Source organism: Pectobacterium sp. PL64 (assembly GCF_022477975.1).
GTDB lineage: Bacteria > Pseudomonadota > Gammaproteobacteria > Enterobacterales > Enterobacteriaceae > Pectobacterium > Pectobacterium jejuense.
The window spans coordinates 2,879,441-2,936,130 of sequence record NZ_CP092070.1 but is presented as its reverse complement, the minus strand read 5'-3'; the positions used below and the strand labels follow the sequence as shown (position 1 = coordinate 2,936,130).

The window sequence follows — 56,690 nt, the reverse complement described above, 5'->3', positions numbered from 1 at the left end:
GCTGGGCGCACTGTCCCGTTTGCAGGATATGGGCGTCGAGCCTTTCCTGCTGTCAACCTCTCTGCTGGGCGTACTCGCGCAGCGTCTGGTCAGGACGCTGTGCTCTGACTGTAGCCAGCCACAGCCGGTCGATCCGGTTCAGGCTGAACAGATGGGGATCGCGCCCGGTACGCTGCTGCATAACCCCGTTGGCTGTCCGCAGTGTAGCTTTACCGGCTACCGGGGACGTATCGGTATTCATGAGCTGGTGCTGATTAATGACGACGTCCGTGCCGCGATCCACCGCAGTGACGGTGAAATGGCGATTGCGCAGATTCTGGGGGGAAGTCGAACCACCATCCGTCAGGACGGGTTGGATAAGGTACTGGCGGGGCTCACGACCTGGGAAGAAGTGATCCGCGTAACCAAAGAGGAATGATATGGCACAGTACCACTATCAGGCGCTGGATGCGCAGGGGAAAAAATGCCGTGGCGCTCAGGAGGCCGACTCTGCCAGACAGGCGCGTCAGCTATTGCGGGAGCGCGGGCTGGTGCCGCTGTCGGTTGATGAAAACCGAGGCGATCAGCAGAAATCCGGTTCTACAGGCTTCTCCCTACGTCGCAAAATTCGGATCAGCACCTCAGATTTGGCGCTACTGACTCGCCAGTTGGCCACGCTGGTGGCAGCGTCGTTGCCGCTGGAAGAAGCGCTGGATGCGGTGGCGAAACAGAGTGAAAAGCCACAGCTGAGCCAGTTGATGGCGGCGGTGCGCAGCAAGGTCATGGAAGGTCACTCGCTGGCCGATGCGATGAAATGCTTCCCCAGCAGCTTTGAGCGGCTGTATTGCGCGATGGTCGCCGCAGGCGAGACATCCGGTCACCTTGATGCCGTGTTGAACCGATTAGCGGACTACACCGAACAGCGCCAGCAGATGCGCAGCCGCATCCAGCAGGCGATGATCTACCCGTGTGTGTTAACCGTGGTCGCGATTGCCGTGGTCAGCATTTTGCTGTCCGTCGTGGTGCCGAAAGTTGTCGAGCAATTTATTCATATGAAGCAGGCGCTGCCGCTTTCAACCCGCGTATTGATGGGGATGAGCGATGCCGTGCGCACGTTTGGGCCGTGGATGCTGCTGGCGTTGCTGGCTGGGTTTATGGCGTTCCGCGTGATGCTGCGGCAGGAAAAGCGGCGCGTCAGTTTTCATCGGCGCCTGCTGCATTTACCGCTGATCGGCCGCATCGCGCGTGGCTTAAATACGGCACGCTACGCGCGGACGCTCAGTATTCTTAACGCCAGTGCGGTGCCGCTATTACAGGCGATGCGCATTAGCGGCGATGTCATGAGCAATGACTATGCCCGCCATCGGCTCTCTCTGGCGACGGATGCGGTACGAGAAGGCGTCAGCCTGCACAAAGCGCTGGAACAGACGGCGCTCTTTCCCCCAATGATGCGCCATATGATCGCCAGCGGTGAACGCAGCGGCGAGCTGGACAGCATGCTGGAGCGGGCGGCGGATAATCAGGATCGGGAATTCAGTTCGCAGATGACGCTGGCACTGGGGTTATTTGAGCCTCTGCTGGTGGTCAGCATGGCGGCGGTGGTGTTGTTTATTGTACTCGCGATTTTACAACCGATTCTGCAACTGAATACGTTAATGAGTTCGTAAGAGAACCAACAATTGAATGAGGAAAAGTAAGGATGCAACAGTCTCAGCGTGGTTGTGGACAAAATAGTTATGGTCAGAGCGGTTATCGCCAGCGTGGTTTTACCCTGTTGGAGATCATGGTGGTTATCGTCATTCTCGGCGTACTGGCGAGTCTGGTGGTGCCCAATCTGATGGGGAATAAGGAAAAGGCGGATCGGCAAAAAGCCGTCAGCGATATTGTCTCTCTGGAAAGCGCACTCGACATGTACAAGCTGGATAACAACCGCTATCCGTCCACAGAGCAGGGGCTGAAGGCGCTGGTAACGAAGCCGACGGTACAGCCGGAACCGCGTAACTACCCAGCCGATGGCTATATTCGCCGCCTGCCGCAGGATCCATGGGGCACGGACTATCAACTGCTGAACCCTGGTCAGCACGGCAAGCTCGATATCTTCTCTCTGGGGCCAGATGGCATGCCGGGAACGGAAGATGACATCGGCAACTGGAATCTTGATAAGAAATAAAGACGTCGGTCTTTGTTGCAGATTGTTGACAAACCTATTTATTGAACGAGAACGGTAGTAACGGAATAGAAGAGTAAAGCGTTTGCGCCATGGATGGCGCAAGCCGAGCGTACAGGGACGTATTTACAGCGTCTTTACGATCTATCCGTTACTACCGCCATACGGACTTTGTCGGCAACCTCAAATAACTATGCCAGTGTTTATTGGTGACTGTTGCAAATGGGTTGTGGGTAGCTGCTATCGATGGCGGCGGGAAAAGGACGGCAAAAGCGCAATGAAGCGGTCAACGAGGAAGCAGCAGGGGTTCACTCTGCTGGAAATGATGCTGGTCGTGTTACTGGCGGGCATCGCCGCTGGCATGGTGGTCATGGCGTTTCCTTCCGAGCGTCAGAATGACAGTGCCTGGCAGTTGGCTCGTTTTCAGGCGCAGTTAGAATTTGCCGCTGAAAGCAGTCAGGTTAATGAATACATGTTGGGTGTTCGTATCCATCCCGATCGCTGGCAGTTTTATCAACTCCAGCGACCCGTTGCATCAGAAGGGATACCGATCCCGAGCGGCGATCGCTGGCAGGGCTACAAGTGGCAGCCGTGGCAACCGCATCGGGTGAGCGCATCGGCGACGCTGCCCGAGGCATTACGGCTTGAGTTACTGCAAGCCGACGGGAAAAAAGTGGATAAAACGCAGAGTGGTGACGATCCCGATATCCTGATTTTGCCCGGTGGCGAAATCACGCCTTTCCGTCTGCTCGTTAAGTCTAAAGACAAAGCGCTCTCGAATTGGCTCCAGGTGGATAACACCGGACTATTTGTGACGTCGATGAGTCAGGGTAAGAAACGATGAGACGACAGGAAGGGATGACGCTGGTGGAGGTGCTGGTCGCGCTGAGCGTTTTTGCGCTGGCAGGCATTGCTGTTTTGCAAACGACAGCCAGACAGGCAAGTAGCCTGAGCCGGCTGGAAGAGAAGACGTTTGCAGGCTGGGTGGCGGAAAACCAGCAGGTTCAACTGCGGCTGGAACAGCGCTGGCCGGAAGCGTCGTGGGTGAGGGGCGAAACGCAGTTCGCTGGCCTGCGCTGGCATTGGCGTTGGCAGGGCGTAGAGACCGGTGACCCTCAGACCAAAGCGCTGGATGTGGAAGTGCGACGTAATAAAGACGCCTTTGCCGCCGATGCTTCCCTGCGCACTTATGTGGTGAAGCAATAATGTTTAGTAAAACAAGGATGTGTAGCCAAACAAGACGGGGGCGAGAGCCCGCGCGGCAGAAACGCCAGCAGGGGTTTACGCTGTTGGAGATGATTCTGGCGATCGCTATTTTTGCGGCGCTGAGCCTCAGCGCGTTTCAGGTGCTGAACGGCGTGATGCGTAATGATGAAATTTCGCAGCGTAAAGCTGAGCGTCTGGCTGAAATACAGCGCGCATTTTCACAAATGGACAACGATTTCTCCCAGATGATCGCACGCGGCAGCAGAGGAAGTACCTCGATGTTTTACGCCGGTCGCGATCAGTTAAAAAGTGATGACTGGGGCGTCAGCTTTATGCGCAATGGCTGGCAGAATCCGTTTGGCATTCTGCCACGCTCTGAACTTCAGCCTGTGGCCTATCGACTGCGGGAACACACGCTGGAACGGTTAACGCATGTGACTCCTGACCCGATTGAAGGGCTCGATCCCGGCGTAAAACCGCTTCTCACCCAGGTCGACGGCTTCCGCCTGCGCTTTTTCAGCAATAAAACCTGGCGCGATCGCTGGGACAACAGTACGCAATTGCCACAAGGGATTGAAGTGGTGCTGACCTTAAGGGATTACGGAGAAATGTCGCGTATGTTCTTGATTACCACCGGGCCGGTTAAATGAGGTCGCATCAGCGCGGCGCGGCACTGCTGGTGGTGCTCCTGATTCTGGCATTAATGGTGACGATTGCCGCGGTGATTACGGAACGCACGGGCAAAGCGTTTTTGCGCACCGAAAGTCATTTGAGCCGTCAGCAGGCGAAATGGTATGCATTAGGCGCGGAAACGCTGAGCGGGCAGATATTGCAGCGCGATGCGCGGAATATGCCAGGGCGCACGTTTGCTGGGCAGAACTGGTCGCAGCCGGGACTGCGTTTCCCCGTGGACGGTGGCGAAATCACGGGCCAGATTAGCGATGCACGTACCTGTTTTAATGTGAATGCGATTAATCAAGGCGTGGATAACGAAAGCACGCTGGTGAAGACGCCTTATCCGGCACAGGTTTTTCGTTTGCTGTTGAAAAATCTGGGCGAGGAAACGGATCGTGCAGAAAAAATTACCGCCGCGGTGCGTGACTGGATTGATGCGGATAACTATCCATCGGCGAACGGCGCAGAAGACGAGGTCTATGCTGCGTTGCCAGTGCCTTATCGTACCGCGAATCAGAGAATGAGTGAAATCAGTGAATTACGCTCAGTGTATGGCGTTGATAGCGATCTCTATCGTCGGCTGTTGCCCTATGTCTGTGCGCTGCCGGTGGATGCGATGTCCATTAATATCAATACGCTAACCGAATTTGATGCCCCGCTGTTATCTGCCGTGTTCCTGAACGAAATGACGATGTCGCAGGCAAAAGCGCTGGTGCAGCAGCGGCCACGTATGGGGTGGGCAAGCATTGAGGTTCTGCAACAAACCGGATTATTGCCCCCGAATAGTAAAAATACCGCGCAGCGAGTGCTGGCAGTAAAAAGTGAATGGTTCTTTGTAAAACTTCAGGTGCGTGTCGGCGACAGCGATTTTCATCAACGTAGCTTGCTTCATCTGAGTGGACAAAAGGTACAGGTCGTGCAGCGGCAATATGGAGGATATAGGACGGTGAATCCATGAAAATAGCGGGAAAATGGAAGAAAAAAGCCGCAAAAGCCCCATTAAATCGAGGAACGGTCGCTCGACATCCGTGCCTCATTGTTCGTCTTCCGGTAGAAGAGCTGGGAGAGATCGAATGGCAGGTGCGTTCATCTAATGGAGAAAGTTTACTGAGTCAGGGGCGCGGTGGCGTCGAACAGGTTCGTCAGGCGCTGTCGGCCTATCCGTCTGTGGCATTTACCCGCGTTCTGGTTCCGGCCACTGATGTCACGTTTTATACCCTGACGCTGCCCCGACAGGCTCGGCGTCAGCTGACGCAGGTCGTGCCGTTTATGCTGGAAGACCAGCTAGCGACGGAAATTGAAAAGCTGCATTTTGCTGTGCTGGAAATTCATGGTGATGACGGCATGGTTGCCGTGGTGGAAAAAAACCGGATGCAGCGTTGGCTGGCACAGTGCGATGCGCTGAGCCTCAGCGTCGATACATTATTGCCTGACGCCCGCGTATTGCCGAAACATCAGGATGGCTGGAGCGCGTTGCAGCATGATGACATGTGGCTGTTTCGCCAGCCGACGGGCCATGCCATGGCGGCGGAGTCCTCCTGGTGCAGCGACCTGCTGAAAGCGTCTATGCCGCTGCCGGCAATATACAGCTACAGTGCGGCATCGGTCGGCGGTGAGCTGTCGCAGTACGAATGGCAGGAAGAGGGCGAATGGAAGGCGCAGCCGGAAACGGACCTCTTCACGCTGGCGGCAACGGCGCATTTACCTGCCTCGGTCGATCTGCGACAGGGCGATTATGCGCCGGAGAAAGCCTGGCAACACACCCTGCTGCCGTGGCGCGGCGTTGGGATCGCGTTTGCCTGTTATCTCCTGTTGGTTGTGGCGGATGCTGGCTGGGCGCATTACCAGCTTTATCAACAGTCTGAACATTGGCGACAGGAAAGCGTGCGTGTCTATCGGCAGATTTTCCCTTCCGAGACGAATGTCGTTAACCCGCGCGCGCAGATGCAGCAGCACCTGCAACGTACGGCCGCCGGAGGCACAGGGAAAGCGCTGCTGGATCAATTGAACCCCTTACAGCAGCTTATGACACAGAATAGCGCGATCAAAATTCAGTCGCTGTCTTACGACGGTGCTGCGGGTGAATTCCGGCTGGCGTTGCAGGGCACGTCATATCAGGAACTCGAGCAATTTCAGCAGCAGGCTGCCGCTTATTATCAGGTACAGGCGGGAGAGATGCGGCAGGAAAACGATCGGGTTGAAGGCCGCTTAACGTTAAGGAGCCAGCAATGAATGAATTACGGCAACGTTGGCAGGCGATGAGCCCGCGTGAGCGTCAGCTTATGGTCGTGTGCGCGGCGGTGCTTCTGCTCTGTCTGGTGTATTACGCTATCCTTCAGCCGTGGCAGGAGCGGGAAGATCTGTGGGAGCGTACGATTTCCCGCGAGCAGCAGACCGTCAACTGGATGCAGAAACAGGCCTCATTGATTCCGCAGGGAAATCAGGCGGAGGGGGACAATAGTCAGCGCGACGTCAGCCTGCCGATTTTGATTTCACAAAGCACCAAGCGTTACGGACTAAGCGTCGTACGTTTGCAGCCGCAGGGCAGTCAGGCATCGGTGACGCTGGGGCAGAGTGATTTTAATAGTCTGCTGCGTTGGCTTGGCGAATTGGAACAGAAAAATGGCGTAAAAGTGTTATCGCTGGATGTGAATGCCGTCGAGCAAAGCCCCGGAATGGTAGATGTCACCAGACTGATGCTGGAACGGGCGGATGAAGCTTAAGTCCGGCATCGGCGCAGGTATTGCTATGGTTCTGGCCTACGGGCTGTTCCTGGCAAGCTATGCGCCTGCCCGCTTGCTCACCGCAGTGCCTTTGCCGGCTGGCATGGTGGTTGCAGAGGCTGCCGGAACGCTGTGGCAGGGGAACCTGCAACGGTTTAGTTGGCGCACGCTAACGTTAGACGATGTGCACTGGAACCTCACCTTCTCGGGGTTTATGCCCGCGCTGGAGATTGCGTTTAAAAACCCGGAAGGCATTGCAGGCCGCGGGATCATTCGCGGCTGGCAGCAGCCGCAGTTTTATCAATGGCAGCTTTCTGTGCCAGCGGGCTATTTATTCAGCCATCTGCGTTTCATTGTGCCCATCGGGGCTGAAGGCAACGTGCAGCTCGACCTGCAAGAGGCGACGGTCGACCGCTCAGGCTGCCAGTCGCTGGATGCCAACGTCACTTGGCCAGGTGCAAAGGTGAAAACACCGCTGGGTGGGTTAGTGCTCGCAACACCTCAGGCTACGTTACGCTGCCAGCAAGGCGCGCTAGAAGCGAACCTGCTGCAGACTTCCTCACATCTGCAATTGTCTGGCAAAGGCAGCGTCACCCCGAAAGGCGAATATCGTTTTACGGGGCGGCTGAGCAGCGGAAATGACTTACCCGCGACGATGAAAAAGTTGCTGGCAACCACCGGTAAAGCCGATGAACAGGGTGCCAGAACGCTGAATTTTCAGGGGCGCTTGCTGTAATAAGAATGAGCGTTGTAAGAAAAAACGTTCGTTGTTATTGCTGTGTCGTCTATCGCAAAAATAAGCTGCTCATTCATACCGTTTCTTTATCAACAATCAGGGACTAACGTGGACGATTTAAGGGAATTTGCACAGCTGTTTCCGGCGTGGTGGTTTGGTGCGCTGGGCGTGTTGGGATTGATTGTTGGCAGTTTTCTGAACGTGGTGATTTACCGCTTGCCGATTATGCTGGAGCGTCGCTGGCGGCAGGACATCGAGCTTGAAACGGGCATGACCGATTCCGATCCTGATACGCGCTACAACCTGTGGTGGCCGCCTTCGTCTTGCCCGCACTGCCAGCAGGCTATTGCGGTGAAGGATAACATCCCGCTATTCAGCTGGCTGTGGTTGCGTGGCCGCTCCCGCTGCTGTCATCAATCGGTATCTGTACAATATCCGCTAGTGGAAGTCATCACCATGCTGGCTTTTCTGACGGCTGGTTTACTCTGGCTGCCCGGTATGGCGCTGTGGGGCGCGTTGATTCTGCTGTCCTTCCTGTTGGTGCTAACCGTGATTGATATCAAAACGCTGCTGCTGCCGGACGTGCTTACGTTGTCGCTTCTGTGGATAGGGCTGCTGTTTAATCTGTCGGAGACATTTGTGCCATTGAATGATGCCGTCGTCGGCGCGATGGCCGGTTATTTATCCCTGTGGCTACTTTATTGGGTATTCAAATACGCAACGGGCAAAGAGGCGCTGGGGTACGGTGATTTTAAGTTGCTGGCTGCACTGGGTGCCTGGCTGGGTTGGCAGGCATTGCCGAATCTGGTTCTGGTGGCGGCGCTGAGCGGGTTGGTTGTTACTCTCGTCTGGCGCGGATTGCGTAAAGAGGGTACGGCTAAACCGCTGGCCTTTGGCCCCTGGCTGGCAATGGGCGGCGTGTTTGGCGTGATAATGAACGGATTGAATCTGTAGAGAATGACAAAGGCAACGCCGAATCATCGACTGAACAATCGTCGATTAAACATATATCGGCAGGCATAAAAATAGGCTGAGGGTATAAATACCATCAGCCTTTTTTATCTTTATCTGTGTGTGCCCTTCAATGAATAAATCTTTGCCGGGCAAATGACAGGTTATTCTACCATCAGCATAAAGGTACTCACCCAAACGACTAAACAGAATGAGATACCCATAAAAAAATACTTCACCGATTTATTCTCCAGCAGAAACCACGCCAGCAACGATCCCGATTGTGCGTTTTATTATGGAAGGAAATAATTACGCTGCCGGTGGTGTCACCGAAGGGTAATCTTTCCCGTTGTCATCACCAGAGTCACACCAGTTATGACGGGATCGGCGCTAAATCTACGCCGAGTGAGGGGGGGAATTCAAGAGGTCCAGAAACTATATTTTCAAAATAGCATTAAAAAGCGTTGAACCGTTTCAGGGACTAGGAAAACCGGGAGGATTCGAGTGAAAAGAGCCCTTAAATCTTCCCGATTTTTGATGGTGTTATCGTTAGTTTGGCACCTATTGGATAGGCTTGAATACGTTAGGCTACAGGACTACGCTCGCCACCCCATCGCGGGCGCGACATGTTTCAGGATTGATTCGATCACATGCGCATTGTAATCCACGCCCAGCTGATTCGGCACCGTGAGCAATAGCGTATCCGCTTCGGCAATCGCTTCATCCTGTTTTAACTGTTGGATGAGTGCGTCCGGTTCGGCGGCATAGCTGCGGCCGAAAATCGCGCGTGTGTTTTCATCCAGAAAACCCACCTTGTCGCTATCGTTACTGCTTCCGCCGAAATAGGCGCGATCGCGGTGATCCATCAATGCAAAAATACTACGGCTGACGGAGACACGTGGCGTGCGCGTATGCCCAGCCTCAGCCCAGGCAGCCCGATAGGCACGAATTTGCTGTGCCTGCTGGATATGAAAAGGTTCGCCCGTTTCATCATCCTTTAGCGTGGAGCTTTGCAGGTTCATGCCCAGCTTCGCTGCCCATACTGCCGTGGCATTCGATCCGGCACCCCACCAGATTCGTTCGCGTAACCCATCAGAATAAGGTTCCAGACGCAAAAGGCCCGGCGGATTCGGGAACATAGGCTGTGGATTCGGTTTTGCAAACCCCTCGCCACGCAGCACATCCAACAGCACTTCGGTATGACGCCGTGCCATGTCCGCTTCTGATTCCCCTTCTGTCGGCTGGTAGCCAAAATAGCGCCAGCCATCGATCACCTGTTCTGGCGAGCCACGGCTGATGCCGAGCTGCAAGCGTCCTCCAGAGATGAGATCGGCGGCGCTGGCATTTTCAGCCATGTACAGCGGGTTTTCGTAGCGCATATCGATGACACCAGTGCCAATCTCAATGTTTTTGGTTTTCGCCCCAATCGCGGACAGCAGTGGGAAAGGTGACCCCAGCTGGCGGGCAAAATGGTGCACCCTGAAATAGGCGCCGTCAGCACCCAGCTCTTCAGCGGCAACGGCAAGGTCGATAGATTGCAGTAATGCGTCAGCGGCGGAACGTGTCCCAGACTGCGGCGACGGTGCCCAGTGGCCGAATGATAAAAAGCCAATCTTCTTCATAGGGTATTTATCCTTATATTCAGACAAATATTTAGCATATTCGTCCTGCACACCAAGGTTCTATAGATCAGTAATAGAAGCACTCTACGCGATTAATAGTGAGAATAAATATCATTTTTTTAACGTAATAATTCAGTTTATCTGACTAATCGTTCGCAGAATAAATAGTCTATTGAACGGGGCACTTTCTGATTTGCGCGGGTAAATAATCCTGTTGTGATTTAGCGGAAAACGCAGTTCGGGCTCTTCTACCCCAAAGTTGGTATCCAAATATTATTATGAGCGAGATCAGTATTTTCTTTGTCGCTATCGCTGTATCATTTTATATATAGCGAAAATCAGGATACCAACATGATAAAGAAATTTGGCTACACGCTGTGGGTTGCCGGGCTGTTTTTGGTGTTTTCTAACGCTTGGGCGGCGCGTCAGGTGACCGACCAACTCGGGCGCAATGTCACGATTCCCGACCACGTTAATCGCGTGGTGGTGTTGCAGCATCAAACCTTAAACCTGCTGGTGCAATTGGATGCACAAGAGAGCGTCGTGGGTGTGCTGTCCAGTTGGAAGAAACAGCTGGGCGAGCATTATGTGCGGCTGGCTCCGCGTCTGGCGGATTTACCAATGCCGGGCGATCTCACGCAGGTCAATATTGAAAGCCTGCTGAAGCTGTCGCCTCAGGTGGTTTTTGTCGCTAACTATGCGCCGCCGGAAATGATTGCGCAGATTGAGCGAACGGGTATTCCCGTTGTGGCGATCTCGCTGCGTCAGGATCAGCCGGGAGAAGCCGACAAAATCAATCCTACGATGGGTGATGAAAACACGGCGTATAACGAAGGGCTTAAGGCAGGGATTCGGCTGATTGGTGATGTGGTTGAGCGTCAGAAACAGGCGGAAGCGCTGATCGACTATACGTTTACGCAGCGGCAAAACGTGAGTGCGCGTCTGGAGTCTATCCCAGAAGAGAAGCGAATCCGCGTGTATATGGCTAACCCAGACCTGACAACCTACGGCTCAGGGAAATATACCGGCCTGATGATGTCGCATGCAGGGGCGCTGAATGTGGCGGCGGCATCGATAAAAGGCTTCAAACAGGTGTCGATTGAAAATGTGCTGGCCTGGAATCCAGAGGTAATTTTCGTACAGGATCGCTACCCAGATGTGGTGAAGCAGATCGTCAACGATCCGGCCTGGCAGGCGATTGAGGCGGTGAAACAGCATCGCGTGTATTTGATGCCGGAATATGCCAAAGCCTGGGGCTACCCGATGCCGGAAGCGTTAGCGATTGGTGAACTGTGGATGGCGAAAAAGCTATACCCTGAACGCTTCGCCGATATCGATATGCAAAAAGCGGCTGATGCGTATTACCAACGCTTTTACCGTATGGACTATCGTGCGGACGCCTCTGCGGCGCAATGAGTTATCGCACCTACCGGATCACGCTGCTCACGGTGGTGGTGGTCACGCTGTTGATCGCCGTGTGCTCACTGGGGATAGGGCGTTTTAGCTTATCCCCGTGGCGCATCGTCCAGATACTTGCCGAACCGCTGTCTGGCAACAATCCGCTTCTTGGGGATATCGAACGGCAAGTAGTGTGGAGCGTGCGCTTACCCCGCGTGTTATTAGCCTGGTGTGCAGGCGCGGCGCTGGCGCTGAGTGGAGCCACGCTGCAAGGCGTTTTCCGTAACCCGCTGGTCGATCCGCATATCATCGGCGTGTCTGCCGGCGCGGCCTTCGGCGGCACGCTAGCGATTCTATTAAGCTGGACGCCGCTGCTTTTGCTGCTGTCTGCGTTTACGTTCGGCATGCTGGCGCTCTTGCTGATTTTCATGATGGCCGCCGCATTCGGCAGGCAGAACGTGCTGATCCTGATCCTAGCCGGCGTCATCCTCAGCGGCTTTTTCGGGGCGTTGGTCAGCCTGATGCAATATCTGGCGGATACCGAAGAGAAGTTGCCGAGTATCGTTTTCTGGCTGTTAGGCAGCTTTGCCACCGCACACTGGAACTCGCTGACGACCATGGTGGTGCCGTTAGCCCTTGCAGGTGGACTGCTGCTGCGGCTGCGTTGGCACATCAATGTGCTGTCGATGGGCGAGCAGGATGCGCGTGCGCTGGGTGTCGCCGTACAGCCCTTGCGCTGGCTGATTTTGAGCTTATGTGCCGCGATAGTCGCCGCGCAGGTGGCAGTCAGCGGCAGTATTGGCTGGATTGGGCTGGTAATTCCTCATGTCGCACGCATGCTGGTGGGTGCCGATCATCGTCGCCTGCTGCCGGTGTCGCTGTGGCTGGGAGGCGGATTTATGGTGCTGGTGGACGATCTGGCGCGTAATCTCAGTGAAGCGGAAATTCCGCTGGGTATTCTGACGGCGCTACTTGGTGCGCCACTTTTTGCCGTGCTGCTGTATAAAACACAGCGACTGCATAAAACGCAGCGGCAGAGTCGAGGACGTTAGCATGCCGATTATCAGGTTATCGACAGAAGAACTGGTATATGGCTACCAACAGGGGCAGGGCTTTTTTTCACCGCTGAATCTGTGCTGTCAGGAAGGGGAAATTACGGCGATTCTGGGCGCGAATGGCAGAGGGAAAACGACGCTGCTGAATACGCTGATGGGGCATTTATCGCCGCTTTCTGGGACGATCCAGTGCGGTGGACACATTGGCTTTGTGCCGCAGATATTCACACCGCCGTTTTCTTATAGCGTTCTGGATATGGTGCTGATGGGGCGTGCGGCACGTGTTCGGCTGTTTGCCATGCCTTCTGCGCATGACATCACCGTAGCTCAGAATGCTTTGGAGATGTTGGGAATCGCCTCCCTTGCCGATTGTGAGTTTAGCGCGTTGTCCGGCGGGCAGCGGCAGCTCGTCTTAATCGCGCGTGCGTTAGCCTCGGAGTGTCAGACGCTGATTCTGGACGAGCCGACGGCAGCGCTTGATGTGCAAAATCAGGCGCAGGTGCTGCGGTTATTGACGCATCTGGCTAAAACGCAGCGCCTGAGTATCCTGCTAACCACGCATGATCCCTCGCATGCGCTGGCCATTGCCGATCGGGCACTGCTGCTGATGGGCAATCAACACTATCTTTATGGCCGCTGTGACGAAGTTGTGACGGATGATAACCTGTCGCAGCTGTATGGTATTCCGATGCGACGGGTGTGCGTGGACATCGCGCCACAGCCGTATTATGCGCTGATACCGATATTGACCATGACGGAGTCACCATGACCGATCCCCTTCACCTGTATGCGGCGGGCAGCCTGCGCCTCGCATTTGCTCCGCTGTTGGCGACGTTCAGCGAACGTTATGCGGTGGACGTGATACCGACTTTTGGCCCGGCTGGGCTACTGAGTGAAAAAGTTATGCACGGTGACGCGGTGGATATTTTCGCCTCGGCAAACTGTGCGCATCCTTTACGCTTGAAAGCGCTGGGGCTGGCGGAAGAAACCAGCGTGTTTACGCGCAACCACCTTTGTATTGTGATGCGCAACGTGCCGGAACTCACCACGCAATCCTGGCTGATGGCGCTCCTTGACCCACGTTTTGTGCTTTCAACCTCAACGCCCGGCAGCGATCCCGGTGGGGATTATGCGTTTGAGCTCTTTGATCGCATCGAACGTCTGCATCGAGGTTGGGGAAATCAGTTGCGCGACAAAGCGAAACCGCTGGTGGGCGGCGGGCTCGATCATGCCATTCCTGCTGGCATGACGGCGGGAAGTTACCTGATTCGGACTGGGCAGAGTGATATGCACATTGGCTATGCGAGCTATCTGCCGCTATTGCTCAATCAACCGGATCTTCATGTGGTTCATTTACCCGATCCCTATCGTATTGATGCCGAGTATATGCTGGCTGTCATGAAGCCGGCCCGACGTGAGGCGCGGCTGCTGGCAAACTACCTTTTATCACCGGAAGGACAAGACTTTCTGGTGAATAAAGGATTTGCCTCGCGGTTTTAGTCGCAGAACTGGAGGTAAATCGGTCAACGATGGCGAACTCTGCTATGATTGCGGCATATCTGCGCCGCTTTTTAGCGCGGCGTCACCTTTCGTTATCTCGTCCTTGGTAGAGTAATCACTGTGAGTACAACCTCTTTTTCTTCCCTCGCGCTGCCCGCAGAGCAGTTATCCAATCTTAATGAACTGGGCTATACCGACATGACGCCCGTTCAGGCGGCGACGCTGCCAGCCGTTCTGAGCGGTGCAGACGTGCGGGCCAAGGCGAAAACCGGTAGCGGCAAAACGGCGGCCTTTGGCATTGGATTGCTGGATCGTATTGTCGTGAGCGACTTTACCACGCAGGCGCTGGTACTGTGCCCGACGCGTGAGCTGGCCGATCAGGTCAGCAAAGAGCTGCGCCGTCTGGCTCGTTTTGCACAAAACATTAAGATTCTGACACTGTGCGGTGGTCAGCCGATGGGGCAGCAGCTCGATTCGCTGGTTCACGCACCGCACATTGTTGTCGGGACGCCGGGACGTATTCAGGACCATTTACGCAAGCAGTCGCTGTCTCTGGATAGCCTGAAAGTGCTGGTGCTGGATGAAGCGGATCGCATGCTGGATATGGGCTTCACTGACGCCATTGATGATGTGATTTCCTACACGCCGTCCGATCGTCAAACCCTATTATTTTCCGCTACCTACCCAGAAGAGATCGAACAGATCAGCGCGCGCGTTCAGCGTCAGCCACAGCGTTTTGAGATCGCAGATGATGTAGAAGAGTCGGCTATTGAACAACGTTTCTATGAGACGACAAAAGATCAGCGCCTGCCGCTGTTGATTGCCATTTTGGGCCATTATCAGCCTGCGTCCTGCGTGGTGTTCTGTAACACAAAGCGTGACTGCCAGAGCGTATTTGACGCGCTGGACATGCGCGGGATTAGCGTATCCGCGCTGCATGGCGATCTGGAACAGCGCGATCGCGATCAGGTTCTGGTGCGTTTTGCTAACCGCAGCTGCCGTGTGTTGGTGGCAACCGATGTTGCCGCTCGCGGCCTCGATATCAAAGAGCTGGAGCTGGTGGTGAATTTTGAGCTGGCTTTCGACCCTGAAGTCCACGTTCACCGCATTGGCAGAACGGGCCGCGCGGGGACGAAAGGTCTGGCAGTCAGCCTGTGTACACCACAGGAAATGAACCGCGCTAATCTGATTGAAGACTATCTCGGTATGCGAATTAAATGGACATCAGCGGATGAGGTTGGTCGCAGTGGTGAGGTTGCGCTTGAACCTGAGATGATGACGCTGTGCATTGATGGTGGCAGAAAAGCCAAAATCCGTCCCGGAGATATCCTCGGGGCGTTAACCGGTGATGCAGGATTAACGGCAGAGGAAGTGGGGAAAATTGATATGTTCCCGATGCATGCTTATGTCGCTATCCGTAAAGCTAGCGCTAAGCGCGCGTTGCAGCAGCTTCAGAAAGGCAAAATCAAAGGAAAAAGCTGCAAGGCCAGATTGTTAAAGTAACCGGTGGCTGATATACCAGACAGAAGGGGCCGGGTAACTGACAGGAGTGTTAAGGGCGGATGCAGACAACAGAAATCGAGCGGCGGCTAACGGAAGTGAGCCAGCAGCTAACGATGGTGCTGGTGCCGGGATTGCGGGACAGCGATGACGAACACTGGCAAAGCCATTGGGAACGGCGTTTCCCTCACTGGCACCGTATACGCCAGCGGGAATGGTATCAGGCCGATCTGGATCGTTGGGTGTTGGCGATCCGCCGTGAGCTTAGCGTCTGTACACAGCCCGTGATTCTGATCGGCCACAGCTTTGGCGCACTGGCTTCCTGTCATGTGGTGCAGCAGGGTCAGGAAGGGATCGCCGGCGTGATGCTGGTGGCTCCTGCTGAGCCGATGCGCTTTGAGATTGACGATCGCATCCAGGCTACACCGCTGTCGGTTCCGACGCTGACATTTGCCAGTCATAACGATCCGCTGATGAGCTTCACTCGCGCCCAATATTGGGCGCATGCGTGGGACAGTGAACTGGTTGATGTCGGTGAGGCGGGGCACATTAATGCCGAAGCGGGATTTGGTCCCTGGGAATATGGTCTGACAAGATTAGCTGAGTTTTCAGAAACGCTCATTGAGACTCGTTAATCGGCCAGTTTCCATCAAGTAGTCATATTACATTATTAAGATAACGTTATATTTTTCTTTAATGCCAGGGCAATGAATATAGTTGTCTTGGCATCTATTTTTTTTATTAAGCCAGCTCTTCCTGATCGCCTGAACCATGCAGCATTTCCTGAATCTGCTGATAAACTTCGGCAGCAGACAAATTGCTATATGATGTTTTGCTCTCAAAATGTAATACCTGTTCACCACCGGAACTATGAAGTGCGCCCATGAGTGCCAGATCTTCTTGTGTGATGCGCTGTCCGGTAAAGGCATCGAACATTTCAGAATTACCATCTGGGTATTTGATCACTGAAATGAGCTTGCCGTTGTACAAAGGGATCCCCGTCATTGCCAGCGAGTACTCGGCAGTGGCTTTCTGCTGTGCTTTAATCTGTTCAGGTGGGGGAGTATCGTTCTCTGCGGCCGCACGTTTCTTTTGAGAAGACAGCGTGACTTTGGTGCTCTCGTTCGAGCCCGGCATATTTTGAGAGTCGGAGTTTGTTGATGTGTCGGTTTTATTCCCCGGGCTGATAGCTGCAACGACAGTCGGGTTAGCCGCTGCGCCAATCGGAGGCATGGTTGCCGGGGTAGTCGTATTCACGAGTTGAATATCTGGAATCACCACAGTATAACTCCTTCTTATATCTATTTAGTGCTGGTAATGGTTTTACCAGTGAGTTACTTCAGTGTGTTAAAACCACATACGTTAATACCGAAATGGTTGAAATTGAGGTCACCAACACAAGCAGAATAATTATCTTCCTTGGAAGACGAATCAGTCTGCTAGAGATAATTTCCTACTATTCAACACTATGACGTTAACGAAATGGGTCAGTGAGAACACGGTTAATGTAAAACAGTATTTATGCCAAACACTATTTATGCAAAATGCAATTGCATTAAAAAACACCCTATCGTAAAAGGTATCGGCTGTTTTTTCTGCTTCATTAATATCCAAAATGCATAAGATTTAACTTTTTGATTACCAATCGTGCGAGCTTATGTGACCAAACCTCTCCATTTTAAAAAAACAGAAAACTATCAGGGTATTAGCGTGACGTAGTGATAGCCCTTACCTCATATGTGCTCTACAAGCGCGGGGGAACGCGATACACTGTTTTCCCTGTCTTTTCCTCTGTTAAGAAGCGCTATGCCTAGCATTAAACTGACGGTTAACTATTTGTATCGGCAATCCGGTAAAACGCGTGAAGCCTCACAGGCAACGGCTCGCGTTTTTGTTGGTGATGAGCTCGTCGCCACCGAGGTGATTACCGGGATGACGGAAAGCCCAGTCGAGAAGTATTTGCACCACTCAGGGCGAGAAGCGCAGTCCGTACGTGTCGAATGGGACTGCGAAGACACAACCGCCATGACGGTGTCTGAGGTGGAAATCTGTCCCTGCTGCCACCATGATTAGCCTGATAGGCTAAGCCGTTTTTGAACGATTCGGCTTCATGATTGACATGCTAAAAACACAATGCGAGTGGCAGACAAACCACCGTATAGGCAGCTTGAAGTATGACGGGTAGACAAGGTGAATGTATGAGAGCAGCGGTATCAACCTTAATAGCCTGTGGACTATGGACGGCTGCATGGGGAGCACAAGCCGGCTGGTATGTCGTGAGCAATTACGAAGGCCACATTGGGCCTTATCCGGTGCATTTTTCATTGCAGAAATACAGTATTGACCAGGATAAGAATCTGCTTGGGAGCTATTTTTACGATAAATACAGAGCGCCGATCCCTCTGTATGGACGGCTCTCGGAAACGTCGCTTGAAATCTGCGAAATCCATACCCCGCAGGACTATGATAAATATATCGTTCAGGGCGTTAAGTCCGGCATCGATATGACCCACTGCCCGTTTAAATTGACCGAGGTGGGGGAAGAGCTCCGCGGCGAGTGGTCAAACGGAAAGGCGCGTTATGATGTTAGCCTACGGCGCGTGGCATCCTTTGACGATAGCGATCAGCCCGCCAAAGTCGAAGGGCAGGTCGATATTCCATTCTGGGGGCAAACGGCGACTCACAGTTTTGTCGGCGTGTATCAAAACAGTGATACAGGGATGGTTGTTGAGGGAATCAAGGCGATTAACAAGAAGAGCGGCAATATCGATCAGCTTCTCCAGCCTGATTTTCAACAATGCCAGTTTGGCTTTTTCATGACTCCGGTTTATATGAATATTGAAAATGGCGGAGATAATCGCAGTATCCTGCTGAACTGCTATTCCCACGGCGGAGGCGATATTCTGCTGGAATACCGTTTTGATGCCGCAAGCCAGCGTTATGGTGTGGTCGGTGAGTAAAAATGCTAACGGATCAGGATTGTTAGCGATTTTTTATATATAAATTTTCTGCATTATTTTGCAGGCTAAATATATTGGTGTTCATTGTTGGAAATAAATGATTTTTATTTCCACTCCTTTCTTGTTAAAAATAATCCCGCCTTCATTTTTTTATCAATATTACGTTTTATCTTCATTGTAACTGTAAGGGTACAAGTCCATAAAAGGGCTATTTTCTGCTAAAGGAGTGAAAATGCTTTCAGGAAAGAAAACGATCATGGCGATATCCATATTATGTGTCGCTTTTTCTGCGCATGCGGATAATTTCTCTAAGTTGGATCAAGCGCTACCGTCAGGTATTAATGCGCTTGCGATTGCGCCGGTATTTGATTTCGACAGTGATGGCTGTTTGCCCAGTGCCGGGTTTAGCCGAGGCGGGGTACAAAACGGGGGCTTGAAACCAACAGGAAGTCTGACGGGTGGGTGCCGATGGGGTAATTTTCTCGAATCGTCAAATACATTGCACCGATATGCCTGTGTTGATTCCGGTGGTGCTCGCTATTGTGGTAGCTTCTATGCGCTCTATTTCTTAAAAGATCAGGTGTTGGGCGGTTTGAACACGGGTCATCGACATGACTGGGAGCATGTTGCCATCTGGACTAAAAACGGCGCGGTAACACACGGGAGCTTCAGTGCGCACGGCAAACTGACGACGGAAGCCGCAGCGAATATCGATAAGCAGGGCGGTCGCCTGAAATTCGTCTACCACAAAGACGGTGTGTTAACGCATGCTTTCCGATTTGCCAAAGCGAATGAACAAGCAGAAAACCCTTACGGCAACTTTGTGACGCCGGATATTGTCAGCTGGTATGCGATGTCGGGTGACGGTATCAGTAACGAAGAGCTGCGTAACCGATTAAATGCGTTTGACTACGGTTCCGCTTCGATTCCGCTTAAAGACAGTAACTTCCTGACTAACCTGAATAATGGCCGACCGGCCGGTTATCCAGAATTTACGGCTGCCAGTCTAACCGCGTCGAAATAATTATCATAAGAGAGGTATAGTTAGATATACCTCTCTTTACTTTCGTATTTCCTGTCGAACCCTTTCTGATATATGGAAATTTTATATTTATTTTGATAATAATCAGGGGCGATCTGTCCTTGGAATGATGCCCACCTAATCACACTACCCGTTATATTACGATACTCAGCGTGCATCGTCCGTTCAGGAAAATATAAGTTTCACCTTTTTATTCCGGTGATATGGGCATTTTTATACTGTGATGCGCTTAGCTTTTTGTTCGCGTTTCGTCGAACTGTTCATGGCAATATTCATCATTGATGTCATCCACGATCACAAGTGCCGTTAGTGCAACATTGCGGAGGGTTTCAAGTTCGGTTGAATCATCGCAACTGGTCATTAGATCAATAATTCCACGGAGCATGGTCAGCTTTACTTCGATCCCTTTCTTCACTTACCTGCCTCCTGTTCCAGTGATTCGCAGGCTTGCGCATGGATATCGCTGACGACACCGATAGGGGCAGTGAGTTGAGAAGAAAGCACTATTGAAGGGTGAGTCATTTACTATCTCCTGTAGGGGGTGCGGTCTACAGGAGAATTGTGTCAATGCTAAGTCGCTGGTGGGGTAATCTTACAAAGAGAAAATGCAATATTACGATTTATTCTATTTCGGACAGCCAGTTTTCGATGGTGACTCCGCTAGGACAGTAAAGGCTTTTTGCCTCCAGATCGATTCTAATTTGTGCCATCTTTCCATCGATATGCTTTCTTGGATTTTCAGCGACATCCGCGCCATACATCACCGTGAGGAGATTTTTAATAAACTTGGCTTGAGCATTCTCAGTTTTCTTTGACTGTTTTGGTGTTTTTGTCACTGGAGTCGCATTGAGCACTTCAACTAACTTATCCAGGTTGGCCGTTCGAGCAACAAAATAGATATCATCTGGCACGGATGGCGCGGGGATATATCTCATGTGGGCATCTGCATCCCACATGCTAATCGTGCTGAGGTTTTTGAATATGTCGATAATGCTATTGAAGGCTGGATGATTGGCATCTCCGGCTGCTTCCGCGGCTCGGTAAAGCTCCTCAATCTCATCGTCAATATCGATAAAATGCTGGAGCTGGTAAAGACCCGATGGGCCAGCAGAGATGGTTACACCTCGAATGAGGTCTTGCTTTCTTGATGGCTTGGGAAGTCCAAGGCTCTTACAGTATTGTTCTTCAGCAAATAAGCGCTCAATACCTAACAGCGGCGTATCTTGGACCCCACTCAGGCTTGTTATCTCATTGCTTGTTGCGATAGCAAAGTCTATTTCACGATCTGGGGAGAATGATTCACCGATATACACCCCCCAGTTTTCACGCACATACACTTCCACATTTGTCGCGGTTTCAGCCATTTTTACTCTTTTTACTTCAACCTTTTTGGCGATCTTAGGTGATTGTAGGTTTACTGATAAAATCAGATGCCCATCCAGAGCAAATCGCAGAATATCTGTTATAGCTACTTGCTCGTTGATTTTTTTTTCGAGGTATTTCGCTGACTCGTCGAGACTGAGCCATTTCCGTAAATTGTTCAACTTTGACAAAGGTGTTCCCCGTTACCTTCCTCCCTATTTTTCAACTGGCACCAACCGATGAGGTATCGGCTTTTGGAACGACCCTAGATGCCAGTTTAGCTATTCTATCATGCAGTTATTTCTTGGCATTATCTTGGTGTTCGTTTCCTCAAATAAACTATGACCGTATTTCCACTGTTTTTCTGGGGGGCATCGCGTCGGTATACGATTGAGGTATTTTCGTTGTCCACCCGGATATTGGGCGGGGTTGCTGGTGCAACGAATAGAACGTTTATTAAGGTGGGCAGGCTGGGTGTCAATCCATGCGATATTGGTATCGCGGAAGTCGTGCCGGGGATAACAATGACCTTATCTGGCGGCACACACTCAGTGTGCCGCTACAAAAAATATCCTGCTGGATAAGAGATGGGAATATGTTAATGCCATTCAGCGTGTGCTGGTTGTTCGAATTTGTACTGTAAACAGGATGGAAATCACCACGAAACCGACCGCTGCGTATAACACGGTGGTATAACCCCAATGTAGGTAGAGTGCACCAAAAAGCGTATTTCCGATAAAGACGGCTAAATAGGTAACCGCACTGTTAAGCCCCATGATTGCACCGCGTTTCGACGTATCGGTTGTGTTTAATCCGGTGATCAGTAAATTGACGCACAGGTGGTTAGCGGTGCCAAGAAAAAGCATCAGAATGCAGATAACGGGCAGGCTATTTCCTGACAGGGCGAAAGCGAGGTACACCGCGGCTACCGTAAGGAATGAGGCTGGCATAGCCACTTTGGGGTTCACTTTGCTTATCGTCAAATCCAGAAAAGCCGCTGAGCCAAAACCGATACCGTAGCAAAGCGCAATCAGGCCGTTGGCACTGAGCGGCTGATGCAGTTCATGATAGATATAGTCCCCCAGATAGCCGTAAACCCCATAAAAGGCGGTCATGAACCCGCCACATGCGGCCAATAGCGGTTTCACGCCGGGCACACTCAGTGCTGCAAGCGGCGATGATGAGATTCGCGTGACGTTTTCATCTTGGTTACTCAGACGAGAAAGGATGACGATAGCCAAAACGGCAAGTACGCCGATCCCCAGATAAACGACACGCCAGTGAAACTGTTCTGCCAGAATCGACGCGAGTGAAACGCCAGCGACAAGGCTCAGCGTCCAGCCAGTAAGAACGACGCCCGTTGTTTTACTTTCCAACCCTTTGGGAGCGATAGCCGCGGCGGTGGTATAAATCGCCGGAATCGCCACGCCGGATGCAATGCCGGCAATGAGCTGGCTGGCTACCAGCCATTCGACGGAAGAGGCACAAGCGCTGGAAAGTAAGGCGACGACCAGTAGGATCATCGCGTTCTTCAACATCTTAAAGGCACCGAATCGATCGATGTATCGTGCCAGAAAGAGGGCGCTTAGCGCCGTTCCCAGGCCAAATGCGGCTGAGGCCAGCATGACTGACTGCGCGATACTCTTAAATGATGTGGCGATCTCGGGAGCGATGGGGCCCAAGAGTAACGAATTTGATCCAATCACGCCGATACAGAACGTCAGGACATAGGTCGCGCCAGGAACACGAAGCGTGCGCGAATTGGCATGACATGCGGCATGTTGATGTTGTGACATTGAAATTTCACTTTTTGCTTAATATGATTCGGAGAAAATACTATTAACCAAACAGTATTAGTTTTAAATAAGGAATAAGAGAATGAAAATAAATAAAGATGACATTAAGCCAAAATTCATTCCAACGCGGGATATTGATGCCACTGACCGAAGATTATTAAGGGAACTGGTTGAAGATGCCACTCTGAGCTATGCCGAACTGGGGGAAAAAGTTGCACTTTCGGCTCCTGCCGTGCATGAACGGGTGAAACGGCTTCGGCGCGACGGCGTGATACGGAAAACGGCTGCTCTGCTCGATCCTGTTGCGATAAAAAAGAATCTTCTGGCATTTGTGCACGTTGACACCAGTGGCTGGGGCGTTTCATCCGAACTGATGGAGATCACGCAAAATTCTGATGTTGAAGAAGTGCATTCGGTTGCTGGCGATACAGCTATGATCCTCAAGATTCGCACCGAAGATGCGCAGTCGCTGGAAAAACTTCTGTTTCAGCTTTATGCGGTGCCTGGCGTCAGCTCAACACGCTCTTATGTTGTGCTGTCTACCTATCTTGAGCGCTCCGTTCAGCCGAGCGATAGCTGATTCGCTGATGATTTGGCTCGTCCTGGTTGGGTAAACTGGGAGAGGGATTTATATTCAGGCCATTGCTAAGATAGTAGGCAATAGCCTGAAGCAATATCGGTGTGACTATCACCCTTCGTCTGGATCTAAACTTGATACTTGTTCACTCATCGTTGCATTATGGCAGCGATAAGCATGAATCTGCTCTTTAAGTGAAAGAGTATTCGTCTCTAAGGATTCGGCATTGCCGCATTTTTTATTTCTTTCCTTAACCCATGTTGCTTGAGAGGTGTGGAATTTACTCTTTATGTCTTCAGGTGCGTCTTCCAATATTCCATAGACGTCGGTGAAAAAGAAAAGATATTGTTCCTTTTCACTTTCAAGCGTTTTCTCTTGTGCGGTCTTTGTGATTTTTTCGGCATTTTCACTGAGCCAGGCTACGGCATAAATTGCTCTGGATAGGGCATCATAGGATTTTTTTTCTACTTTTATTTCCTTTTCATTTTCAAGAATACTGAGGTCGTAGGCAAAATACGGAATTACGATTTTGTTATCGCTGAGTCTATTATCTTTGCTTTCGCCTGTTTTAGTGAAAATGTTATTGCTAATTTTACCCATTTCATCTTTTGTATACAAAATTTCATCTTTATTAAGAATGATGTCGATGACCTCCTGGCTAACGGGAATTTCAACCCGAAGGCTACATGAGAATGCTTTTCCCCAGCGTGGCTGAGTTGAGATTTTAGAATAAATCACGTTTACAGTATCAACAGACTGAGAAGGGGACTTATAGAACATTTCTTTTGCACGGTCGGCAAACGTTTTTTTAACGGCTTCAACCGCGTTGGGATCGCTGCATTGAAAGTCGTCCTTGGCATACGCTGACGTACAAGTAAGGATAATTCCAATCATAACATAGAGGAGCTGTTTCATTTTTTATCCTTGTTTTCAGTCAATCCAAGCTGCACCAGCCTTTCTCTCGTCATCTGCTCTTGGCAGGTATAAATTTTTGCCCGATCTTCCATTGAGCGGTTGTTATTCGCGATAGTTTCTATTGCACCGCATTTTTTATTTTTGTTTTTTATCCACTGCCGTGCATCCTCTTTCAGTTGCCCTTTAATATAATCGGGCAGGTTACTCCAGTAAATATTTAGCGCACTATCAGCCTCTCTGAATTCGACAATAGCTTTAATATATTTAAAACGTGGTGATTGTGCTTCCAGCCTTGCTGCATTTTCTTGTAACCAAGCCAAGCCATAAAGTGTGCGTGAGACTGACTCATCGTGTGGATACATAATATTGGTTTCTTGCTGATTATCAGCAATATGAACATTATAATAAACACGGTCTAATGCGATGTATTCATCGCCTTTTTTGTGTAGGTAAAGATTGGAACGGTAAATGCTTTTTGCTTTAGGATCTCCATTCTCCAGAATAGGATAGTACTTTAAAAAATTTGCCACATCGGATGGGATTTTTATCTTGGCCTTGCCAAAGCAGCTTAGATTATTTTTTGTTTTAAGTTTTGTGATAATGATGTCATATTCAAATTCAATTTTTCTAATTGTCTCTAAAGATACACGGTCGCTGATGGGCTGTGCTTTCTCTTGATCTTCTTTGATTAACGACTGAATAACAAGTGGACTACGACACACAAGATTATTTGCGTTAACATAGTGTGATGAAAGTATTATCAACAATAGCGATTTTATTATGATTTTTATCATTTTCAATTCCATTGAAATCATGTCAGCAGGACGCGCAGATTCGTTTATCTGAAGATGAGTAGGCGTTGGCACTGACCATCTTATAACCGCCATTTATATTTGAGAATTGATAGATATAGGTTCGCTCACCTGCTTCTTGTTCAAGGTCTGGTGTCTCTTGGTTAATGAGTTTTTTGACTAGCCCTTTGAGGCCTGGAGGAGAAACGATATCCATCTGAATATTAATAAGGCCTGATGACAGCGTATAGTAATTCATGACGAAGACCGATCCTGCATCCGTGTAGGATTTTTCAAAATATTTTTCTGACGGCGAGAGGTTTTTTATTTCTTGCAGAAATGAAATAAAGGCCGATTTTCCATTTGAACCATTGAAGATAAAGCTGGCGTCAGATTCCAGTTTTGGCATTATTTCGTTGTTTTTATAACTTATTTTATCTTTTTTAGCTATATTTACACCATAGCTAGCGGGAATAAAATAGGAATTAGTGAGTTCAATAAATTGATTGTAATCCTTCTGTGACAATTTACTCTTTTGCAACACCTTGGTGAAATCTGTCACAAAAGTGGGGAAGTCTTGCGCATGTGCCGCGCTGGAGAGAAAAAGAAAAGGTAAAATGACGCTTTTTATATAACTCCGTTTCATAATAAACACGCATTCCTTACAAATAGTGAATAAATCCTTTTGATATTATAAGGTTATTCATGGTTGTGCGTATATATTCTTTGTCATTCACATCGTTGTTGATGCTCTACAGACGATCTTTTCTGCTGCGTTTCATCTTTACTGCACCATCAGCACTATCAACGACCTTAAAACCTACGCGTTGATAGAGGGTTATTGCTCTATTGCCGTTCAAAACACTCAGCGTCACGGGGACGTTGGCTTCGTCCGCCTGCTGCAAAAATGTGTTTAATAGCCATGCCTGCCCTGTGAGGATGCTTATCCATCGTTGCGCGGCGAAGTTTGAACAGGAACTGTTCATCTTCCGGCGTAGCTGGACGAAGCGTGATATTGCGCTACTCCATATAGCCTCCGTATCGTGAGATGAATGTTGTGTGAGTATGCCCTCTATATTGACAAAAGCAGGTAAGTACCATGAAATGATTTTAATAAATTCATATAAATCAATGAAATAAGTATGAGGTATTTAGGTTTAACGCTGGTTTGTTGCGCGGTTCTTTTCTCGCCATTTTCCCTTGCCGTCGATGTGTCTAAGGTTTATGGCAGAATTCAAATTGTTGATTCGTTTCCAGACTATAGGGTGCAGATTGTCAGCGCGCACGAACACCTAAGAGTACAAGAAGTTACTGCGTTTGCTAACCGAGCAGGGGAATGGGAAATTGTTGATAATTTTCCTGATTTCAAGATTCAGATTGTCGACGTTCACCCTGACTTCAAAATTAGACTCGTCGATCATTTTCCCGGCCCAAGCCGACGACGATAAGTGCCTTTCTTATGCAGGTAACCCTCAAACGCCTGCATATTGCCCATCGCTTCACTTCCTGCCGCTGGCGCTCACACCACTATTTCCCGTTGGCTCGGTGTTGTACCAGCAAAGACACGCAGATGTTGGTACGAGATCGTCGTTTGTAGCTAACGGTGTGCATGACTTAATTTTATGATTTTATAAGGAAAAATTGGATTTCTTAGGCGCTTCGAGAAGTGTGAATGGTGTCCCCGACTGGAATCGAATGTATGAGTATTTATATGATTCAAAAGATAATTTTCTTTTTCGCTCATAAATGTCCCAACACTTATACCAACAGATGAATTTGATTTTTAAATCATCATTTTAGGCGCATGAAATCCAGCAGAAAAAAGTCTAAAAGCTGATAGCAACTATACTACGGCTTTGTTGAGTAAATCGAACGTTCTTCGGGAAACAGGATCAGATCGCACTCAACCCTGACAGAGCGTGGCAAAGCAGAAGTTCAGAATCACCAATTGGAAAACATATAACAATGCACTCCGGCAACGGGGTTCGTTGACGGTCTGGCTCAGCGATGACGCCACCGCCACATGGTGCGACGCGGCAGGCCTCGGCGCTACACCGATATACAATGCTCATCTTGAAAAAATAACGCCAGAAGAACTCAATAATCCTTTACCTAAAAAATTCCTTTAATATAAATCGACAGGTTTTAGCTATTGACATGGTTAAATATTATGATATTCATTTAATTGTCAGGATGACAATTAATAATAATGTAAATGCAAGGATGCATAGCTATGAAAAAAATAAATATGAGTTTGATGGAAAGGTATCTGCTGTTGCTTGACAGATTCGTTGATAAGCTCAATGAATCTGGATTTTCAGAAGCAGAAATCACCGAGCAGTCTTATCTTTTTTGTGCAGGGTTTTACATTAAATACCAGCAAGACATCGAAAATCTTACGTTTTCAAACAGAGAAGTGGTGCTGAGCTTTTTGCTTCTCTCTTACTATAGCCATATCGAAAAAATCAGTGATGATTTGATTGATAAACCCCGTCTGAATAAAGTCTTCCACTCCATCATCAGTTTTATTATCGATAACGGTGGAAGAACTGAAAGAATTTACGTTCATGAGAAAAAGAAGTATGACGCGAACAAGCTGATAAGAGCTTCAACGAGCGTCAGGAAGAGTAGTTATAGGATGTGATGAAAAAGTCCGTAGCGTTGAAACTACGGGCCTATGCGTCCTTTAAATTGTGTATTAGCTCGGACTTGAGTTGATCGGTTTCGTAGGCAGAACACAACCAAATATGGAAGTCTGGTTTAACCAGAGTGTTGCATCCATCGATTGAACTCACAGCACAGAACTGACCTTAGTTTGACAAATCTGAACACTCTTGGGTCCTATGACTCAATAGTTCCGCCAAAAATGCGCATAGTATTAAGCTGCTCAATACTATAAGGCCGGGATATCCAGTAACTGTCGAACTCTTCAACACCAAACTCTTCATGATTAATGCCATTGATAGCAATCACACGACCATTCGGAAGTTCAACCTGATAGTTAGGCCTGACACCTGTTCCTGATAAACCGATACGTATAAATATATTTTTGTCGTTCACTTTCGGATCGTCAGATGTCTTGCAGCGTTCAGCCAGATCACGAGCTGTAGACTTCATCTTCTCGAAATGATCCAAAGGGATATCTTTGAAATTACCGTCCCATAACCTGTCCATAAAGCCTCCAAAAGTCCAAATATTTACACCAGAGTTGTAGCCTGCTGCTCAGGCGCGAATGAGTATTTCAATACTATCGACAGAAACTTCATACTTTTTAGATAAAAGTATCTTCGCGTTTTGAATTGTTATTCCCTCAGGGAAAGGATCTTCTTCAGGTGCAGCTCTTGGTGATTCGATGTTAACTTCAGGCATCTTATTGAATTTCAATTTGCTTTCATCAATACCCAACTCGGTTAGTGATGAGTAGGCTACCGGATTTCTGGCACCGTCCCACATGTCAGGGTAAGATACTTCAGCATACTGGCTGACTTTTATTAGCCATCTTTTAGGGTGTTTTCTATTCCATTCAGGAGAAAGTACAACGTCCGATATCATTCCAACAAAGAAGGCGTTTTTGTGTGGTGCAGTTACTGTTCCCCAGTCGTTATTATGATTATCAGCCGGGTCTCGGTTTTGCACACAAACCACGTATTTACAACGCGATGCACGTTTTTCGCTTAGAACCCACGCACTGGAACCACCATCGATTTTCAGACGATCAAGGCCACGCGCAGTAAATACAACTACAGATGAGTCGCTCATATACATCTCCTTAGTAAAGTATGATTAAGTATATGCTATTTTGATAGATAGTAAGTAAAAAGTATTTAAATGTATTCAGGATCTATCTTATATGTTTGTAACTTATGTATTTTTATTTTACTAAGTATCTAGGTGATTTTAACCAGTTGGATCCCCTTCAGCTTCCCGGAGAAGCCTGCAAACTTCGTCGAACCGCTAAAGGATGCGCTTCTGGTCTGTCGACTGGGATCTGATGGCTACTCAAAAAGGCTCATTTGAACGAGTTTTTTTGTGATGGAAGGACGTCTTTTGAGAGCGAGAAGCAGACCTTCCATGGTTTGTATCAACAGGTCTGATGGGGATTCCACTCGTCGCATGTAATTTCCCAGAATTCGAAATCTAGCAGACCGCTCACATGACTGGAAAAAGTGTGGCGAAAAGCAAACATGCTCGGCAGTTCTTGTCTCGACCTAGTGTCAGTAAAGAATTACGGAAACGGCTCTAACCTCTTTATTTCAGTATGCCGTCCTTTGGGTGGAGGTCTACGCCCCTTCAAGGTCTGCGACGGAGCAGTCCTTACCCTAGTGTTCCCTTGATGGCGATGCCTTGAGGTATCTGAAGATCATCAAACTTGGCCGATGTAATGTTACGATCTCCAGTAGTACATCGGAACAGTTCCAAGAAGAACCGATATGAGGTCAGGTTGCACGAGTCGTATAATACTCGACTACTTGTCCCAGCAATCTTCGTTGCGGAAGCGCAGCGCATCCCTGACTTCGTATAGTTGAAAACGAACGAAGCCGGCGTGATATCCAGCATTTTGTCGCACTGACTCAGCAGTTCATGGTGACCATTTGCTGTCATTGCAATACCTTCATCAATTCTCTTTGACTGAATCAGAACCCCCTTTGAATAGGTGAGCTGTGGTGTTTTGATTGAGACGTGAAACAGCATGTCTGCACCGGACTTCTTCTCTTGTGCAGCGACACCCTTACGGTGTCTGAGTATTGATGAAGACCAAGTGATACCACCAATTTTATCGTCAAAAGCAGCATCCAACCGGCCGATCAGCGCCCCAGTGATGTCGTCTTCATCCGTGACTAACCCGCTCGAATACTTCAGCATAGCAGCGCTGACTGCACGGTCTGCTGCGTGTGCAGCTTCCTGGAAAGCTTGTTCAAGTCTACCTTTCATTATTTATCCTCACTCCAGCTAAAGCCTGAACCAAACTGTAAGTATCCCGCTTAACCGGACCGCTCAATTTTGGTATCACTATCGATTGAACTCACAGCGAACATAGGACATCTTAGCGTTGTCTAAACAGCTTCATTGAGTTACGACGACAAACACCAACTCAATACCCATTAAAAGTTTAATGATTTGCTCAAATGGCAAAAATCTTTAGTTAATCTAAAGTTTAAATCGTGTGCATATGTTCTTATAAGAATTATTATAGATAATAGGAGGAAATATGGATATAAGACAATTGTTCGCGACTGTGGAGAAAATCACTAATCCATTGAAGGATTTATCAATAGTTCCGCCAGAACAAGTTACGAACGATACATATTACTCACAAATTTTCGCACTACGACAGCTCATTACTAGCATTGACTCACTACAAAAAGAAATCGGAATAACTACAGCAAACACTCTACTTAGTCCTCTCTGGTATTTAAAGGATAAGCTAGGGCGACAAATACAAATTCAATATTTAACAATAGAGAAAGTAAAATCATTAAATCAAGAACTTCCCGTTGATTCATTTTATTCGGAAAAATCAAAAGCATTAAGATGGATCATAGAAATACTTCTTGGGTGGAATTCAATCAAAAATAGATTCAACGCTTCTATAAATGATTTGCCGATAGGTGACGCAGAGAAAGTAATAAGTTTAGATGCAAATACAGCACTCAACCAAATACCCATTAACTTAGGAGGTGGTAGCGAGTTTGAAAAGCTAGACATTCCTCCTCCTCCAAAAGACCTCCCTCCTGGCAGTGAACCAAAAGGAATTATTGGAGAAGGTTTGGATTGGTATGAAGGTCTTAACCCCAAACCCGGAATTATTTTTAAAGATGGTGGAGCTATCTTCACACTTGATTATAGCTGCGATTGGTTAGGTGGGGGGTCATAGAATGAAAAAAAATATATTATATTTTAGTGGCTTAGTCTTCATGGCACTGCCAAGCTTTGCTTTTTCAAAAATTAGCACATCAATTATATTTAATCACCCGGAATGCAAACTTTATACATATAAAACAAGTCCACCTACCTATAAGCATGTTATGCTAGAAAGGAATAACAAAGAATTAGTAAATTCTAAGACTAAAGACATATACTGTAGAACGTCAGACTTTTCTGAAGCAAAGATTAGGGCATCTCCTGCTTTCCAAGAGGTTGAGAATTTATTTAGAAATTCAGAAACCGTGTCAGTTGATGGTGCCTTTTTTATTTTTGATAGCAATGAGATGTCCAAAAGTATTTGTTCTGCATATGCTGAAAAGCCATTTAAATTAAATTTAATTTTACAGAAACAAGAGTACTCCACGGCTACTAAAATGATTCAATCATGCATGGGCAATGACTTGCATTTAAAATCAATAGGTTGTGATTGGCTTTCGCAAAATAAAAAATGCAAAAGTGAAGGTGGATTGAATACAATGCACGTTAAAATACTTCGTTTCTCGATGAAGAATGGTGGCTTGCACTTTATTTACGGCTCCGGAAATATAAATCATAGTCTTTATAGCACAAGAGACGTATGGCTTCATTCATATTCAGAAAAAAATGATGACTCTGCTCTTGCTGCCTATTTGACTTGTCAAATTAATGTATTAAGTAATCCAATAATCAGTGGTAGCCCAAAACCTTACGCCATAGCAAAATTATATTACGACTGCACAAAAAAAATACCACGAAAATCCTTGTCTGAGAACGATGTTTATCTAACACCAATGAAGTGGCTTCCGGGTAATGGGCGTCGAGATCCGATATTATCAGAAGAACTTCCGAAATTATTTTCATCAGCCACATCAATCTTTATTACTACACAAGATATTGGCGGTGAAAATATCAAAATGTTTATTGAGGATTTCTTATCCAAGAATGGAACATTAAAACTGCTTTTAGATGATGACTGGTTTTATGTAAGGTTTTTGGGAGAAAACTATGGCATGGCAGATTATGAGGTTGCTGAGTCGTGGTTGAGAAAATTGATATTAAAATACCCCAAAAAAATTGAAGTTAGATATTTAGAAACCGATAATACCGCAAACTTCCAAACTAGCCTCCACCATAAATTCATTCTTTTTTATGGTCCTAAAGATGACGCTGTGTTTTTTGGATCGCCAAACATTAAAGATGCAGCATTCTTAAAAAACATTGAGTCTATATATGTTTCAAGATCAAGAGAGATTACCACTCGCTTTAAAGAAGAGTCTGAATATCTCTGGTCTCATGCTAGAACCGAAAACGAAATGCCATACATAGATAGTAATGATTTTAAGTGATACTGCGACTGAAAATGAGATGTAATTGATTAGTAAAATTATTTATTAATGAAATCACATTTCAAATTGATGTAAGCAACTTCCGCTTTTGGCTCTGAGCTGCCTGTCATATTAGGTTTGGCTATGTGCCATCGCTGTGTCAGGAAGAGTAGTGGCAGGATGTGATGAAAAAGCCCGTAGTTTTAACGCTACGGGCTGGTGCTTTCCCTGATGCGGTTTATGGCATATTCATTATTTTGAGGGCGAAACCTTCCACTTGCCTTCAAATCGAAAGAACTTTAGCTCCAGAGTTGATGTTCTGTCGTGTGTATTACCAAACAACGGGATTTTTGCACTGTATTCGACCGTGCATTTGTAACCCCCGTCGCTGTCTTTCTCTTTACAGGCGATTTTCTTAGCGGAGTTAAAGGTTACCCTCGCTGATTCAGATGGTGCGCCTTTGTTCATCTCTTCAGTAAAAGACTGCATCGCCTTTGAAACGTCAGCATCAGACGGTTCGCTGTCACAGCCGGTAAGGAAAAATGACAGCACCAGTAAACCTAAAGATAATTTTTTATTCATCATGACTCTCATTCTGAATATTGCTGAATTTAAAAGACACCGTTTTTAGTTTCGCTGGCACCGGCATTGAATTCATAGGAACTGACCTTTTCACTTTTAAACGTGATGAAGAGGGATTTCATTTGCATATCATGACCGCCAGTGAGTAACCCGCCAACAATAGGGATAAACGAGGTTGCTTTCATCTGATTGTTATACATGGAGTAAACCCATCGGTCTTCACCGTCTATCACCATACGGTTATCAGGCTCACCAAACGACGCTAAGACATCCTGTTTTGTCGTTTTTCCTTTGACCAGTTTTGTTTTCACGCTTTCCTGATTTTCATTTTTTAATGACTGGCTGCCACTGGATAAACATCCAGAGAGAGACAGTGATACGAATGCAGCGATGATAATTCTTTTCATTAATATATACCTTGGGGTTTATTACTGATTAACTTTTTAATTTGAATGAATTAACAAGATGACTGAACGCGATCTCAAATTTGTCAATTCTGGCATTCAACCACCTTATCAAGATATGACAGCCTAGCGTTGCTAATAAATAGGTATGCCATAATTCGATATTGTCAAAATCGAATACGAAAATGAGAATTGAAACGGTAGCAATAATGTTAAGGATGATAAAAGTAGCAGGGAAAAAACTAGGGATAGACATAGCAGAACTATAGCTTGCAGCAGTAAATTGAAATCCGGGACCCAGAAGCAGCGTAATCGTACTTGGCCCAAATACAACAAAACATCTTCTGGGGAGGTTAATTTGTCGCTCTTTGGTGGTTGTATTAACAATCAGTGCATCATGAAATGACGTATAGGCATTATGTTCATGGTAGCAATGAAATGCGTATTTTTTAATACGGTGTGAGCTTCGGAAAGGTAAACCATGCGCGGAAATCTGTGTTTCGGCTCCGTCATCTGTTTTTACCCAGATAGTGTCATTGTTCGGGTTGTAGCTGATGACCGTGCCTGAGAACGTTTCTTCAAAGGTGTATGCCTGACCGCAAAACTCAAATTTTTCGGTAGTGATTTTAGCGTCCCATTGCTGACGCCGCCAGTCGTTGCTATCAGCCTCTTCTTTCCGGTTCTTCCTGTAAGCGAAAAGAGCCCAGATAAGCAGGGGAGCACTGACGGGCAGCCAGAGCCACCACAGCCGGATAGCACCTGTCATAGAAACCCATTCAATAATCACAGGAAGCAATACGCCGATCCAGAAACGTCTCATGAGTAAAAGGCTCATACAAATTCCTTAATAGCTGAAAGTGAAAGTCATATTCGATGTATGAAGAAATGAGGGATTACGCATGAGATGAGGTTTGTCATTTTGAAACCTTTTCGTTAGCTGAATAAGTAAATAGAGCAGTTAAATCAGTCTTTTATGAGATATCGCAAAGCTACATTTTGAACAGTTGTGATTAAACAAAGCAAATCGCTTATAACGATCGATGGTTTACTTGTGATAGTTAAAAGCTATCATAAACAAAATATAGATCGTTTATACCGATCGTTAATCTTGTCTTTTTTGTATGAAGAAGGACTTGCAGAAGCCTTGCCAGACCTACATTTGGAATGATGATGGGTGTGATTTTTGGGGCGTTTGAATGGTGGTTTTTGGTGTGGTCGTAATTTCTATCATCTTCACGCCAGTAATGGTGTTGTGTTTACCTGGACGTTTGAGTGTCGGGATTTTCAGTTTTTTTAACATGCCAATGATGATGTTGAGGTAGGGGATGGTTTCTAACCATCTGAAGCCTGTTAGCACAGTAGATATCGGTTTTCTGCGGTGAGTTTCTTTTACCGCTTCGGTTGCATGTGTTTCTTTACTACCGGCATCAACTTCTTTTACCGCTTCGGTTACATGCGCTTCTTTACCACCGGCACCAGCTTCTTTTACTGCTTCGATTGCATACGCTTCTTTGGCATCAGCATCAGCATCAGCATCAGGGCGAAGCGCTTTGGGATAAGTGATAGCGTATTCGCCCTGACCAGCGCCTTTATCCAAGATAAACGCTTCGATGGGACTGCTAACGTCTTCTTTGATGATTTTAGGAGTATCCGTTGCTATGGCACTAACGGGCGCTTCGCTAACAGATGCTTCACTCACTGAGGGCATTTTCAGTTCAAACAGGAAATCATTGTCACGCTCTGGCTGGTAATCGAGTCTGTGCTGCAAGACAGACCAGGAATAGCCTTTACCTAGCTGCGAAGCTTTGAAAGCAATCCCGCCGTATTCGAATGAAAAGCCGTTCATTTTTCCGGTGGAAGCGATATTCGGGACTACCGTTATGTTTCGTGCCACAAGCTGTGTCACAAACTCAATGGTGGATGGTTTAGCGACAAGTAATTCTTCCAAGGCTTCCTGGATGACCGATTTGGTGGATGGCTCTCCTTTATACTTCTCCATCATCGCTTCGTTACGTGACAGCCTTTTAGGTTTCGGTATTGCGCCCATAGGCTTTTGTGTCGGGGATTTTCTGGATAGCGAGGGAGGGAAGGGCGAAGCTGGGGATGGTGATACTACCAATTCCGATCCTTTGGTTCTTGTCAGTGAATAGTCGCGTTCAAGCTGCTGGATGATGCGGGTGCTGATGAGGTTTTCATTTTTACCTAAGTAAAGTTTTCCATTAACGAGATCGATACGACTGGCAATAATGTGGATGTGTTGGCCATCAATATCATCATGTAACACATAGCATCTCAGATGCGTTTCAGAGAAGCCCATACGTGCCATGTAATCATCAGCAATCTCTGACCACTGAGCATCTGTCAGCGCTTCGTTTTTCGGTAAGCGAAGCGAATTATGCCATACGGGTTTGACCACATCCGGGCGAAGCGTTTTTGTGGTATTAAATTCAGCGATCAGATCACCGGCTATATCTCCGATCATGTTCCCACCAATGACATAAGGTGTGCATTGATGATGAGAGCCTGATCTTAATGCGTAGAGAACGACACCAGCGAAGTTTTTACCTCGTCTGATCTTCTGCATTCCCTTCAACGGGTTTGCTCCACAAATTATCAGTAATTAAGTGCTGGCGAAGCTCTGAGATCTGACGCTTCACGGCAAAGAGTTCTGTTTGTGAGAGCGAACTGTCATTACCCTTGTTGTCCAGATGGGCGACCAGCCTGTTCAGTTTCTGTGAAACCTCACCAAGGGTTTTCCATGCTTCGAGATTAATCGGGGGAATAACGGGGGGAAGGTTATGCAGAAATGCCATACGCAACCATTCACCTTTGCGATGACTGCCACGCCTTTCATTCAGAAGCGACAACTCTTCATTATTAAGCCTAACACTGACGCAATGGCAGCGAAGGATATTATTAAAAGTATTACCAGTGCTCATATGAACTCCTTTTCATATAATCTCTTAAATAAAAGCATATTCCTTATGCTTAGACTTACTTATATGACAGAAGCTAACAATGTCAATCTGCATGGTGTTGGTTTTGCTTTTATTTTTTTCAACCAAAGGGCGAAAAAACAAGGGAGAACTCGAAGAAGCAGCGTAGCGCTTCGTAGAGTTAGCCCTTGTTAAAAGAAAATGAAGTATGAATTAATTTGATTTTTAGGTGCAATCGATAAGCTTTTTTGTAAAAAAATTTATATTATAATGACTTTTTTAGTTCTACGGGATTGCATTTCTTCGAACTCTTTTAGAGCCTGCTGTAATTTTTCACGTTCATCAGATGCAATTTTCAGTGCTGAAGCTGATTTTTCTTCATTTTTCATGGCTTTAGCTTGTTCTTGCTTGGCTTTTTTTAGCGTTTGCAGTGTTATATACATTCTATGCCTCCTCTTAATGAACTCCCTTGGGGAGTACAATACAAACATCGCCATTGTTATTATGGGATGAAATTAAGTGTTGATCAAGTATAAGGTTTGCATTTGCAAGATATATGACCATTGAATTAAATACACTATCAAATTCGTTAGTAATTAACATTAAAAAATTCCTGTCTTTAATATTGAGTTTTTTAACTTCATTCTGTTGATTTGAAAATATAACATTATTATTATGAAGCATTCTGGGTTTATGAAAAACATAACAAAGAGGCGAGGTTACTCGTATTTTTACTCTGGAAAGCCTTTTGTAGTGTGTAAAGTAGGAATATATATATGCCGCACCGCTTACAGCATAGCTACCAAATCTTAATTCAAAGCTTAGATTGTCGTAATTTTCATTTGAATACTCAATTAGAGTTGTGATTTTTTTAGCTGTATCAACGCTTCCTCCCATATTGGAATAGAAACAAATTATCAAGGTTATATCTATTTTTTTTCACTTAATTCATTAATTGTTTTTTCCAATAGAAGGGCTCTTTTATCACTAACTTCAAATCTTTGGTCTATTTTTATTTTATGTTGACTCATGTTAGCTCCTTGTGATTTTATATTTAAAAGTTTTTCGGGTTTTTATGCGAGAATTGAATTTTTTATACTTCATTCTAAATTGAACATATTCAAAGGTGTAATCGTTTGAATTTTTCAAGTATCTGATATAGCCGAATTACATTCAATCACATCTCTTTCCCATGTTTAAATTTAGTAAGCGTGCTAAATTTTGATGATACAGAAAAAATAAATATCTTTTACTCTAATCTGAAATAACTATCAAATAATAGGTCTACTCTTGTAGGAGAAAAGCACTTCGGTGGTGAAAATCACACTAGTTTTTCCAAAAAAATTAACGCAAAGCTATCTTTTCGCTGAGGCTATCTGGTCTCGATCTCGGCGTAGAACATCGCTCTGCACTGATCAATGACCTATTCCCTATCTTTAACGTGTTCATCAATGGAATACGAGTTAAATAAAAATAAACCAAGTTGATATTATTATCTTGCTATCATTTTTTTGGATAAAACTATTGGATTAATTATTTTTAGCTCTCTGGTGGATCTTTTTCAATAGTAGAGCTATATCGTATAAGCAGTATTTTAAAAATCATTAGCATAAAAATATGTTACGTCTGTAATTTTTTTAATTGTTATTAATTAGACAGGACAGCAATGTTTATAAAAACTATAGAAAAAACAAACCATTCTGAATGGGTGGTGAGAAATAGTTTGTATTGGATGTCTGCTTACACAAGATGGCAACTGGGGGCAGATGATAACGATTGGATCGTCTCTTTTGAGTCCTTTGACGACACAATCAAGTTTGAATTTGAACGCCTCCTGAATGATTACAAGCTCCGCGAAGCTCATCAAAGCCATACCGGACATATCAGGGCTTCAATCATCTCCACGGTGCTGAGAAGCATTGATTCGAGGCTGACCGAATGAAGCCAATGCCATTTAACTTTGACAGGTTGAATGATGGCAGAGTCTTCATCAGCAATCTGGCTGGCTTCCATCACTTCATCTCTAACGATGAATTAGAAAGCCTTTCCTGCAACAAATGGTCGCCGGAGTTCCGGTCTAGTGACATTCTGGAAAGTAAGCTGTTCATTGCCGACGATGCGTCCGAAGACCTGGCTTCTGCTTCACTCAGTTCAGGATTTGCTAAACGGCTGATGAGCGATCTGGCTGTCAGACCGATTTTCATGATTGTGCCAACATTGCGGTGCGATCATACCTGCAAGTATTGTCAGGTCAGCCGGGCGGCAATCGGTGCTGAAGGTTACGATCTTGATCCGCTTCTCATCCCTGACATTGTTCAGACCATTAAAAAACTGTCTTCTCCTCCCTATAAAATAGAAGTGCAGGGCGGGGAGCCTTTACTCCGTTTTGATCTGATCCAGACAATATATGCTGAGTGTGAGAGAACGCTGGGTCAGCAATGCTTTGAAATGGTGATTGCCACGACGCTCTCACTGCTTGAACCGTCCATGATGGACTGGGTTAAAGATCGCAATATCACATTCTCCGTTTCTCTGGACGGTGGTGAGGATATCCATAATAAAAATCGTCTCCTTGCCGAAGGTAAATCCTATTCAAAAGCCGTTGCGGGGATGCTTGCGGTTCGGGAGCAGCTTGGTGCTGGTCGCGTGGCGACAGTCACGACCGTTACCAAGGCACTGATCCAACATCCGGGTTCAATCATTGATGCCCATCTGGGATTAGGTTTGACTGATATCTTTGTCAGACCTGTTAGCCCCTACGGATTTGCCCATAAAGAAAGTTTTACTTTCTCTATGCAGGAATATTTCGACTTCTACGCCACGTTGATTGAAGAGATCCTGTGGCACAACCAGAAAGGCACTGCCGTTGTTGAACACTCAGCCGCGATACATTTAAAACGGATTTTTAATCCTGGTTTTAGTGGCTATGCCGATCTGAAATCTCCCAGCGGCGTCGTATTGAACTGTATTCTCTTTAACTATGATGGCCGTGTTTATGGCAGCGACGAAAGCAGAATGCTTCAGAAAGTGAATGCAGATGCTGATTTTAGTGCCGGGGCTGTTTCAGGATTGTCTTTTTCTCAAAGCCCTTACTATCAGTCAGTCCTGAGTTCATCGTTCAATTTTGCTCTACCGGGTTGTGATACCTGTGCTTACCAGCCATTTTGCGGCGCTGACCCTTGCCAGAATATTAGTGTTCAGGGAGAGCCGGTAGGCGACAGAAGTCGCTCCATATTCTGCCAATATCATAAGGGAATGTTCCGGTTCCTGATGAATGCCATTGCTCAGGATGGGCCTACCGCAACGATGCTGAAAAGGTGGGCTTATGTCTGAGGTGCTGAGAAATGATATTTTCCGTTTTACAGCGGAAAACACGGTTGAAATGGGTTTCTATCGGCTGTGCAAAAACAAGCCCGTTGACCCACAGTTTTTTCTGCCAAATTTACTGATCCAACCTTCTTTTGATGATGGTGCGGTTGCACCTTATTATGCCGGCTCTATCGTCAGTAACCAGCTATACGAGTCCGTAGAAGATGGCGATATTGGCGTTGTGAATAATGGCAATATGCTCAGAGTGATTTTATCTCGTAGAGCAAATCATAATACTGTCCTTGTGACGGAAAGATGTAATAACCGATGCCTGTTTTGTTCTCAGCCACCGAAAACTCCCAATGATGACTGGCTTCTTACACAGTCTGCCCTTGCGATTGCGGCATTTAACTTTAATGGGCTTGTCGGGGTCAGTGGTGGTGAGCCTCTGCTGTATGGCGAAGAATTCCTCTCATTTCTTGATTTCGTTATCGATAATGCTCCTGATACCTCCCTGCATGTATTAACCAATGGCCGACAGTTTGCTGATGCACGCTTTGCCGAAAAGGTGAGGGAACGAAGCAAAAGAATGAATATCACCTTTGGGATCCCGCTTTATTCTTCACGACAACAAATTCATGATCATCTTGTGGGGAGTGATGGTGCTTTCAGGGACACCGTTAAGGGTTTAATTAACGCTGGAAATTCAGGTATCAACATTGAATTAAGGATCATCCCAACAAAGGCGAACTATCACGATCTTGCTGACGTTGTGGAATATATTGGCAGGGTTTTTTCTAACATCAGCCAGATCTCCATTATGGGGCTGGAATCTATTGGCTGGGCAAGAAAAAACTGGGATGAGATTTTTGTCAGCCACGATTCGTATGCTACCTCTCTGTCTTTGGCTACCGATACAGCTAACAGAGCGGGGATCCCATTGGTGATATTTAATTACCCACTGTGTCACCTGCCTGAGTCTTTATGGGATTATTCAACACAATCTATTTCTGACTGGAAAAACTACTATCCAGAAGCGTGTGATTCATGCAGTAAAAAATCATCCTGCGCAGGTTATTTCTCCTCATCAAAAGGCCGTTTTCATCAAATGCCGAGACCAATACTATGAAAAGATTAAAGTTAGCCGCTTTATTACCTGGGTTTTTAGCACTCAATAACTCTGTATGGGCCAGTGATGCAGCGATGAATATTGAAGAGTTTGGCTACTCTCCGTTAAATGATCACGACCTTGTGCTTGCACCGCTCAATACCGAAGTGCCTTTTTATATTGCCGGTCACCGAAGCCACAGCTCTCATCGTAGCCACAGTTCGCACAGCTCTCACCGTTCTTCATCAGGTGGTGGATATTATGGCGGTAGTGCTACGCCATACTACCCCCGCAGCAGTGGTTCATCTTCCGGGAGTAGCAGCTCAGGAGTGACGTCATCACCGTCTTCGCCAGCGGCATCTTCACCTTCAACGAGAGCGCTTCGTCCTGAAACCGGAAATTCTGTAAGCTCTTCAAGATCGGGAACGAGCCAAAATACCAATACCTCCATGAATGGTGTATCTTCCGATCAGGAAAAGAGACGCAGGCTTATCATGCGTGTGCAATTTGCCTTGTTTGATAAAGGCTATTACGAGGGCATCATTGATGGCGTTATGGGACCAGGAACCCGATCTGCTATAAGAACATATCGAATTAATAAAGGTCTTCCTTTACCAGCCACTGAAACGTTAGATACCCAGTTGCTGAATTCATTAAATGTGCTTGCACGGTAATTATTTTAGAGAAGGTTATTTATGGCTAACACATATAACATATATAGATTCAATCTCTCTAAGTTACAACCGTTGCTAGATAAGGCAACATCTGTTGGACTGGTAAAGCAGAAAGAAAAGCAAGTAGATGGCTATAAAATGGAGTTCTATTTTTCAGAGGATTTGAATGGAAATCCTATATGGTGGTGGGATACATACAAAAATTTCTTTAAAGACGATGTCGCAGAGCCTAAAAATACGTTTTATTATGGATTGCTGATTTGTATTAAAAATGGAGAGGAGAAACATGGATTCGCTATTACATTGGGAAAATCTCATTTTTATGTGAATAAATTTATCGATAGAGATTTTGGTATCGAATTAGCAGTGCGGATTGCAAGTGAAGAAACTATTCTTCTTAAAAAAAGTACATATTTTTCTGGCTCTAAAAAACAGGATATATCTTCATATAAAGAATTTATAAAAGATAGCTATGAACCTGGTGAATCTGTAGACCATTTAAAACTGAAAGCCACAGATCAAGAGGTTTGGGGAGCAAAAAATATAATATTTGCTGATTCTATACAAATGGATATTGAAAAGAAACCAGATGGGTTAGCTGAGGTTTTTAACAAAATATTATATGCAATGGGTAACGATGAAAGCATACGCTTACCTAAAAGAGAGATAGTTTCTGATGAGTCGACTATTGAAAGTTTAGATCAAACACTATTTAACTCATTAAAACAAAATGATGCTTCGCTTAGAATGGATGAATTTCAGGTTTATGGTGTTAATTTTTGTTTTAGTTTTACTGAGTATAATTATGAAATATCAATGAAAAATGGTAGGAAGTATTTTGATAAACAAAATCTTGGTAATGAATTAACTATTGAAAATATATCAAACTATGTAAATAATCACGATGAAATCACATCATTAGATAGTATTTATATTTCATTCTCAATAGAAGATAAAGGAAGTAGATTTGTTAAGCCTCTTAAAGAGTTATTAGATATTCATATTCAAAAAGATGATCTTAACTTCTTTTTGAGTAATGGCGATTGGTGTTGTTTTAATCAGCCATTTCTCCGCTATCTAGGTGATTCTCTTAATGGTATAGAGTTCATAATCCGTGAGCCATTACATGAAAGTGATTATCAAAGTTGGCGTGCCATAAAAGAAGATAAAATAGCAAAGGGGGAAGATATCGATAATAAACTGACTTATAGAGAGCATTACTTTAATGATAAACAAGCAAGGGATAACGGTTTTGATCTGTTAGATAGAGAGTTAGCACAGATAAACTCGATTGAGTCGGGTAAAAGAAGGTATAAACTTGAAATAGCAGATTTGTATAAAGATGAGGAAATAACATCAGTTAAAATTTCCTCAAAAGATAAAGAGCTTATTTATAATATTGAGCAATCTAAAGACTCCTTGGAGTTAATAATTCGTAAAACCGTAGGATTCGACAGGGAATTGAAATACGCTGCACTTTGGTTCGTTTTTGAAGAGGACATTCAGAGGATCACAGAAAAGAATTCAATTCAGTTTTTACTCGCTTTACAATCCTGGAAAAAATCAGTTACTGATCACGGGTTAACACCAAGAATATATTTTTCAAGACATGTAAAAGATACAAATGAAGATAATGCGTGAAATATCTTCAACTATGATTCTATTGATGGAAACGGATCTGGCTAAAAATATAAATATATACCAGATCCATTTAACCGAGGGAATTGAGATAAATTTACATCATTGGATTGGTGCAACTTCTGTCGAATGAAAATCCTGATACAGCCAGTCCAGCCTTTCCCACAAGACGAACGTCAAAATTTCTTTCACCTGTGGCTGTTTGGTCTCGATCACGGCGTAGATCAACGCCCTACACTGATCGATGATTTCTTCCTGTTCTTGAGGTGTGTTATCGAACATGATGAACCTCCGTGTCTTGTTGCCCGAACTGATTAAAATAACGCTTAACGTGTTTAAGGTGCTTATCAATAAGGGAATTGCTAGACTTGCTGATAGCCATGCCGTTAGCCCTATAACGTTGTGGTTAGCCCCTGTCTGGTATTGCACTACCTTTCAGGGGCGAAACTGGTGATGAGTATGTGGTGCGTTTGTGATAGTGTACGTACCTATAAAACTCAGCATAGTTAAAAAGGTACGTACATGTCAACGATAAAACGTGATACGAAGAAATCTTCATCAGCAGGGAAATCACCTACTTTTCAGATCCGGATCTCACCTGAGTTACGTGAACAGCTAGATGAAGTCGTAGCAAAAGAAGGTGTCAGCCTCGGCAACTGGTTCAAAGAGCTTGCCCGTAAAGAGCTTCGTAAGCAGGGGATTGAGCCGAAGGGATAATACCGGAAAAAAGTGAGTAGTCATGAAATAAGTAATTATTATTGGTGAATTTATGACGTCTAGTAGAACTTAAAGAATAAAAATTTTGCTTCTAAAATATATCTAGTGCTTCAGGACGTTAAGCAAATTTACCTGTAACAAAGTGTTTAAACGAGGCCGGAAAAAAATAAAAGAATGGCTAAAATAATAGTGTATTAATCTACTAATATGGAGGTAGTTGCATGTTTAATGAAATACTTATTGGTGAACATGTTTTAAAAAACTTCATGGTATGGTCGATATTCAGATCAACCACGGATTTGCTATTAAAATTACTGGTGAGATTTAAAGTTAATTATTGTTTGATAAAATTTTGAATTTTGTTATCACCTTTTCAAGGTGATTATGGTTATATATTCGATCAATAGGTTAATAAACTTTTTGGGAGGTGATTTATGCTACGTGATTTTCAAAGTAACGGGGAGAAGAGATGCTATAATTCATTGAAGAAAATACTTAGCGATGAAAGTAATTCATATGTTTTTTCAATACAAAAGAGATTTGTAGCTACTTCCTATGAGGAGATAAAATTTATCGCTAGTATTATAAAAGAGTTCGAACCTATTGAAATAAATCAGATAAATGGACGTATTGAAAGAATTGATGCAGTTTTTGGAAAAAATTATAAGATAAAATTTTTCCCTCAGTATGAAGTTATCAACTCTAAAGAAAATAAATATTCAGTTGACTTATGTGCTGTGTTATTTGCTGATGATGAACACCAAATAGCATGTTTAGGTATTGAATATGATGGGCATCCTGGGCACTTTTCTATGGAATCAGTCATCAGTTCTTATAGAAGGGATTTAGATATTTTTGGAAAGCAATTTATAACAATACTCAGATTTAGCCAAGGTGATCTAAAAGACAAAAATGTTATGGCGAAATTAGTAAGGATTATTAAAGGTTTTTTTGAACATTCTATAAATCAAATGATTAAGTCATATCATTTTTTAAATGGAAAGATAAAGAAATTAAATAAAGGTTCTTATATTGATTGTCCCATTTGTGAAACACTGGAATATCTTGGGGTTAGTTTTTGTAAGGTATGTAGTGGGGTTGGTAGAGTTCCCAAAAAAACATCACTACTTATAGATTTCAATGACCATGATATATACGAATGCCCAGAATGCTATAACTATACTAAAATTGGGCAGAATAAACCCTGTAAAGAATGCAATTCTACTAGATATATTGATAGACTTAAGGCAATACAACTACGAAAAAAGCAACTTGAAAATTAGGTTCTCCAAAATTGAGAGTGATTTCTTCTCCAATAATTAACATGTCGACATGTTAGCAATGTCTTCTCTTGTCACTAGTTGTATAAACCTTAGTTAAAAAAATGAAGTTCGCACATTTACGCAAAATTCGAAGTTTTTTGGCTAGTTAATTAATCAGCGGAACCGAGTTCTACGTATGAGTGCGATTTTCAGATCTGTTTTTGGTAATCTCTATGACCAAAACCTTTTGGACACAGTCTGAACACTAATGGCAACATTAGACAGCCATGAGGAGGAGTGCGCATTTATTAACTATCAAGCTATGTATCATGCCTTTTGACCCAACCAATATTGGGTTTCTAGCCAAGAGCAAAGAATTTCAACATTGTTGATCGCTTCGATAACTTTATCGTTAGTTGGGGATATTGTAGGTGGAAATAGCCACGATTGATTTTCTTGGTCAGAGGCTAAGGGTATCTCAGATTCTTGAAAAAAATACGGATTAGAGTGTTTAATTAAATCGTTTTCCGAATGTGAGATATTGATTGATATAAGATGTTCAGGGTGCTGAACTCGATTTCTAACCAAGAGGATTTGTTCAATTATCTCTAGATTTGCTGAACATTCGGTCATGTTCAACTTGGCCTTATTAAAAATTTCACAATAGCCATTGAACCAACCCTTTTTTTGAAATTCACATCAAATTTTGTGCCGTAATATCTATCAAAGCGACTCACCCATGCTTTTAGATACAATTGAAGAGATGATGAAAGCATTTATAATACATGGTGTCCGCAGGTTTCTAATCCATATTTATCGTTTGATCATTCTATAAAAAAAGGTGGTTCACTATCTTCAGTGTATGCTGGAATATAAGGATGCACTTCATTTTCGATATCATTCATGGTTTTCGTGAATGGTGCAGTAGCCGTTTCGTAGAAGTAATTGATAAATTTTGTGCGTTCTTTGAGAAAAAATTCAATATCCATAATTACCATCTTTGAGTTATTCAGTATGCTTGATGTGTTTGTGCTGAGTGAGGTGCGGACTTGGCGGTGAAAGAAAAACTATACTTTTATCCCTACCAGCCCGCATGAAAGTCATGTCGTTGTTAGCTAGGTTTTTACCTACATTTTTTACACTGGCTTTGGTTAGTAATGCCACCATCTTTAGTTCTATAACCAAAAATGTTCGCTAGTTCTTGTTCTGTTCTAGCTACGACCCCACATTTCTTGCATGTATGTGGTAACGTGATTTTTCCTGACATAGTGTATATCCTTATTGCGTTGATAAATTAACTAATTGATATGGGCTTTAGAATTTAATTCAGAGATTAATGTCTGTAGTGCTTTAAATACATTTCAACAAAAACATCATGATTCTCAACTTCACTGCCAAGAAGGTGCTTCTTAAACTCGTATAATAGGGTTATTTCGTTCTCAGTCAACGGGGAGCGTCCATCATAGTTTACGAATGAGCAAATCGATTCGCTGAGCTCTTTGATATTCATATCATCCTAATCATTATAATTGCATCAATGGTCTTGAGTGTTCATTAACGATAATATGCAAAGCGCAAAACCATTGAAAAGGAAATTTATATGGCTAATTATGCATACATGACTATCGAAGGTAAATCACAGGGATTGATTTCTGAGGGTTGCTCCACATTAGAATCTATTGGTAACCGATATCAGGCAGGGCATACCGATGAAATCATGATCCTGGCTTTTAACCATATGATGAGCAATGACGGCCATGCCGTCCATAACCCAATCACTCTGGTAAAACCTATCGATAAGTCAACGCCGTTACTGGCAATGGCATTGAACGAGCAAGAGAAGGTCAAAGTGCTGCTCGATTTTTACCGCACCACGCAACATGCCAAGCAAGAGAAATTTTTCTCCATCCAGATCAATGATGGACTCATATCTGATATCAATCTCGTCATGCCCAACATCATTGATGATGGTGCTGGCCTGATATTGGAGCATATCTCTATCAGGTATAAAGATGTGACATGGACGCATCACAAAGCCGGGACGTCTGGTTATGCATTGTGGGAAATGACGAAGTTCATGAACTGAACAAGTGCAGGGGAGACCATGCATTTATCGGTATAACTCGGTTTTTTTGTCGCTAAGGGCTATGCCATAACCTGATGAACAACTTTGTGTCAGAAGCAGACCTTGTCTGAAACTATTGCGTGTTAAACAACTGGGCGTAGGTCAGCCATGCAGATTTTATTACGTTGTTTTACGATGAGTTTTTGACAAAATGGCTAATTAGTCCTTCATTTAAGAAGCAAAACAGAAAAATTTCTGCTTATTTTTATAAACATCAAAAGCAATGCTGTGATGTTATTTAGGGTTCAGTAGGTTATCAAGGATAATGGAAGGATAAAATGTTAATATTAATTGATACGAACATATTTTATAATAATTGGAAGATGTCTAGTGCTATGTTTCAAGTTTTGTCTAATTTTATTGAAAATACAAAAGGGAATCAACTGGTTATACCTTTCGTTGTATTTAAGGAAACTCAAAAAAAATACAATGAGGAACTTGATAAGTTACAAAAAGAAATAGTTCAACTAAAAGGGCGAGTAAAGAAACTGTCAGAGAGTGAGTTTCTAATCGATGACTTAAATGATGAAATTAAAAAATTCAACTTTCAAAATGAATTGTTAAAAATTTTCCCCCATACACACATCATATCATCATCATACATTGATAATGATATGTTATTAGATAAAGCAATTTTTTCCAAGCGGCCATTTAGAGATAATGAGAAAGGTTATAGAGATGCATTAATCTGGAATGGCCTGACTCAATATTTACATAAGAGTAAAATTGAAGACAAGATTGTTTTTATTACAAATAACTCACATGATTTTATGTCTCCAGGAAAAAAAGAAAAAGATTTCCATACTGATTTAAAAAAAGATATAGAAAATCTTGGTTTACATAATGAATTTTTACTCTATAACTCATTAAATGAGTTTATAACTGAGCATGTAGATCAAGACTTACATAGTTTTTCACATGGAAATATAGAGGAAATAGAAGAGAGATATATAGACGCTATTGAAGATGAATTTGAGATTTTCACTGATATCTATATGGAAAATTTAAGTTTAGATGACTGCGCATCTCTATATGAATCATATGGTTTTAATGGGGCAATTATTAGGATGTGTAAGGACTTTGACTTTGATGTCATAGAAGGAACAGAAGACCCTTCGATGTATTCAGGATATAAATTACCTGATAATAAATATGCATTTGAGTACTCCTATAATTTTAGAATATGTAGTTTTGAATTTTATATTGATACAGGGATTTATCATCAAAACAAAGATGTTATAATTAGCGAGTTTATGAATGTTGAAATTGGTCAAAAAGTCACAAGGTTTTACTCTTACCCCAGAGTCTATTTCTATGGCAGTGGTATTATTGATTTAGTAAACAGTAATATTGAAAAAATAAACATTGATAGCTTGGGTTTGAGAATGAAACTTTAATTAAAATATTTATTTTATATCAGGACTGCTGTAAGTTTCTCGCTCTACTGGGCAAATCTCTTTTAGAGAATTTCCTACTTTCGTTGGGAGGTAAATGTCCGCTTCTCGAAAGCTGTCCGTCATGAAAGCTTAACGTAGGATATTTTCCGTTTTCCAAGTGGGATACTTACAGTATGGTCGCCGTCTCTGCGCTTGGGTCAAGATAGATGCTTTTCACGATCCGTTAATCTAATTGGTTGGCGGCGAACCGAAGGACGTGTGGTGCAGAATCTTTACTGGTTATTTGCGTCAAATAGTGAAATCTGGACGTGAGCCTAGATATCCCTCCGACTCCATTTGTATAGCTAAGTCTGAAGTGGTTATTCTACGTAAAGTAGATGCTGCAATGAACTGAACTCCGAGTGCTAATCGAACGACCTGAAGGCGCTTAAGCCCCGCTGGCTTATAGCGGCTAGCTACATAAGGGGGAAGGTTATCAATCACGGCTTTAATTCGTCTATCGTCACGATGGGGCTTTTGACCCATCACTGCTTGTGCCAAATAAATCAGATTATGACCATTCTTACCTTTCAAGGTGTGTAAATCGACTCCGCTCAAAACTAAAGCGGCTTTAAAAGAGAGCTCAGCTACCATGCAGATAGGCTGGATAACTGAATCATGACTAAAACTATTGGGTAGTGTATTTGCTATATCTTCGAGATTGGAGCGGGACATTTTCCAGAGTGTTAATGCTTCTAAGGCACCGTCTTCTATTTTATTCAGGCCCATAGTAAAATCATGAATATCAGCAATAGCAAAAGATACTTCTGTGGCGATTGCTTGCTCTTTTCTACACCACTCCCACCATTCTCCGTTACTTGAAAACCCTGCTATTTCCCAGACTTGCAAGTTGTTCTCTCCGAATAAGATAGGGAAGGTTGTTTTTCTAACTTGATCCATAGATGCAATCAGACCTATTCCTGCTCCAGGCCAACTTGTTTCGACTTCAGGCATCATGGCAGTGTAAGCATCTATAATCCGTTTAACCTCAGGATTACTGAAAGGGCCAAGATTGAAACCTGTTCCGAGTATATCCATTGCGGCTTTTAGCGGTCGTTGATGAACGTGAACGCCTTCCTCAGCATATTTTTTATCCAACCTGCGTAGATAATCAAGTGTCCACATAATCTTGTCGATTCCTTCTCATCTTTTGTCAACTGTAGTGGAATACCATAATTTAGCTTATCAAAAGTTTTATGCTCGCCTCCATATGCTGTAGGAGGGCTATTTTAAAGAAATTATCTCGTTCATACAGAATGTTGGGTGAGGAAATATGCAATGGTGCTTTTATCTACTCACTGCTCAAAAGAGAATGTAGGTATATGATTTAGCTACCGATGTATGTCCGCTTCTCGTTGCCGACTATCAGGGAAATTGTGCGCTGACACGAAACACAGATAAATAATTTCTCACATTGATGCTTCATCTCTATCTAGTGGGGTTAGTGCTAATGTGACCGCACTCCAGCAAGTGGGCGCTACTATGTAAAGCTATTTAGATCAAGTCTGTGTAAATGTGATTATCTTCGCCGATTATACCAGTCACAAAACTTCCCAAAGATAAGCATCAGGATGATTGCAATAACCAGATGATAAACCTTCTCGCTCCATGGTGCATACCCAACGAAGACAATATAGCAAATCCAGAAAAAACAAAGTGTCAGCAGTAAAAAACCTAACTGGTAGGATAAAAATAATAAAACTTTCTTGATGACTTTAAGCATGAGATTTAATCTTTTCTCCTACTTTATCAATCAATGCATTAAACATATGATCGCCATATATTCTTTTCACTTTTAGTGATTCCATGATCGGTTCGACCATTGGTTCGATTAAAAAGAATAAAAAATCAAGATCGTCTTTTCTTAGTGCGTAATATACCTCTGGATTCTCAGTGCTTAGGCTTCTTGAGCGATATATTGATCTCTCTGCCATTCCGCCACCTAACAATATGTAATATGAAAAAACAGAAGGTATACTCGCCAGATTTCCAATGCGGGTTGCTAACTGCAATACTACCTGAGATACAATGACACTTCCGGTCATCGCACCCGCAGCGCCGTGGTAAATGTTCCGTTTCTGCGACTCAGATGTGTGTTTGTTGAAGCTATCAAAGATCCTCTTTACCGTTTCATAGACCTTATCGCGTGAAAGAATCCCTCTGTGTATCGCACGGATCATTCTTTCCATTTCTCGTGACCGTGTATACCTGGTATCCGTATCAAGGAATGAGTAGGCGAGATAGCCAAAGTTTTTGCTGACTTCACCCACCCCTGACCCTATACCTCTGTAATACTCACCGGCTGTAAACAGAAGAACTATTTCATCAGCCAGTTCATCCAGATCTGCTTCAGTCATTGTCATTCCATCCATGAATTACATGATTAATTAGATTGTAGTGTAATCGGTGAATGAGAGGAATACATTCTTATTATATTAATAGCCTGCTATTTATTGGTGAGGATAACTGCTATTTGGTTCATCATGGTTGAAGATATGCTAATGTCTCAAAAAACAATGTAAAGAGCGGTTATCAGAGGGGGATGTGTTGATTTTCATATATAGATAACCTTTAGGTCGTGAATAACTCAATGAATCTTTACCGAAAGACGGTATCATCTATGTCACTGACTCAAAGAATTCACTGGTCAGTAACCGGCGTAGAAAGTGATTGAGTTACAGAAACCATTTTTATGATTAAATTATTATATGAGGGATTATGAACGGAAATGTTTTTCCAGATGATTTCCTGGAACAACTTGGCAAAATAGTAAGCCAAGAAAAACCTGAGACCAACTTCTTTGATGTAGGCGGATGTGGTTATTTAGAAAATCCAACATCGGATCTAATGGCATTGTTTATGGGAGGGGATGAAGAAGTTAAGCCTTGGTTGTTACTTGCATTATTGAAAATTCTTAACGAGGTTACTGACAATATAGATTTATCTTCACTCAGGATTGCAAGAGAGGTTTGCTGTGAAAATGGTGAAAGAATTGATATAGTAGTAAGTCATGATGAATTTATTGTAGGCATTGAAAATAAAGTTAAATCGTTGATTAATAATCCTTTCGATGCGTATGAAAAACAACTTAACGAATATGTTGACAATAATCAGTGTGTCTATAAATGCATTATTAAACCTTTGTCTAATAGCTCGTCGGTAAATAATAATTGGAAAATGATTACGTATACTGAGTTAGTTAATGTGGCATTTTCTTGTTTAGATAAAGATATCGTTGATGAATCATCAAATAAATGGATGTTTTTTTATAAAGAATTCCTGTCCCATCTATCAACCTTGAGTGAGGGAGAAATGAGTAATTTACTAAATGATGAGCAAATTTCCTTTGTTACGGATAACTTTGATAAGCTAATAAAAGCTAAGAACTTATTAGACTCATTTGAGAATGCTGTCTATCTCGAAGGGCATGATGTTCTCTCAAAAATATTGCCTGACAGCCGTATCACAAAGAGTGTTAATAATTGGAAAGAAGATTATAAAGCATTACATTTTATGCCAAGTGAATGGGGAGAGTCATACATGACCTTGGTATATCATCCTCAAAAGAATGATGGCGGTATTGAATTTTACGTTAATGCAATAATTAGTAGGAGCCAATATGATGATATAGAATCACTTAAAAATGAAGTAAGAAATAATTCAAAAAAAGGTGATTTTATACCAACTGCTAGTAGCGAAGATTCTGAAATAACAATTACAAATAATGGAAATTATCTAACACTCAGTTTCTGGGGACCATCGAAAGATAAGGAGGGGGCAATGACACTGCTGCATGATATGACTGTGTGGGTGAATGAAAAAATAAAACCTGTTCTGTAAGTGCGGTATTTTTTGCACGATATGGGCTACTTTCCTACAAAATGTAGCCCATCTGATTTGAAACGGGTTGCCCGAAAAGCCCCAACGACCATGAAGGGGCTAAAAGGGCAGTGGTTATTGCTTCCTGTTGGCAAACTCAAACGGGCTAACTACTCCATTGCGGTTCGTATCCAGAAAATCAGCCCACCATTGCAGCATCAGTTTACGTTCATCGAGATGTTCAGCTTTGTGGATATAAGCGGCTCGCACTGAGTTGCGTTCCTGATGACTCATTTGGCGTTCAACTGCATCTCTGGACCATAATCCTGATTCAATCAGCGCACTACATGCCATTGTGCGGAAACCATGCCCACAAACTTCGGTTTTCGTGTCATATCCCATGATCCGTAAGGCTTTGTTAATGGTGTTTTCACTTATGGGTTTATCTGCGTGACTAAAACCAATAAAAACAAGTTTGTGCTCACCACTGATAGCATGGAGTTCTTTGAGGATAGTAATAGCCTGCTTGCTCAATGGCACCAAATGCGGTGTATTCATTTTCGATCCACGATTGGAAAATTTAACGTTTTTTAGTGGATCTCGCTTCGCAGGGATTGTCCATAACGCATTTTTGAGGTCGAACTCTGACCAACGCGCAAACCGCAGTTCACTGGAGCGGATAAATGTCAGAAGACATAACTGAACGGCTAATTGGGTGATCCCTTTTCCTTTGTATGCCTCGATACGTGTCATTAGTTCGGTTATGTGTTCAAGGGGGAGAGCGGGGCGGTGGACACTTTTAGCCGTAGCGATGGCTCCTGCCAGATCGTAAGCCGGATTAACGTCGATAAGATCATTATGAACCGCATAGCGCATGATTGCCGTGATGCGCTGTTGCAAGCGAGAAGCCAGTTCCAGATGTCCGGTTTTTTCTGCATTTTTAGCGGGGATCAACAGATCGCGGGTTTTAAGCGTTGCGATATTTTTTTGCCCGATAATTGGGAATACGTGCGTTGTCAGGCTATTGAGAATCAGTGTCCGATGCCCCTCAGACCAGGTTTTATTGCTGGCATGCCAGCTTCTGGCAACGGTTTCAAAGGTGAGTAAACCTTTCTCTTCAACCTTTTCCGCTTTTCTCTTTTCACCTGGATCGATGTTATTGGCAATCTGTTGTCTGGCTTCATCTCTTCTGCGACGGGCTTCTGCTAAAGAAACCGCAGGATAAACACCTAATGCCAACATTTTTTGCTTACCTGCAAAACGGTATTGCAAACGCCAGTATTTAGAGCCGTTAGATTGGACCAGAAGGTGCATACCATTTGCATCAGTCAGTTTGACGGATTTCTCAGCAGGTTTTGCATTTCTAACCTTTGCCTCAGTGAGTGCCATAGTAAGTCTCCTACAGTGATGGTATCTGTATTATCGAACTTACCATACCAACATTGATACCAACAACATAGTGAGAATGTAGGTAAAACTGAGTATATTTTAGTAGACGGGGAATTGTATTAATTTAATGAATTATAAGGGTAAAATAGAATTTAATGAGCGTTCGTAGGAGATGTGATGGTGTCCCCGACTGGAATCGAACCAGTAACTAGCCCTTAGGAGGGGCTTGTTATATCCGTTTAACTACGGGGACATGAAGCCCGGCTATTATACGCATTTTTGCTCTGAGAATAAGCACTTAACGGCGCGTTTGCTCAAAGTGTCGGCAATCAGCGTTTCTGCCGATGTTCTTTTCCCTCATTCCCTTGCGCCTTTTGACGTTTCCCGTGCGATGAACGACTCATGTCGTTGCGGATTTGCGCATGGCTGATGAGTGCGAAAATAAAGGTGCCGCCGATGATATTCCCCGCCAGCGTGGGCAGAGCAAACGGCCAAATGAAGTCCTGCCAGGGGATGTGGCCAATGAACACCAGATAGAAAATCTCTGAGGCACCGGCCACGATGTGGGTGAGGTTACTGAAAGCAATCATCCAGGTCATGATGATGATAATCCACAGCTTGGCGGAGTAAGCGCGAGGCAGCATCCAGACCATAGTGGCAATGATCCAGCCAGAGACAACGGCATTGGCGAACATCTCCGTGGGTGAGTGCTTCATGACCTTCATGGCGATGTCGACCAAAGCCACCCGCGTTTCGCCATCAAAAACGGGCATGTAGGTAAAGGCGAGGGCGGCCAAGGCTGTGCCGATCAGGTTGCCAGCCAGCACGACGAACCATAGTCGACCGAGCAGGTAGAAATTGCTGCGCGTGGGCTTATGCATGATGGGAAGTACGGCCGTGACCGTGTTTTCGGTGAACAGCTGCTGGCGTGCCATGATGACAATCACAAAGCCGATGGTGTAACCAAAACACTCCAGCAGAAAGCCGCCGGGCACGCCAACCAGATGGTTGTGGAGCATACCGACCGCCATGAATGAGGTTCCCATGGAGATCCCTGCCGCAATCGCCGACCACAGTAAGGCCATTGCATCGCGTTCCAGCTCCTTTTGCCCTTCCTGACGAATCTCTTCATGGATCGCAGCGGCGGGGGAAGGCAAGTGATCCTCGTCTATATCGATCGTTTTTCCCTGCGTGCTTTCCTCACTCTCTACCGCTACATCCTTTTCTTTCTCTTGCCGGATTTGTCTGGATTCTGAAGGTGGATGCATAGTGATTCTCTCGACGAGTGGGCCGGTTGTTGTCTGGCTAACGGTACTGACGTTGAGGGGCAATCACCGATAGCCCCGATGATAAGCGTAGTCAGTTTTTACAACATGGGATGGCACGGCGTGACTCACTGGTTTAGGCTGGCGGTGCTATGCTGTGAGGGGAAACTAGGGAATACCGTACTGTCGCCCACGCTGGAGCGCGTGTCGCAACGATGTGGCGTGTTATCCCCATAAGAAAAATGGCAAACCTCTGAAAATGCAGTAATGCGTAAGCCAACGTAGCGATGGAGCGATAAAATGTTACACTGTTGGCCGATATCCCGTCCTTGTCGCTCAGCCTGATAGGCTGGGGCTGATACTGGGAATACCTATTTTCGGTCGCGGGTATAGCACACTATAAATCAGGGAGAACAGATATGAATTACCGCCTGAGTGGGGTGGTGTTTGCCAGCGTGTTATTGATCGGCTGCGCCAGTTCCGGGGATCGAGCTCAAGAAGGACGTTCTGATCCGCTTGAAGGCTTTAACCGTACCATGTTCAGCTTTAACTATGACGTTCTGGATCCTTATCTGGTGCGTCCTGCGGCTGTGGCCTGGCGCGATTATGTGCCGACGCCGGCGCGTAACGGACTGGGGAACTTCTTCAGCAACCTGGAAGAACCTGCAACGATGGTGAACTACTTCGTTGAAGGCAAGCCGTATAAAGCGATGATTCACTTTAACCGCTTTTTCCTGAATACCTTGCTCGGGATGGGCGGCCTGATTGACGTGGCCTCGATGGCGAATCCGAAACTGGCGAAAGAAGAGTCTCGCCGCTTTGGTAGCACATTGGGTCATTATGACGTGGGCTACGGGCCTTATCTGGTCGTTCCTGGCTACGGTAGCGTAACACCTCGTGAAGACGGCGGTGGTGTAGTGGATACGCTGTATCCGATGCTGAGCTATCTGACGTTCTGGATGTCCGCGGGTAAATGGGCTATCGAAGGGATAGAAACGCGCGCACAGCTGTTGGATTCCGACGGGCTGCTGCGTAACTCTTCCGATCCATACCTGATGGTGCGTGAAGCCTACTTCCAGCGGCATGATTTCCTTGCCAGTGATGGGCAACTTACCCCGCAGAAGAACCCGAATGCGGCAGCGATTGAAGACTCGCTCGACGAGATTGACTCAGCGAAATAGTGTTGCGAAGTCTCGTTCATTTCACAGGCACCTGCGGGTGCCTTTTGCTTTTATAAAACACTGCTAAACTTACTTTTACCATGATGATTCTGTGGTTTGTTTCTTAAAAGTTATTGCTTTGTTGTCCATTTATTTACTTACTAAAATTTATTTCCTACCGTCAGATAACAATAATGCTACGTCGTTAACCGCTACCGATGCCCATCATGGTTGAAATGTGTCTGCACGCTGATTTTTTTGTTAGCAAGGTGATTAACAAAAAGGTCATAAGAATGATGCTTTTTACGGATGATGGCGTGGTCGTCTGTTAATGAATGCCCGGAGTTCTATTTACCTGCACTTATAAAAATAGAGATATAAGCATGAAAAAACTACTTGCCATGTTCTTCTGCCTCAGCGTGGTGGTTAACGCCCCACTGGTGATGGCTGAAGATGCTAAAACGACAGAGAAGACAACGGATGTGGTACTGATCGGCGGGGGCATTATGAGCTCTACGCTGGGCGTGTATTTACAGGAGCTGCAACCAGACTGGTCTATCGACATGGTTGAGCGGATGGATAACGTAGCGGAAGAGAGCTCGAACGGCTGGAATAATGCTGGTACGGGTCACTCTGCTTTCATGGAGCTCAACTACACGCCGGATAATCCTAACGGCCCAAT

At 45.0% G+C, this 56,690-nt stretch carries 62 protein-coding genes, 1 tRNA gene and 1 pseudogene (2 of these 64 running past the window's edge); 39 read left to right on the top strand and 25 right to left on the bottom strand.

Features of this window, described 5'->3' with window-relative positions; all coding sequences use genetic code 11:
* The 11 genes from gspE to HP572_RS13215 all read left to right on the top strand — a co-directional run.
* A protein-coding gene (gspE, locus tag HP572_RS13265) for a type II secretion system ATPase GspE (RefSeq protein WP_240583457.1) crosses the window boundary here: on the top strand, positions 1-418 show its final stretch. 1,079 nt of this gene lie to the left of the window's left edge; 418 of the gene's 1,497 nt are visible here — the last part of the coding sequence; its start codon lies off the left edge, out of view; it ends in the stop codon at positions 416-418.
* A 1-nt stretch (position 419) separates the two neighbouring features.
* Positions 420-1,646 carry a type II secretion system inner membrane protein GspF gene (gene gspF, locus HP572_RS13260; protein WP_240583456.1) on the top strand — a complete coding sequence of 409 codons (1,227 nt, stop codon included), beginning with the start codon at positions 420-422 and terminating at the stop codon, positions 1,644-1,646.
* A gap of 32 nt (positions 1,647-1,678) precedes the next feature.
* On the top strand, positions 1,679-2,149 hold the full coding sequence (gene gspG / locus HP572_RS13255) for a type II secretion system major pseudopilin GspG (RefSeq protein ID WP_048329249.1): 471 nt from the start codon (positions 1,679-1,681) through the stop codon (positions 2,147-2,149).
* A gap of 274 nt (positions 2,150-2,423) precedes the next feature.
* Positions 2,424-2,990, top strand: a complete 567-nt coding sequence (gene gspH, locus HP572_RS13250; RefSeq protein ID WP_240583455.1) for a type II secretion system minor pseudopilin GspH — start codon at positions 2,424-2,426, stop codon at positions 2,988-2,990.
* Entirely contained in the window at positions 2,987-3,352 is a 366-nt protein-coding gene (gene gspI / locus HP572_RS13245) for a type II secretion system minor pseudopilin GspI (protein WP_240583454.1), read from the top strand. The genes gspH and gspI overlap by 4 nt, the downstream gene beginning before the upstream one ends.
* Complete coding sequence (gene gspJ / locus HP572_RS13240) at positions 3,352-4,002, top strand: type II secretion system minor pseudopilin GspJ (RefSeq protein ID WP_205549986.1); 651 nt, start codon at positions 3,352-3,354, stop codon at positions 4,000-4,002. Before gspI ends, gspJ begins: the two co-directional genes overlap by 1 nt.
* Positions 3,999-4,985 (top strand): type II secretion system minor pseudopilin GspK, encoded by a 987-nt coding sequence (gene gspK / locus HP572_RS13235; protein WP_240583453.1) that lies wholly within the window; start codon positions 3,999-4,001, stop codon positions 4,983-4,985. The genes gspJ and gspK overlap by 4 nt, the downstream gene beginning before the upstream one ends.
* Positions 4,982-6,259, top strand: coding sequence for a type II secretion system protein GspL (gene gspL, locus HP572_RS13230; RefSeq protein WP_240583452.1), 1,278 nt, complete (start codon positions 4,982-4,984; stop codon positions 6,257-6,259). Before gspK ends, gspL begins: the two co-directional genes overlap by 4 nt.
* Entirely contained in the window at positions 6,256-6,750 is a 495-nt protein-coding gene (gspM, locus tag HP572_RS13225) for a type II secretion system protein GspM (protein WP_240583451.1), read from the top strand. The genes gspL and gspM overlap by 4 nt, the downstream gene beginning before the upstream one ends.
* Positions 6,740-7,486, top strand: a complete 747-nt coding sequence (locus HP572_RS13220; protein ID WP_240583450.1) for a type II secretion system protein N — start codon at positions 6,740-6,742, stop codon at positions 7,484-7,486. The genes gspM and HP572_RS13220 overlap by 11 nt, the downstream gene beginning before the upstream one ends.
* Before the next feature lie 108 nt (positions 7,487-7,594).
* Complete coding sequence (locus HP572_RS13215) at positions 7,595-8,440, top strand: A24 family peptidase (RefSeq protein ID WP_240583449.1); 846 nt, start codon at positions 7,595-7,597, stop codon at positions 8,438-8,440.
* Between the two features lie 161 nt (positions 8,441-8,601).
* On the opposite strand, the gene ypdK is transcribed toward HP572_RS13215, so the two are convergent.
* Both ypdK and HP572_RS13205 read right to left on the bottom strand, forming a co-directional pair.
* Complete coding sequence (gene ypdK / locus HP572_RS13210) at positions 8,602-8,676, bottom strand: membrane protein YpdK (protein ID WP_099606229.1); 75 nt, start codon at positions 8,674-8,676, stop codon at positions 8,602-8,604.
* A gap of 357 nt (positions 8,677-9,033) precedes the next feature.
* Complete coding sequence (locus HP572_RS13205) at positions 9,034-10,059, bottom strand: LLM class flavin-dependent oxidoreductase (protein ID WP_240583448.1); 1,026 nt, start codon at positions 10,057-10,059, stop codon at positions 9,034-9,036.
* 351 nt (positions 10,060-10,410) lie between these two features.
* Between HP572_RS13205 and HP572_RS13200 the strand changes: the two genes are divergently transcribed.
* From HP572_RS13200 to HP572_RS13175, 6 genes are all read left to right on the top strand, one after another.
* A complete protein-coding gene (locus tag HP572_RS13200) occupies positions 10,411-11,475 on the top strand; it encodes an ABC transporter substrate-binding protein (RefSeq protein ID WP_174865158.1) in 1,065 nt (354 codons plus the stop codon).
* Positions 11,472-12,509: an iron ABC transporter permease gene (locus HP572_RS13195; protein WP_240583447.1), complete on the top strand. Its 1,038-nt coding sequence runs from the start codon at positions 11,472-11,474 to the stop codon at positions 12,507-12,509. The genes HP572_RS13200 and HP572_RS13195 overlap by 4 nt, the downstream gene beginning before the upstream one ends.
* 1 nt (position 12,510) lies before the next feature.
* Entirely contained in the window at positions 12,511-13,281 is a 771-nt protein-coding gene (locus HP572_RS13190) for an ABC transporter ATP-binding protein (RefSeq protein WP_240583446.1), read from the top strand.
* Positions 13,278-14,012, top strand: coding sequence for a molybdate ABC transporter substrate-binding protein (locus HP572_RS13185; protein WP_205549972.1), 735 nt, complete (start codon positions 13,278-13,280; stop codon positions 14,010-14,012). Before HP572_RS13190 ends, HP572_RS13185 begins: the two co-directional genes overlap by 4 nt.
* A 120-nt stretch (positions 14,013-14,132) precedes the next feature.
* The gene (gene dbpA / locus HP572_RS13180) at positions 14,133-15,515 is read left to right on the top strand and encodes an ATP-dependent RNA helicase DbpA (RefSeq protein ID WP_205549970.1); all 1,383 of its coding nucleotides are present in this window, start codon (positions 14,133-14,135) and stop codon (positions 15,513-15,515) included.
* Positions 15,516-15,574: 59 nt separating this feature from the next.
* Positions 15,575-16,147, top strand: coding sequence for an alpha/beta hydrolase (locus tag HP572_RS13175; RefSeq protein ID WP_205549968.1), 573 nt, complete (start codon positions 15,575-15,577; stop codon positions 16,145-16,147).
* Positions 16,148-16,253: 106 nt separating this feature from the next.
* Here HP572_RS13175 and HP572_RS13170 read toward each other — a convergent pair whose 3' ends face one another.
* Positions 16,254-16,793 carry a hypothetical protein gene (locus tag HP572_RS13170; protein ID WP_205549965.1) on the bottom strand — a complete coding sequence of 180 codons (540 nt, stop codon included), beginning with the start codon at positions 16,791-16,793 and terminating at the stop codon, positions 16,254-16,256.
* 525 nt (positions 16,794-17,318) lie between these two features.
* Here HP572_RS13170 and HP572_RS13165 point away from each other — a divergent pair.
* The 3 genes from HP572_RS13165 to HP572_RS13155 all read left to right on the top strand — a co-directional run bounded on the left by HP572_RS13165 (position 17,319) and on the right by HP572_RS13155 (position 19,496).
* Positions 17,319-17,585, top strand: a complete 267-nt coding sequence (locus HP572_RS13165; RefSeq protein ID WP_240583445.1) for a hypothetical protein — start codon at positions 17,319-17,321, stop codon at positions 17,583-17,585.
* A 125-nt stretch (positions 17,586-17,710) separates the two neighbouring features.
* Entirely contained in the window at positions 17,711-18,472 is a 762-nt protein-coding gene (locus tag HP572_RS13160; RefSeq protein WP_240583444.1) for a hypothetical protein, read from the top strand.
* Positions 18,473-18,704: 232 nt separating this feature from the next.
* The gene (locus tag HP572_RS13155; protein ID WP_039484274.1) at positions 18,705-19,496 is read left to right on the top strand and encodes an NPP1 family protein; all 792 of its coding nucleotides are present in this window, start codon (positions 18,705-18,707) and stop codon (positions 19,494-19,496) included.
* A 247-nt stretch (positions 19,497-19,743) separates the two neighbouring features.
* On the opposite strand, the gene HP572_RS13150 is transcribed toward HP572_RS13155, so the two are convergent.
* The 3 genes from HP572_RS13150 to HP572_RS13140 all read right to left on the bottom strand — a co-directional run bounded on the left by HP572_RS13150 (position 19,744) and on the right by HP572_RS13140 (position 22,672).
* A complete protein-coding gene (locus tag HP572_RS13150) occupies positions 19,744-19,929 on the bottom strand; it encodes a hypothetical protein (RefSeq protein WP_240583443.1) in 186 nt (61 codons plus the stop codon).
* A 205-nt stretch (positions 19,930-20,134) separates the two neighbouring features.
* Entirely contained in the window at positions 20,135-21,067 is a 933-nt protein-coding gene (locus tag HP572_RS13145) for a hypothetical protein (protein WP_240583442.1), read from the bottom strand.
* Between the two features lie 417 nt (positions 21,068-21,484).
* Positions 21,485-22,672, bottom strand: a complete 1,188-nt coding sequence (locus HP572_RS13140) for an MFS transporter (protein WP_240583441.1) — start codon at positions 22,670-22,672, stop codon at positions 21,485-21,487.
* Between the two features lie 82 nt (positions 22,673-22,754).
* Between HP572_RS13140 and HP572_RS13135 the strand changes: the two genes are divergently transcribed.
* Positions 22,755-23,252 carry an Lrp/AsnC family transcriptional regulator gene (locus HP572_RS13135; RefSeq protein WP_240583440.1) on the top strand — a complete coding sequence of 166 codons (498 nt, stop codon included), beginning with the start codon at positions 22,755-22,757 and terminating at the stop codon, positions 23,250-23,252.
* Positions 23,253-23,360: 108 nt separating this feature from the next.
* Here HP572_RS13135 and HP572_RS13130 read toward each other — a convergent pair whose 3' ends face one another.
* From HP572_RS13130 to HP572_RS13120, 3 genes are read right to left on the bottom strand one after another with little or no spacing between them, the layout of a single operon-like run.
* A complete protein-coding gene (locus HP572_RS13130) occupies positions 23,361-24,164 on the bottom strand; it encodes a hypothetical protein (RefSeq protein WP_240583439.1) in 804 nt (267 codons plus the stop codon).
* Entirely contained in the window at positions 24,161-24,958 is a 798-nt protein-coding gene (locus HP572_RS13125; RefSeq protein WP_205549951.1) for a lysozyme inhibitor LprI family protein, read from the bottom strand. The genes HP572_RS13130 and HP572_RS13125 overlap by 4 nt, the downstream gene beginning before the upstream one ends.
* A gap of 22 nt (positions 24,959-24,980) precedes the next feature.
* Positions 24,981-25,601 (bottom strand): hypothetical protein, encoded by a 621-nt coding sequence (locus HP572_RS13120; protein ID WP_240583438.1) that lies wholly within the window; start codon positions 25,599-25,601, stop codon positions 24,981-24,983.
* A gap of 496 nt (positions 25,602-26,097) precedes the next feature.
* On the opposite strand from HP572_RS13120, the gene HP572_RS13115 reads away from it, so the two are divergent.
* The 3 genes and pseudogenes from HP572_RS13115 (at position 26,098) to HP572_RS13105 (ending at position 27,599) form a co-directional block, all read left to right on the top strand.
* Positions 26,098-26,403 (top strand): hypothetical protein, encoded by a 306-nt coding sequence (locus HP572_RS13115; RefSeq protein WP_226308499.1) that lies wholly within the window; start codon positions 26,098-26,100, stop codon positions 26,401-26,403.
* Positions 26,404-26,874: 471 nt separating this feature from the next.
* Positions 26,875-26,994 (top strand): annotated as a pseudogene (locus tag HP572_RS13110) (IS5/IS1182 family transposase); the annotation flags it as partial.
* Positions 26,995-27,188: 194 nt separating this feature from the next.
* Entirely contained in the window at positions 27,189-27,599 is a 411-nt protein-coding gene (locus HP572_RS13105; protein WP_240583437.1) for a hypothetical protein, read from the top strand.
* Positions 27,600-27,796: 197 nt separating this feature from the next.
* Here the strand turns inward: HP572_RS13105 and HP572_RS13100 are convergent, their stop codons facing one another.
* The 3 genes from HP572_RS13100 to HP572_RS13090 all read right to left on the bottom strand — a co-directional run bounded on the left by HP572_RS13100 (position 27,797) and on the right by HP572_RS13090 (position 29,887).
* Positions 27,797-28,129 (bottom strand): hypothetical protein, encoded by a 333-nt coding sequence (locus HP572_RS13100; RefSeq protein WP_240583436.1) that lies wholly within the window; start codon positions 28,127-28,129, stop codon positions 27,797-27,799.
* Between the two features lie 48 nt (positions 28,130-28,177).
* Positions 28,178-28,714: a hypothetical protein gene (locus tag HP572_RS13095; RefSeq protein WP_240583435.1), complete on the bottom strand. Its 537-nt coding sequence runs from the start codon at positions 28,712-28,714 to the stop codon at positions 28,178-28,180.
* 555 nt (positions 28,715-29,269) lie between these two features.
* A complete protein-coding gene (locus tag HP572_RS13090; protein WP_240583434.1) occupies positions 29,270-29,887 on the bottom strand; it encodes a hypothetical protein in 618 nt (205 codons plus the stop codon).
* 277 nt (positions 29,888-30,164) lie between these two features.
* On the opposite strand from HP572_RS13090, the gene HP572_RS13085 reads away from it, so the two are divergent.
* Both HP572_RS13085 and HP572_RS13080 read left to right on the top strand, forming a co-directional pair.
* On the top strand, positions 30,165-30,830 hold the full coding sequence (locus HP572_RS13085) for a hypothetical protein (RefSeq protein ID WP_240583433.1): 666 nt from the start codon (positions 30,165-30,167) through the stop codon (positions 30,828-30,830).
* A 1-nt stretch (position 30,831) separates the two neighbouring features.
* The gene (locus HP572_RS13080) at positions 30,832-32,205 is read left to right on the top strand and encodes a phospholipase D-like domain-containing protein (RefSeq protein ID WP_240583432.1); all 1,374 of its coding nucleotides are present in this window, start codon (positions 30,832-30,834) and stop codon (positions 32,203-32,205) included.
* Between the two features lie 231 nt (positions 32,206-32,436).
* Here the strand turns inward: HP572_RS13080 and HP572_RS13075 are convergent, their stop codons facing one another.
* From HP572_RS13075 to HP572_RS13050, 6 genes are all read right to left on the bottom strand, one after another.
* A complete protein-coding gene (locus tag HP572_RS13075) occupies positions 32,437-32,769 on the bottom strand; it encodes a hypothetical protein (RefSeq protein WP_240583431.1) in 333 nt (110 codons plus the stop codon).
* Between the two features lie 26 nt (positions 32,770-32,795).
* On the bottom strand, positions 32,796-33,173 hold the full coding sequence (locus HP572_RS13070) for a hypothetical protein (RefSeq protein WP_240583430.1): 378 nt from the start codon (positions 33,171-33,173) through the stop codon (positions 32,796-32,798).
* 28 nt (positions 33,174-33,201) lie between these two features.
* Positions 33,202-34,005 (bottom strand): hypothetical protein, encoded by an 804-nt coding sequence (locus HP572_RS13065; protein WP_240583429.1) that lies wholly within the window; start codon positions 34,003-34,005, stop codon positions 33,202-33,204.
* 318 nt (positions 34,006-34,323) lie between these two features.
* Positions 34,324-35,763: a relaxase/mobilization nuclease domain-containing protein gene (locus HP572_RS13060; RefSeq protein ID WP_240583428.1), complete on the bottom strand. Its 1,440-nt coding sequence runs from the start codon at positions 35,761-35,763 to the stop codon at positions 34,324-34,326.
* The gene (locus HP572_RS13055) at positions 35,732-36,109 is read right to left on the bottom strand and encodes a hypothetical protein (RefSeq protein ID WP_240583427.1); all 378 of its coding nucleotides are present in this window, start codon (positions 36,107-36,109) and stop codon (positions 35,732-35,734) included. The genes HP572_RS13060 and HP572_RS13055 overlap by 32 nt, the downstream gene beginning before the upstream one ends.
* Positions 36,110-36,366: 257 nt before the next feature.
* Positions 36,367-36,549 carry a hypothetical protein gene (locus HP572_RS13050; RefSeq protein ID WP_240583426.1) on the bottom strand — a complete coding sequence of 61 codons (183 nt, stop codon included), beginning with the start codon at positions 36,547-36,549 and terminating at the stop codon, positions 36,367-36,369.
* A 1,223-nt stretch (positions 36,550-37,772) separates the two neighbouring features.
* Between HP572_RS13050 and hxsD the strand changes: the two genes are divergently transcribed.
* Genes hxsD through HP572_RS13025 form a run of 5 tightly spaced genes read left to right on the top strand, consistent with a single transcriptional unit; the run spans position 37,773 to position 42,838 of the window.
* Positions 37,773-38,048 (top strand): His-Xaa-Ser system protein HxsD, encoded by a 276-nt coding sequence (gene hxsD, locus HP572_RS13045; protein WP_240583425.1) that lies wholly within the window; start codon positions 37,773-37,775, stop codon positions 38,046-38,048.
* Positions 38,045-39,439, top strand: a complete 1,395-nt coding sequence (gene hxsB, locus HP572_RS13040) for a His-Xaa-Ser system radical SAM maturase HxsB (RefSeq protein WP_240583424.1) — start codon at positions 38,045-38,047, stop codon at positions 39,437-39,439. The genes hxsD and hxsB overlap by 4 nt, the downstream gene beginning before the upstream one ends.
* Positions 39,432-40,544 (top strand): His-Xaa-Ser system radical SAM maturase HxsC, encoded by a 1,113-nt coding sequence (gene hxsC, locus HP572_RS13035; RefSeq protein WP_240583423.1) that lies wholly within the window; start codon positions 39,432-39,434, stop codon positions 40,542-40,544. The genes hxsB and hxsC overlap by 8 nt, the downstream gene beginning before the upstream one ends.
* Positions 40,541-41,197 (top strand): His-Xaa-Ser repeat protein HxsA, encoded by a 657-nt coding sequence (gene hxsA / locus HP572_RS13030; protein WP_240583422.1) that lies wholly within the window; start codon positions 40,541-40,543, stop codon positions 41,195-41,197. Before hxsC ends, hxsA begins: the two co-directional genes overlap by 4 nt.
* A 21-nt stretch (positions 41,198-41,218) precedes the next feature.
* Positions 41,219-42,838, top strand: coding sequence for a DUF6119 family protein (locus HP572_RS13025; protein WP_240583421.1), 1,620 nt, complete (start codon positions 41,219-41,221; stop codon positions 42,836-42,838).
* A gap of 99 nt (positions 42,839-42,937) precedes the next feature.
* Here HP572_RS13025 and HP572_RS13020 read toward each other — a convergent pair whose 3' ends face one another.
* On the bottom strand, positions 42,938-43,117 hold the full coding sequence (locus HP572_RS13020; protein ID WP_240583420.1) for a hypothetical protein: 180 nt from the start codon (positions 43,115-43,117) through the stop codon (positions 42,938-42,940).
* 240 nt (positions 43,118-43,357) lie between these two features.
* Between HP572_RS13020 and HP572_RS13015 the strand changes: the two genes are divergently transcribed.
* Positions 43,358-43,552 (top strand): toxin-antitoxin system HicB family antitoxin, encoded by a 195-nt coding sequence (locus HP572_RS13015; protein WP_174871291.1) that lies wholly within the window; start codon positions 43,358-43,360, stop codon positions 43,550-43,552.
* A gap of 434 nt (positions 43,553-43,986) precedes the next feature.
* Positions 43,987-44,835, top strand: coding sequence for a hypothetical protein (locus HP572_RS13010; RefSeq protein ID WP_240583419.1), 849 nt, complete (start codon positions 43,987-43,989; stop codon positions 44,833-44,835).
* Between the two features lie 803 nt (positions 44,836-45,638).
* Here the strand turns inward: HP572_RS13010 and HP572_RS13005 are convergent.
* The gene (locus HP572_RS13005; RefSeq protein WP_240583418.1) at positions 45,639-45,803 is read right to left on the bottom strand and encodes a hypothetical protein; all 165 of its coding nucleotides are present in this window, start codon (positions 45,801-45,803) and stop codon (positions 45,639-45,641) included.
* Between the two features lie 611 nt (positions 45,804-46,414).
* Here HP572_RS13005 and HP572_RS13000 point away from each other — a divergent pair.
* Positions 46,415-46,900 carry an Hcp family type VI secretion system effector gene (locus HP572_RS13000; RefSeq protein WP_014699424.1) on the top strand — a complete coding sequence of 162 codons (486 nt, stop codon included), beginning with the start codon at positions 46,415-46,417 and terminating at the stop codon, positions 46,898-46,900.
* Between the two features lie 317 nt (positions 46,901-47,217).
* Entirely contained in the window at positions 47,218-48,336 is a 1,119-nt protein-coding gene (locus HP572_RS12995; RefSeq protein WP_240583417.1) for a PIN domain-containing protein, read from the top strand.
* Positions 48,337-48,624: 288 nt separating this feature from the next.
* Here HP572_RS12995 and HP572_RS12990 read toward each other — a convergent pair whose 3' ends face one another.
* On the bottom strand, positions 48,625-49,500 hold the full coding sequence (locus HP572_RS12990; protein WP_240583416.1) for a hypothetical protein: 876 nt from the start codon (positions 49,498-49,500) through the stop codon (positions 48,625-48,627).
* A 590-nt stretch (positions 49,501-50,090) separates the two neighbouring features.
* A complete protein-coding gene (locus tag HP572_RS12985) occupies positions 50,091-50,732 on the bottom strand; it encodes a hypothetical protein (RefSeq protein WP_240583415.1) in 642 nt (213 codons plus the stop codon).
* 361 nt (positions 50,733-51,093) lie between these two features.
* Here HP572_RS12985 and HP572_RS12980 point away from each other — a divergent pair, with 361 nt between their 5' ends.
* Positions 51,094-52,215 carry a PD-(D/E)XK nuclease family protein gene (locus HP572_RS12980; RefSeq protein WP_240583414.1) on the top strand — a complete coding sequence of 374 codons (1,122 nt, stop codon included), beginning with the start codon at positions 51,094-51,096 and terminating at the stop codon, positions 52,213-52,215.
* Positions 52,216-52,329: 114 nt separating this feature from the next.
* Here the strand turns inward: HP572_RS12980 and HP572_RS12975 are convergent, their stop codons facing one another.
* The 3 genes from HP572_RS12975 to HP572_RS12965 form a co-directional block, all read right to left on the bottom strand.
* The gene (locus HP572_RS12975) at positions 52,330-53,583 is read right to left on the bottom strand and encodes an integrase arm-type DNA-binding domain-containing protein (protein WP_240583413.1); all 1,254 of its coding nucleotides are present in this window, start codon (positions 53,581-53,583) and stop codon (positions 52,330-52,332) included.
* 178 nt (positions 53,584-53,761) lie between these two features.
* Positions 53,762-53,836, bottom strand: a tRNA-Arg gene (locus HP572_RS12970).
* Between the two features lie 76 nt (positions 53,837-53,912).
* Entirely contained in the window at positions 53,913-54,851 is a 939-nt protein-coding gene (locus HP572_RS12965; RefSeq protein ID WP_240583412.1) for a formate/nitrite transporter family protein, read from the bottom strand.
* Between HP572_RS12965 and HP572_RS12960 the strand changes: the two genes are divergently transcribed.
* From HP572_RS12960 to mqo, 3 genes are all read left to right on the top strand, one after another.
* Entirely contained in the window at positions 54,846-55,085 is a 240-nt protein-coding gene (locus HP572_RS12960; protein WP_240583411.1) for a hypothetical protein, read from the top strand. The genes HP572_RS12965 and HP572_RS12960 overlap by 6 nt on opposite strands.
* A gap of 182 nt (positions 55,086-55,267) precedes the next feature.
* Positions 55,268-56,029, top strand: coding sequence for a phospholipid-binding lipoprotein MlaA (gene mlaA, locus HP572_RS12955; protein WP_010298591.1), 762 nt, complete (start codon positions 55,268-55,270; stop codon positions 56,027-56,029).
* A gap of 362 nt (positions 56,030-56,391) precedes the next feature.
* Positions 56,392-56,690: the beginning of a malate dehydrogenase (quinone) gene (gene mqo / locus HP572_RS12950; protein WP_240583410.1), read on the top strand. 1,285 nt of this gene lie beyond the right edge of the window; only the first 299 of its 1,584 coding nucleotides appear in the window; its start codon is at positions 56,392-56,394; its stop codon lies beyond the right edge, outside the window.

Bases quoted from the DNA above. Each gene is read 5' to 3' on its own strand.
- gspF (WP_240583456.1), top strand. From the start codon at position 420: ATGGCACAGTACCACTATCAGGCGCTGGATGCGCAGGGGAAAAAATGC.
- gspG (WP_048329249.1), top strand. From the start codon at position 1,679: ATGCAACAGTCTCAGCGTGGTTGTGGACAAAATAGTTATGGTCAGAGC.
- gspH (WP_240583455.1), top strand. From the start codon at position 2,424: ATGAAGCGGTCAACGAGGAAGCAGCAGGGGTTCACTCTGCTGGAAATG.
- gspI (WP_240583454.1), top strand. From the start codon at position 2,987: ATGAGACGACAGGAAGGGATGACGCTGGTGGAGGTGCTGGTCGCGCTG.
- gspJ (WP_205549986.1), top strand. From the start codon at position 3,352: ATGTTTAGTAAAACAAGGATGTGTAGCCAAACAAGACGGGGGCGAGAG.
- gspK (WP_240583453.1), top strand. From the start codon at position 3,999: ATGAGGTCGCATCAGCGCGGCGCGGCACTGCTGGTGGTGCTCCTGATT.
- gspL (WP_240583452.1), top strand. From the start codon at position 4,982: ATGAAAATAGCGGGAAAATGGAAGAAAAAAGCCGCAAAAGCCCCATTA.
- gspM (WP_240583451.1), top strand. From the start codon at position 6,256: ATGAATGAATTACGGCAACGTTGGCAGGCGATGAGCCCGCGTGAGCGT.
- HP572_RS13220 (WP_240583450.1), top strand. From the start codon at position 6,740: ATGAAGCTTAAGTCCGGCATCGGCGCAGGTATTGCTATGGTTCTGGCC.
- HP572_RS13205 (WP_240583448.1), bottom strand. From the start codon at position 10,059: ATGAAGAAGATTGGCTTTTTATCATTCGGCCACTGGGCACCGTCGCCG.
- HP572_RS13200 (WP_174865158.1), top strand. From the start codon at position 10,411: ATGATAAAGAAATTTGGCTACACGCTGTGGGTTGCCGGGCTGTTTTTG.
- HP572_RS13195 (WP_240583447.1), top strand. From the start codon at position 11,472: ATGAGTTATCGCACCTACCGGATCACGCTGCTCACGGTGGTGGTGGTC.
- HP572_RS13190 (WP_240583446.1), top strand. From the start codon at position 12,511: ATGCCGATTATCAGGTTATCGACAGAAGAACTGGTATATGGCTACCAA.
- HP572_RS13185 (WP_205549972.1), top strand. From the start codon at position 13,278: ATGACCGATCCCCTTCACCTGTATGCGGCGGGCAGCCTGCGCCTCGCA.
- HP572_RS13175 (WP_205549968.1), top strand. From the start codon at position 15,575: ATGCAGACAACAGAAATCGAGCGGCGGCTAACGGAAGTGAGCCAGCAG.
- HP572_RS13165 (WP_240583445.1), top strand. From the start codon at position 17,319: ATGCCTAGCATTAAACTGACGGTTAACTATTTGTATCGGCAATCCGGT.
- HP572_RS13160 (WP_240583444.1), top strand. From the start codon at position 17,711: ATGAGAGCAGCGGTATCAACCTTAATAGCCTGTGGACTATGGACGGCT.
- HP572_RS13155 (WP_039484274.1), top strand. From the start codon at position 18,705: ATGCTTTCAGGAAAGAAAACGATCATGGCGATATCCATATTATGTGTC.
- HP572_RS13140 (WP_240583441.1), bottom strand. From the start codon at position 22,672: ATGTCACAACATCAACATGCCGCATGTCATGCCAATTCGCGCACGCTT.
- HP572_RS13135 (WP_240583440.1), top strand. From the start codon at position 22,755: ATGAAAATAAATAAAGATGACATTAAGCCAAAATTCATTCCAACGCGG.
- HP572_RS13130 (WP_240583439.1), bottom strand. From the start codon at position 24,164: ATGAAACAGCTCCTCTATGTTATGATTGGAATTATCCTTACTTGTACG.
- HP572_RS13125 (WP_205549951.1), bottom strand. From the start codon at position 24,958: ATGATAAAAATCATAATAAAATCGCTATTGTTGATAATACTTTCATCA.
- HP572_RS13120 (WP_240583438.1), bottom strand. From the start codon at position 25,601: ATGAAACGGAGTTATATAAAAAGCGTCATTTTACCTTTTCTTTTTCTC.
- HP572_RS13115 (WP_226308499.1), top strand. From the start codon at position 26,098: ATGAGGTATTTAGGTTTAACGCTGGTTTGTTGCGCGGTTCTTTTCTCG.
- HP572_RS13105 (WP_240583437.1), top strand. From the start codon at position 27,189: ATGAAAAAAATAAATATGAGTTTGATGGAAAGGTATCTGCTGTTGCTT.
- HP572_RS13100 (WP_240583436.1), bottom strand. From the start codon at position 28,129: ATGGACAGGTTATGGGACGGTAATTTCAAAGATATCCCTTTGGATCAT.
- HP572_RS13095 (WP_240583435.1), bottom strand. From the start codon at position 28,714: ATGAGCGACTCATCTGTAGTTGTATTTACTGCGCGTGGCCTTGATCGT.
- HP572_RS13090 (WP_240583434.1), bottom strand. From the start codon at position 29,887: ATGAAAGGTAGACTTGAACAAGCTTTCCAGGAAGCTGCACACGCAGCA.
- HP572_RS13085 (WP_240583433.1), top strand. From the start codon at position 30,165: ATGGATATAAGACAATTGTTCGCGACTGTGGAGAAAATCACTAATCCA.
- HP572_RS13080 (WP_240583432.1), top strand. From the start codon at position 30,832: ATGAAAAAAAATATATTATATTTTAGTGGCTTAGTCTTCATGGCACTG.
- HP572_RS13075 (WP_240583431.1), bottom strand. From the start codon at position 32,769: ATGATGAATAAAAAATTATCTTTAGGTTTACTGGTGCTGTCATTTTTC.
- HP572_RS13070 (WP_240583430.1), bottom strand. From the start codon at position 33,173: ATGAAAAGAATTATCATCGCTGCATTCGTATCACTGTCTCTCTCTGGA.
- HP572_RS13065 (WP_240583429.1), bottom strand. From the start codon at position 34,005: ATGAGCCTTTTACTCATGAGACGTTTCTGGATCGGCGTATTGCTTCCT.
- HP572_RS13055 (WP_240583427.1), bottom strand. From the start codon at position 36,109: ATGAGCACTGGTAATACTTTTAATAATATCCTTCGCTGCCATTGCGTC.
- HP572_RS13050 (WP_240583426.1), bottom strand. From the start codon at position 36,549: ATGTATATAACACTGCAAACGCTAAAAAAAGCCAAGCAAGAACAAGCT.
- hxsD (WP_240583425.1), top strand. From the start codon at position 37,773: ATGTTTATAAAAACTATAGAAAAAACAAACCATTCTGAATGGGTGGTG.
- hxsB (WP_240583424.1), top strand. From the start codon at position 38,045: ATGAAGCCAATGCCATTTAACTTTGACAGGTTGAATGATGGCAGAGTC.
- hxsC (WP_240583423.1), top strand. From the start codon at position 39,432: ATGTCTGAGGTGCTGAGAAATGATATTTTCCGTTTTACAGCGGAAAAC.
- hxsA (WP_240583422.1), top strand. From the start codon at position 40,541: ATGAAAAGATTAAAGTTAGCCGCTTTATTACCTGGGTTTTTAGCACTC.
- HP572_RS13025 (WP_240583421.1), top strand. From the start codon at position 41,219: ATGGCTAACACATATAACATATATAGATTCAATCTCTCTAAGTTACAA.
- HP572_RS13020 (WP_240583420.1), bottom strand. From the start codon at position 43,117: ATGTTCGATAACACACCTCAAGAACAGGAAGAAATCATCGATCAGTGT.
- HP572_RS13015 (WP_174871291.1), top strand. From the start codon at position 43,358: ATGTCAACGATAAAACGTGATACGAAGAAATCTTCATCAGCAGGGAAA.
- HP572_RS13010 (WP_240583419.1), top strand. From the start codon at position 43,987: ATGCTACGTGATTTTCAAAGTAACGGGGAGAAGAGATGCTATAATTCA.
- HP572_RS13005 (WP_240583418.1), bottom strand. From the start codon at position 45,803: ATGGATATTGAATTTTTTCTCAAAGAACGCACAAAATTTATCAATTAC.
- HP572_RS13000 (WP_014699424.1), top strand. From the start codon at position 46,415: ATGGCTAATTATGCATACATGACTATCGAAGGTAAATCACAGGGATTG.
- HP572_RS12995 (WP_240583417.1), top strand. From the start codon at position 47,218: ATGTTAATATTAATTGATACGAACATATTTTATAATAATTGGAAGATG.
- HP572_RS12990 (WP_240583416.1), bottom strand. From the start codon at position 49,500: ATGTGGACACTTGATTATCTACGCAGGTTGGATAAAAAATATGCTGAG.
- HP572_RS12985 (WP_240583415.1), bottom strand. From the start codon at position 50,732: ATGACTGAAGCAGATCTGGATGAACTGGCTGATGAAATAGTTCTTCTG.
- HP572_RS12980 (WP_240583414.1), top strand. From the start codon at position 51,094: ATGAACGGAAATGTTTTTCCAGATGATTTCCTGGAACAACTTGGCAAA.
- HP572_RS12975 (WP_240583413.1), bottom strand. From the start codon at position 53,583: ATGGCACTCACTGAGGCAAAGGTTAGAAATGCAAAACCTGCTGAGAAA.
- HP572_RS12960 (WP_240583411.1), top strand. From the start codon at position 54,846: ATGCATAGTGATTCTCTCGACGAGTGGGCCGGTTGTTGTCTGGCTAAC.
- HP572_RS12965 (WP_240583412.1), bottom strand. From the start codon at position 54,851: ATGCATCCACCTTCAGAATCCAGACAAATCCGGCAAGAGAAAGAAAAG.
- mlaA (WP_010298591.1), top strand. From the start codon at position 55,268: ATGAATTACCGCCTGAGTGGGGTGGTGTTTGCCAGCGTGTTATTGATC.